The organism is Streptomyces sp. NPDC004610, from assembly GCF_040609715.1.
Classification (GTDB): Bacteria; Actinomycetota; Actinomycetes; order Streptomycetales; family Streptomycetaceae; genus Streptomyces.
The window spans coordinates 66,112-121,920 of record NZ_JBEXLA010000012.1; the positions used below are offsets into that span (position 1 = coordinate 66,112).

Consider the following 55,809-nt stretch of genomic DNA (forward strand, 5'->3'; position numbering starts at 1 on the left):
TCCCGCGCCCCGTCAGCCGACCTCGTCCGGGATCCCGCGCCCCGTCAGCCGACCCTGTCCGGGAAGTCGCGCCCCGTCAGCCGACCTCGTCCGGGATCCCGCGCCCCGTCAGCCGACCTCGTCCGGGATCCCGCGCCCCGTCAGCCGACCCTGTCCGGGAAGTCGCGCCCCGTCAGCCGACCTCGTCCGGGAACCCGCCCCCCGTCAGCCGACCCCGCCCGGGAACCCGCCCCCGTCAGCCGACCTCGTCCGGGAGGTCGTAGTCGTCCACCGCCAGGGCGAGGAGGTCGGCGTCGACGGGGGAGGCGCCGACCTCGATGCCGGTCGCCCCCTCGGCCTCGCGCAGCTCGAACCAGATGCTCTTGCCCTCGCCCCGCGGATCGACGCCCCAGGCGTGCGCCAGCAGCTCGATCAGCACCAGGCCCCGGCCGGAGGAGGCCAGCTCCCCGGGGCGGCGCTTGTGCGGGAGGTCGTCGCCCGCGTCCGTGACCTCCACCCGCAGCCGCCGCTCACCGGGCTCCCCGCTGATCTCGGCGACCAGCAGGGCATCGGTGTCGGTGTGCACCAGGACATTGGTCAGCAGCTCGGAGACCAGCAGGACGGTGGAGTCGATCTGGTCCGCCGACGCCCAGTCGTGCAGCAGTTCCCGCAGCTGCTGCCGGGCCACCGCGATCCGCTCCGGCTCGGCCTGCGCGACCGTCAGCATGGTCCGCCGGACCGGGGTGAGGACGGCCGTCGGGCCGCCGTGCCCGGGGGCGTCGCCCAGCCGGTGCAGCAGCAGGACGGCGATGTCGTCCTCGCGGCGGTCGGCCAGCGGGCCGGTGCTGTGGTGCGAGGACGGCCCGTGCACCGCCTGGACCAGGGCGTCCGCCAGGGTCTCCAGATCGCCGGTGTGCGCCTCCAGGGTCGCCCGGATCCGCTGCCAGCCGGTGTCCAGGTCATGGCCGCCGGTCTCGATCAGCCCGTCCGTGCACAGCGCCAGCGTCTCGCCGGGCTGGAGCGCGAAGGTGGTCGTCGGATAGTCGGCGTCGGGGTCGATGCCCAGCGGCAGCCCGCCCGAGGTGGCCCGCCGCAGCACGGTTCCGTCCGCCATCCGGATCGCCGGGTCGGGATGGCCCGCGCGGGCGACGTCCAGGACGCCGGTCGCCGGGTCGGTCTCGACATACAGACAGGTCGCGAAGCGCGGGTCGTCGCCGGACTCGTCGTGGTGGGAGCCGATGCCGTGCAGGAAACGGGAGGCGCGGGAGAGGACCGCGTCCGGGCGGTGGCCCTCGGAGGCGTAGGCGCGCAGCGCGGTGCGGAGCTGGCCCATCAGCCCGGCGGCGCGTACGTCATGGCCCTGGACGTCCCCGATGACCAGGGCGAACCGGCGTCCCTCGCCGGGCAGCGGGATCACGTCGTACCAGTCGCCGCCGACCTGGAGGCCGCCGCCGGTGGGGACATAGCGGGCGGCGACCGTCATCCCGGGGATCTTCGGGCCGAGCGTCGGCAGCATGGAGCGCTGGAGGCCGTCGGTCAGTTCCCGCTCGGACTCGGCGACCCCGGCCCGGGCCAGCGCCTGGGCCAGCATCCGGGCGACCGTCGTCAGCACCGACCGCTCGTCCGGGTTGAAGGCGACCGGGTAGGCGAAGGCCGCCATCCAGGCGCCCATGGTCCGTCCGGCGACCGTCAGCGGGAGAAACGCCCAGGACTGGCGGCCGAAGCCCGCCGCGAGGGGCCAGGTGACCGGGTAGCGGGACTTGTACTGCTCGGGCGAGGAGAGATAGACCGCCCGGCCGGTGCGGCAGACCTCGGCGGCCGGATAGTCGGTGGCCAGGGACATGTGCGAGAAGGGATCCTCGTCGCCGGGCTGCTGGCCATGATGGCCGACGATCGTCAGCCGGTCGGCCTCCACCCCGAACACCGCGAGCCCGTCCGGGGTGAACCCCGGCATCGACAGCCCGGCGGCCACCCGCAGCACCTCGGCCGTGGACCGGGCCTCGGCCAGCGCCCGCCCCGCGTCCAGCAGAAACGCCTCCCGCGAACGCCGCCAGTCCCCGGTGACGGCCCGCCGCCCGGCCGGGGTGCCCGGGGTGGGCTCCGCGACCTCCTGAAGCGTCCCGATCAGCTCGTACGCCCGCTTCTCCGGGTCGAAGGACGGCTTGGAGCGGCTGCGGACGATCCGGATGATCCGGCCCCGCTCGTCCATCACCCGGATCCGGACCTCGGCGAGGGTGTTCTCGGCGACCGCGAGCTGCACCACCCCGGTGATCTCGTTCCAGTCCACGGGGTGCAGCCGGGCTCTGACCTGGGCCTCGGTGAGGACGGTCGGCTCCGCGGGCAGCCCGAGCAGCCGGGCGGCCTCGGCATCCACCGTGACCTGCCCGATCGAGGTGTCCCAGTGCCACAACCCGGTCGCGAGGGCGGCGAGAACCTGCCCCACTGCCGGCAGGGGCTCACCAGTGCGCATTGCCCCACTGTAAGAACAGCCGATCGAACAGTGCCACCGATGCCGTACGGCAGTGTCGTACGGCACGGTCGTACGGGGGCGTCCCGCCGGCCGGGTCCCGGGGCCGTAATGCAGGGGAAGGGCGGTGCGGGCGGCCGGTACCCTGGGGGCACCCTGGGGCGACGTTTCACGTGAAACACAGTGAAACAAAGCCCTCCACCACCCTCACCTCACTCTCCATCCGAATACACCCGATCAGCGAAGGCTGGATGAACGACGATGCATCGGTACAGGTCCCACACCTGCGGCGAGCTGCGATCCTCTGACGTCGGCACCGACGTCCGACTCAGTGGCTGGCTGCACAATCGGCGCGACCTGGGCGGCATCCTCTTCATCGATCTGCGCGATCACTACGGCATCACGCAGCTGGTGGCCCGCCCCGGCACCCCCGCCTACGAGGCCCTCGACGGGGTCTCCAAGGAATCCACGGTCCGGATCGACGGCCAGGTCGTCTCCCGGGGCGCCGAGAACGTGAACCCGGACCTGCCGACCGGTGAGGTCGAGGTCGAGGTCGGCGAGGTCGAGCTGCTCGGCGCCGCCCAGCCGCTGCCCTTCACCATCAACGCCGAGGACGGGGTGAACGAGGAGCGGCGTCTGGAGTACCGCTTCCTCGACCTGCGCCGCGAGCGGATGCACCGCAACATCATGCTGCGGACGGCGGTCATCTCGGCCATCCGGCACAAGATGACCGCGCTGGGCTTCAACGAGATGGCGACGCCGATCCTGTCGGCGACCTCCCCCGAGGGCGCCCGCGACTTCGTCGTCCCGTCCCGGCTGAACCCGGGCCGGTTCTACGCCCTCCCGCAGGCGCCGCAGCAGTTCAAGCAGCTGCTGATGATCTCCGGCTTCGACCGCTACTTCCAGATCGCGCCCTGCTTCCGCGACGAGGACGCCCGCGCGGACCGCTCGCCGGGCGAGTTCTACCAGCTCGACGTCGAGATGTCCTTCGTGGAGCAGGAGGATGTCTTCCAGCCCATCGAGCGGCTGATGACGGAACTCTTCGAGGAGTTCGGCGGCGGTCGCCCTGTCACCTCCCCCTTCCCCCGCATCCCGTTCCGCGAGGCGATGCTGAAGTACGGCTCCGACAAGCCGGACCTTCGGGCGCAGCTGGAGCTGGTCGACATCACCGATGTCTTCGAGGGCTCGGAGTTCAAGGCGTTCGCGGGCAAGCATGTCCGGGCGCTGCCGGTGCCCGCCGTGCAGGACCAGCCCCGCAAGTTCTTCGACCAGCTCGGCGAGTACGCCATCGCCCAGGGCGCGAAGGGCCTGGCCTGGGTGCGGGTCGGCGCGGACGGCGCGCTGTCCGGCCCGATCGCGAAGTTCCTCACCGAGGAGAACGTCAAGGTCCTCACCGAGCGCCTCGGCCTCGCCGCCGGGCACGCGGTCTTCTTCGGCGCGGGCGACTTCGAGGAAGTCTCCAAGATCATGGGCGCGGTCCGGGTGGAGGCGGCCAAGCGCGCCGGCCACTTCGAGGAGAACGTCTTCCGCTTCTGCTGGATCGTGGACTTCCCGATGTACGAGAAGGACGAGGAGAGCGGCGCGATCGACTTCTCCCACAACCCCTTCTCCATGCCCCAGGGCGGCCTGGAGGCCCTCCAGACCCAGGACCCGCTGGACATCCTCGGCTGGCAGTACGACATCGTCTGCAACGGCGTCGAACTGTCCTCCGGCGCGATCCGCAACCACGAGCCCGAGATCATGCTCAAGGCGTTCGAGATCGCGGGCTACGAGCGGGACACGGTGGAGGAGAAGTTCGCCGGGATGCTCCGCGCCTTCCGCTTCGGCGCCCCGCCGCACGGCGGCATCGCCCCCGGCGTCGACCGGATCGTCATGCTCCTCGCCGACGAGCCCAACATCCGCGAGACCATCGCGTTCCCCCTCAACGGCAACGCGCAGGACCTGCTGATGGGCGCCCCGACGGAGCTGGACGAGACACGGCTGAGGGAACTGCACCTTTCGGTGCGCAAGCCGCAGCCGAAGTAGGGCGCGCGCACGCGAACGCCCCGCCCCGGCTCACGCCGGGTGCGGGGCGTTGTGCTGCGTGCCGTGTGCTGCGCCGGCTCAGCGGGCGACGAACTGGGTCAGGATGGCCTGGACCTCGTAGATGTCGACGCCCTTCGTGAACGTCTTCTGGACCGGGGTCGGGGAACCCGAGACCCAGATCTTCAGCTCCGCGTCGAGGTCGAACGTACCGGCCGTCTCCACCGCGAAGTGGGTGATGCTGCGGTACGGGATCGAGTGGTACTCGACCTTCTTGCCGGTGATGCCCTGCTTGTCGACCAGGATGAGACGGCGGTCGGTGAACAGGATGGTGTCGCGGATCAGCTGGTACGCGGCGTGCACCTGCTCGCCCTGGCCCAGGAGCCGGGTGTAGTCCTGGGCGGCCTGGGCCGGGTCTATGGCATGCGCGTTACCGAAGAGCGCCATGGTGGTATCCCCCCACTTGAATGATCGTCCGGAATGTATACCTTGACGGTGGGGGGTTTGGCCATGGGGGACGGTGGATCGGTGGGACCCCGTTGTCAGGCGGCTTCGGTGGGCTCGCCGCCGAAGCGCTCCTTGTAGGTCTCCAGGTCGTCGTCCGTCAGCTTGGCGAACAGGACCGGGGGGACCCGGAAGGGGGTGCCGGGCGGGAGGGTGGTCAGCGAACGCGCCTCGGCGGGCGTCACCCAGGTCGCGTCGTCACCGGGCAGGGTGAACGCCGCGCGCATCTCCGCCGCCACCGACGGGATGACCGGCTCCGAGACCACCGCGTAGAGGTGGATCAGATTCATCGCGGTACGCAGGGTGAGGGCCGCGCCCGGCTGGTCGGTCTTGATCTCCAGCCAGGGGGCCTTCTCCTCCAGATAGGAGTTGCCCGCCGACCACAGCGCGCGCAGCGCCGCCGCCGCCTTGCGGAACTGGAGGGCTTCGAGCTGGGTCTCGTAGTCCGCCAGGAGCCGGGCGATCTCCTCGCCGAGCTTCGTCTCCGCCTCGCCGGGCTCGCCGCCCGCCGGGACCTCCTCGCCGAAGCGCTTCCTGGAGAAGGACAGCACCCGGTTCACGAAGTTGCCGAGGGTGTCCGCCAGGTCCTTGTTCACCGTCGCCGTGAAGTGCTCCCAGGTGAAGGACGAGTCGTCCGACTCCGGGGCGTTGGCGATCAGGAAGTAGCGCCAGTAGTCGGCCGGGAGGATGGCGAGGGCCTGGTCCGTGAAGACGCCCCGCTTCTGGGACGTGGAGAACTTGCCGCCGTAGTACGTCAGCCAGTTGAACGCCTTGACGTAGTCGACCTTCTTCCAGGGCTCACGGACGCCCAGCTCCGTCGCCGGGAACATCACCGTGTGGAAGGGGACGTTGTCCTTCGCCATGAACTCCGTGTAGCGGACCGGGTCGGGGCCGGTGTCGGCCTCGTACCACCAGGACTTCCAGTCACGGGTCTCGTCCTCGGGGGCCTGGTCCGACCATTCCTTCGTCGCGCCGATGTACTCGATCGGGGCGTCGAACCAGACGTAGAAGACCTTGCCCTCGGCCGCCAGCTCCGGCCAGGTGTCCGCCGGGACGGGGACGCCCCAGTCCAGGTCGCGGGTGATCGCGCGGTCGTGCAGGCCCTCGGTCAGCCACTTGCGGGCGATGGAGGAGGCGAGCTGCGGCCAGTCCGCCTCGTGCGCGGCCACCCACTCCTCCACCTCGTGCTGGAGCTTCGACTGGAGGAGGAAGAGATGCTTGGTCTCGCGGACCTCCAGGTCCGTGGAGCCGGAGATCGCCGAGCGCGGGTCGATCAGATCGGTCGGGTCCAGCACGCGGGTGCAGTTCTCGCACTGGTCGCCGCGGGCCTTGTCGTAGCCGCAGTGGGGGCAGGTGCCGACGACATAGCGGTCCGGGAGGAAGCGGCCGTCGGTCGGGGAGTACACCTGGCGGATCGCCCGCTCCTCGATGAAGCCGTTCTCGTTCAGCCGGCGGGCGAAGTGCTGGGTGATCTCGCGGTTCTGGGGGGACGAGCTGCGGCCGAAGTAGTCGAAGGCGAGGGCGAAGCCGTCGTAGACCGCCTTCTGGGCGTCATGCGCCTGCGCGCAGAACTCGTCGACGGGGAGGCCCTGCTCCTTCGCCGCGAGTTCGGCGGGCGTGCCGTGCTCGTCGGTCGCGCAGATGTAGAGGACGTCGTGGCCGCGCTGGCGGAGGTAGCGGGCGTAGACGTCGGCCGGGAGCATGGACCCCACCATGTTGCCCAGGTGCTTGATCCCGTTGATGTACGGAAGGGCGCTGGTGATGAGGTGTCGAGCCATCGCGGCTGCTCCAGGTGGGTTGGGTTCTGTGCTGGTGAATCAATCAACCTTCAAATCGTAGCCGACAGGGGTGGGCCGCCCGCTTCTCGTTTTCGGGGGGAGAAGGGAGGGAGAAGGGGCGGCCTGGGGTGTGGGTGCGCGGGTGCGGGGGTCAGGGACGCCAGTCCTTGAGGATGCCCTCGTGGACTTCCTTGTCGGTGAGTTCCAGGGGGGTCTCGCCGGCCAGGAAATAGGAGGTGTTCGGGGTCTTCAGCTTGCGGAGGTAGTCGAACGCCTTGTTCTCCGGGTCGCCGAACGCGACGAAGGAGAAATGGATCTGGGGGTGCGACTTCGCGGCGGCGGTCAGGGCCTGGGTCGCGGGGGTCTTGGCGTCCGGGGCGCCGTCGGTCTGGAAGACGACGAGGGCGGGGTGGGTGGTGCCGGACTTGTCGTAGTGGGTCAGGATTTCTTCCACGGCCACGTGGTAACTGGTGCGGCCCATGCGGCCGAGGGTGGGGTGGACCTCGTCGATCTTGGTGTGGTGGTCGGTGGGGGTGAGGTCGGTGGTGCCGTCGAGTTCGGTGGAGTAGAAGACGACGTGGACGGTGGGGGTCGGCTCCGCCGGGGGGAGGTGGGGGTGGGTGGTGAGGGTGAGGGTGGCGGCGAGGGCGTAGGTCTGGGTGGCGAGGGCTTGGGCGGAGCCGTCCTTGTAGTACGGGCGCATGCTCGCGGAGCGGTCGAGGGCGAGGTAGATGGTGGTGGGGGTGAGCGGCTCGGCTCCGCCGTCGCCGGATGTTTTCCCACCCGCACCACCCGTGCGGGTTTCGTTGTCAGGTGCGGGTGGGCCCTGGGGGGCGGGGGCGCGGTGGGCGGCTGCGGGGTCGGGGGTGGGGGTTGGCTGCGCCGCTTCGGGGGTGGGGGGCGTGGGCGTGGCTTCGGGGGTGGGGGTCGGCTGCGCCGGGGGGGTTGCTTCGGGGGTGGGGGTTGGCTGCGCGGCTTCGGGGGTCGGGTGCGTAGGCGTGGCCTCGGGGGTGGGGGTCGGCTCCGCCGGGGCGGTTGCTTCGGGGGTGGGGGTCGGCTGTGCGGCTTCGGGGGTGGGCTCCTTGGCGACCGGCTCCTCGGCTTCGGGCACTTCGGTTGCCGAGGGCGGCGGGTCTTCGGCGACGGGCTCTTCGGTTGCCGGGGGCAGCGGCTCTTCGGCGACGGGCTCGATGGCCGGGGGCAGCGGCTCTTCGGCGGCTTCCGGCTCCTTGACCTCGGGGGTTGCCTCGGTGGCGGGGGGCTCCGGCTCGGCGGCCACTGTGGCGACGGGCTCGGGTTCGGGCTCGGGTTCGGGCTGGGGCTCGGGCTGGGGCTCGGTGGTGGCCGTCTCCGGTTCGGTCTGGGGCTTCGGTTCGACCGGGGCGGGCTCCGCCTCGGCCGTCGGCTCGACGGGCTCGGCTACTGGCTCGTCCACCTTCTCGGCGTCAGTCTTTGCCTCGGTGGGTTCGGGCTCGGGCTCGGGCTCGGTGAGTGGCTCGGCTGCATCAGCCTTTGCCTCCGACGGCTCGGGCTCAGCCTCGGGCTGCTCAGGCTCGGTGGTGACCGGTGCCGATTCCTCCGCCTCAGCTGTGACCGGGGTGGACTCCTCCGGCTCGGCAGCCTCCGGTGCGGATTCCTCTGCCTCGTCGGCGATCGACTCCGAGCCTTCCGGCCCGGCGGCGACGGGCGTCGATTCCTCCGGCTCAGCCGCGACCGGTGCGGATTCCTCCGGCTCAGTAGCCTCCGGTGCGGACTCCTCCGCCTTGTCGGAGACCGACTCCGGCTCAGCCGTGACCGGCGTCGACCCCTCCGGCCCGGCGGCGACGGGCGTCGATTCCTCCGGCTCAGCCGTGACCGGCGTGGACTCCTCCGCCTCGGCAGCCTCCGGGGCGGACCCCTCCGCCTCGTCGGCGACGGGCGTCGATTCCTCCGCCTCAGCCGTGATCGGTGCGGATTCCTCCGCCTCGGCAGCCTCCGGTGCGGACTCCTCCGCCTTGTCGGAGACCGACTCCGGCCCGTCCGCGACCGGCGTCGACCCCTCCGGCCCGTCCGCGACCGGCGCCGAATCCTCCGGCTCAGCCGTGACCGGCGTTGAGCCCTCCGGCCCGTCCGCGACCGGCGTCGACCCCTCCGCCTCACCCGCGACCAGCGTCGCCGCGGCCCCCGCGGCCTCAGCCCCCCGCGGCTCCCCCGCGCCCTCTCCCCCCACCGGCTCCGCCGGCCTTGGGACCGTGATGTTGTCGAACGCCGCCGACACCAGGTCGTGCGCCTGCGGGGAGGACGACCGGGGTTCCGGGACCTGGACCGGCGTCGGTTCCGGGGACGGGGACGGGATCGTCGGTGTCTGCGCCGGGGCCTGAGTCTGCGTCCGGGTCCGCGACTCCGCTCCCGCGCTCCCCTCCCCGCCCGCTTCCGCCGAGGTCTCCGCCCCGGCGCCGCCCGCCGCCGCCGTCGTCGCGGCGCCCGCAGTCGCCGTCGCGTCCGGCTCCTCCGCCGGAGGCGCCAGGGTGCTCGTCGCGGGCGTACCCGCACCCTCCGGCTCGGCGGATCGCGCTCTGCGTGAGCGGCCGAATGCGTTCCGCAGGAGAGTGAGAATGCCCATGTGCGCAACCCTTCGCGTGAGTTGATGCCCGTAGATCCCTGGCCAGGACGGACACGTAAGGTTAGCGGCCCGATGGGGTGATCTTGGGGAGGGATCGGGTGGGCCGCCCCACCCGGACCGCTGCCCGGCGCCGGGTATCCATGCCGGTGCCGGTGCCGGTGCCGGTGCCGGTGCCGGTGCCCGTGCCCCCGTGCCCATGCTCGTGCCCACCCCTGCGCTCGCGTCCGCCGCCCGTGCCCGCGCCCGCACCCGTAGCGCACCCATGCCGCATCCACCCGCACCCCCCCGCACACCCCCCCGCACACCCCCCCGCACACCCCCCCCGCACCCCCCGCGCCACCCCCCACCACCCCCATATCGACATGGAAATGTCGGCCATATATGTGACTGATCTACGCGCCTAGCGTCACCCGTCGCTCGGATACCTTTACTTCACTCGCCGTTCATGCGTCGGCTCCGCTCCCGCACAAACGTGCTCCTACCGTCCGTCACGCTGGATAAAAGGGGAAGCAAGGGGAGAACCACGTGCGTATGCAGTTGCCCATCATCAAAACCTCCAACGACTCGCACCCCGGTGGTCGCGCCGCACTCACGTGCCGCTTCCGCTGTGGGGACGCCTGTTTCCACGAGGTGCCCAATACCACCGCCAATCCGTACGTCGGCGATGTCATCGCCACCGCGCTGAGCCGCCGTACCGTGATGCGGGCCGCCGCGGTCGTCACCGCAGCCGCTGCCGCCGGGACGGCCGTGTCGACGGCGGTCGCGCCTCAGGCGCAGGCCGCGCCCGCCGACGGGTGGGGCTGGGGGAAGGACAAGGCGGCCAAGGGGCTGCGGTTCACCCCCGTCGCGCCGAACACCCATGACGCCGTGACCATCCCGGACGGGTACCGGCAGAATGTCGTCATCCGCTGGGGTGAGCCCATTCTGCGTGGCGCTCCCGCCTTCGACCCGGACAAGCAGACCGCCAAGGCGCAGGCCGGGCAGTTCGGGTACAACAACGACTTCCTCGCCCTGCTGCCCGTGCCGGGCGAGCGCGGCCGGCAGATTCTCGTCGCCAACCATGAGTACACCGACGAGGTGCTCATGTTCCGTGGCTACGACTCCGCCAACCCGACCCGCGAGCAGGTGGAGATCGCCTGGGCCGCGCACGGGCTGACGGCCGTCGTGGTGGAGGAGGAGGGGAGGAGCGGGAAACTCAGCGTCGTTCCGCGGCATCCGCTGAACCGGCGGATCACCGCCACCAGCGAGTTCCGGGTGACCGGGCCCGCCGCCGGGTCGCCGCTGCTGCGCACCTCCGCCGACCCCACCGGCACCAAGGTCCTCGGCACCCTGAACAACTGCGCGGGCGGGGTCACCCCCTGGGGCACCACGCTGCACGGCGAGGAGAACTTCAACCAGTACTTCGCCAACGCCACCCGCCCCAACGACAGGCGCTACGGCCTCGGCACCGCCGCCAGCGAGCGCAAGTGGGAGCGTTTCGACCGGCGCTTCGACGTCGCCCAGGAGCCCAACGAGCCGCACCGCTTCGGCTATGTGGTCGAGCTGGACCCGAGCGACCCGGACTCCACCCCCCGCAAGCACACCGCACTGGGCCGCTTCAAGCATGAGGGCGCCACCGTCCGGCTGACGGACGACGGCCGTCCGGTCGTCTACTCCGGTGACGACGAGCGCTTCGACTACTTCTACAAGTTCGTCGGCAGCAAGCGGATGAAGAAGGGCGGCGGGCGGAGCGTGCGCGAGCACAATCTCTCGCTGCTGGACGAGGGCACGCTCTATGTCGCCAAGCTCACCGGTGACTCGCCGGCCATCGAGATCGACGGCACCGGCAAGCTGCCGGCCGACGGTGAGTTCGACGGGTCGGGGGAGTGGGTGCCGCTGGCCACCGCCACCGGCAAGGGCGCCGTCTCGCACGTCGAGGGCATGACCGCCGACGAGGTGTTCGTCTTCACCCGGCTCGCGGGCGACAAGGTCGGCGCCACGAAGATGGACCGCCCCGAGGACGTCGAGCCCAACCCGCACTCCGGCAAGGTCTACGTCGCCCTCACCAACAACAGCAACCGCGGCATCGGCACCAACGCCAAGGCGGACGAGGCCAACCCGCGCAACGCCAACAAGCACGGGCACATCCTGGAGCTGACCGAGCGCTGGAACCGGGCCGACTCCACCCGCTTCGCCTGGACGCTGTTCCTGGTCGCCGGTGACCCCAAGGACCCCGCGACCTACTTCGCCGGGTTCCCGAAGGAGAAGGTGTCGCCGATCTCCTGCCCGGACAACGTGGCCTTCGACGACCACGGCAATCTGTGGATCTCCACCGACGGCGCCCAGCTCGGCTCCCACGACGGCCTCTTCGGCGTCGCCACCCGCGGTGACCGCAAGGGCGAGCTGAAGCAGTTCCTCACCGTGCCCAAGGGCGCCGAGACCTGCGGTCCGATCATCCAGGACCGGCGGGTGCTGGTCGCCGTACAGCACCCGGGCGAGCTGGACGGAGCCTCCGCGGAGAACCCGCTGAGCGCCTGGCCCGACGGACCCGGCAGGCTCAACCGCCCGGCGGTCGTCGCGGTCTACCGCACCGACGGCAAGGACATCGGCGTCTGAGCCAGCCGCAGTACATCCGGGGGCAGGGCTGGGACCGTCGTCGCCGCCATCCGTGGTACGGCGTCGTCGTGTTCCAGCCACTCCCGGTACGCCGGGGCCAGCCGGGCGACCTCCCAGTACGCCTCCTCCAGCGCGGGGAAGACCCCGTCCAGCTCCGTCTCCGTACGGGCCGCGATCAGCAGCCGCACCCCGATCGGGTCGCCGTGCAGCCTCCGTACGGCCATATCGGGGCTGGACGCGGTCGGTTGGCAGACGGTGACCACCTCGCCGGTGGCGACCAGCGCGCCGGCGGTGTGGTAATCGCCGTGCTGGACCAGCGGGCTGACCCCGGCGGCCCGGAACATCCGCTGCACGGCGTCCCACTCGCCGTCCACCGACGAGTCGATCATCCAGCGGTCCCCGGCCAGGTCACGCGGGTCGACCGCGGTCTTCGCCGCCGCCGGATGATCGGCGGGCAGCGACACGAACTGCGGTTCGCGCTCCACCAGCACCCGCAGTCGCAGCTCCGGCGGGATCCGCAGCGGGCAGCCCTCCACCTCGTGCACGAACGCGATGCCGAGCTGGCCGTCGGCGACCATCCGCAGCAGGGCGTTCGGCGAGACGTTCATCTGGAGGGTGGGGTCCTGGCCCTGGCCGCGCAGTCGGCGCAGCCAGCCGCTCAGGGCCTTGCTGGCGGTCGAGCCGATCCGCAGTTCGGCACCGCCCGCCGCGGCGGCCCGCGTCTCGGCGACCAGGGAGCGCATCTCGGCCACCAGCGGCCGGGCCCGGCTCAGCACCAGCCGACCCAGCGGGGTGGGGCGGCAGCCGGATCTCGCCCGCACGAACAGGGCACCGCCCAGCTCCTGCTCGATCCGCCGCAACTGGGTGCTCAGCGACGGCTGGGCGACGCCCAGCTGGCGGGCGGCCCGGTGCAGACTGCCCGTGTCGGCTATGGCACACAGCGCGCGGAGGTGTCTCACCTCAAGCTCCATGCCCGTGGAGGCTAAGGCGGAAGCCGGGGTTGCACCAGACGTACAAATCCCCCGCAACGGCGGTCAATTGGGATCCAGGGCCAGGCCGGTGCGCGCCCGATAGGCCGGTGCCCGCCCGATAGGCCAGTGCCCGCCCGATAGGCCGGTGCCCGCCTGATAGGGCGGTCCTATCACCTGCTGACATCATCACAGCGGCCCCACAGGCCCGGAAACTCTCGTGTTGAACGACTCACCCCCACCAAGGAGTCTTCGATGCGTATCCAGTCCCCTCGTTCGTCCTCTCTCTCCCGTACCGTGGTGGTCCTCGCTCTCGGGATCGCGACCGCCGGGTTCGGTCTGACGGCTCCCGCGGCGGCGGCCCCCGCCCCGCTGGACACCGGGAGCACCGCGGCCACCGCCCACTTCCTCGCCAAGTCCGCCGAGTCGGACGCCAGCCGCGCCTTCTTCGAGGCGGTGCTGAAGTCCGTCGCCGAGCAGCGGGCCGCCAACCCGAAGTCGGCCGCGGCGGTCACCGTCACCTACGACGCCTCGCGCGCCCCCACCTTCGCCGCGCAGATCGCCCGCTCCACCCAGATCTGGAACAGCTCCGTCGCCAATGTCCAGCTGCGGCAGGGCTCGCCGGCCAACTTCAGCTACCGCGAGGGCAATGACCCGCGCGGCTCCTACGCCTCCACCGACGGGCACGGCAGAGGCTACATATTCCTCGACTACCGCCAGAATCAGCAGTACAACTCGACCCGGGTGACCTCCCACGAGACGGGTCACGTCCTCGGTCTGCCCGACAACTACTCGGGCCCGTGCAGCGAGCTGATGTCGGGCGGCGGCCCCGGCACCTCCTGCACCAACGCCCTCCCCAACGCCAATGAGCGGGCCCGCGTGGAGCGGCTGTGGGCCAACGGCCTGGCCGCGGCCATGGACAAGGTGCTGGAGAAGAGCCGCTAGGAGGCCGGGGGCCGACGGCCGGCCCTCCGATCCGCCGCGATACGACGTTCCGTCGCAGTACGACCGACTTCTTCCCCGGCAGCCCCCCACCCGATACGGCCCGCCCCCTGCACGGGGCGGGCCGTATCCGGTTGCGGTGCGGCGGCTAGCGGGGGGAGGTGATCGCGCGGGCGGCGGCGACCTCCTGGCGCAGCGGCTCCAGCACACTGCCCGCCGGTCCGGTGAGATCCGTCCGGACCGGGAACAGCACCTCCACCTCCCGCAGTCCCTCGGACAGTTCGCGCAGTTGCCGGGCGATCTGCTCGACCTCCGCCGGGGCGGGCGGGTCGGCGCCGTGCTTGACGCGGACCCGGGCGGCGGTCGTGGCGTCCACGATCCGCTCCACGGCGACGACCAGCGGCCACCAGGCGGCGGCCCGGCGTCCGGTGGGCGGCGGTTCGGTCAGCGCGCGCTGGAACTCCGTACGGACGACGGACAGATCGCGGTAGAGGCGGCGGCGCATCCGGGCGCGGGCGGCGGGGTCGGTGTGGCTGCCGAAGGCGGCCTCGACATAGCCCGCGCTGTCGGCGACGGCGTCCGCGACCCGGGCGCCGACGCGGGTGTGCCAGCTCTCCGGCCAGAGCAGATACCCGGCGATCAGCGCGATGGCGCAGCCCATGAGGGAGTCCAGCAGCCGGGGCAGCAGCAGGCCGGTGCCCTCGCGGTTGAGGGCGTCGGACAGCAGCAGGATCACCGGGGTGATGGCGGCGGTCTGATACCCGTACCCCCGGGGAGTGAGGGCGGGGATCAGCGGGGCCAGCACCAGCATCACCGGTACGTCCCACCAGCCGCGCGGCACCTCGGAGAGCACCGCCGCCGCGACGACCAGCCCGGCGACCGTGCCGAGCGCGCGCAGCAGCGCCCGGGAGAACACCGAGCCGAAGTCGGGCTTGAGGACGAAGGTGATGGTCAGGGCGACCCAGTAGGAGCGGGGCACGGGGACGAGCGAGACCAGGGCCTGGGCGATGCCGATGCACAGGGCGAGGCGCAGCCCGTAGCGCCAGGAGCCGGCGGAGAGGACGACGGCGCGGGCGGCGCGGGCGGCCCGTACCCGTGGCCCGGCGGGGCGGCCGAGTCCGTCGCCCATGCCGCCGTTCCCGTAGGGGTCGACATCGGGGGAGGTGACGACCTCGGCGGCGTGCCGCAGGGCGTGGTCGAGGGCGCGGGCGGTCTCGGTGCGGGGTTCGGGCAGCACCAGCCCTATCGGGCCGCGGTAGCCGGTCTCGACGGCGTCGGCGAGATGCCGGGCGGCGGACGGGATCTCGGGCGGCAGCGGGGTGCCGGAGAGATGGGCGGCGGGGGCGGCCTCGATGACCGGGGTGATGGCGTTGAGCTGGGCGATCAGCCGGGTGAGGTCGGCGCTGCGGCCGTGGTGCCGGGTGCGGTGGCCGAGGACCAGGTCGTACGCCTGGTTGAGGGACTGGGTGGCGGTGTGGCGGGCGTCCTCGTAGCCGTCGGCGCCGCTGGTGGCGAGGAGTGCGGCGACCGAGCGGTAGGTGTCGGCGACGGCGGTGCGTTCGGGGACGCCGGAGCGCAGCGGCCAGGCGATCAGCGCGAGCAGCAGGACGAGCAGTCCGCCGCCGGTCATGAGCAGCGGCGCGGCCCACCAGGGCCCCGGCATCGGCAGCCCCGCCCCGATGACGGCGTTGAGCAGCAGAAGCAGCCCGGAGACGGAGGCGACGGCGCCGATGGAGGAGATCATCCCGGAGACGAGGGCGATGGCGGTGAGGGCGGCGACGGTGAACCAGCCGTGCCCGTAGACCAGCGATCCGAGGGTGACGCCGATCGCGCCGAAGAGCTGCGGGATGGCGATGTTCAGGATCCGCATCCGGTAGGCGTCGGCGGTGTCGCCGATGACCCCCGACAGCGCGCCCATGGAGGCGAGCGCCCCATAGGCGGGCTGCCCCACCGCCAGCCCGACGGCCAGCGGCAGCGTCATGGCGACGGCGGCACGGGCGACGGCGGGCCGGTTGACCGGCGCCTGCTGCGGCGTCAGATTCCGGACCAGCCAGTCGGGAGGGGTGAGGCTGCCGCGGCTGATGGGGGGTTGGGGAGGCATGGGTCATTATGGGCATGGGGTGGGTGGGGGGTGGGGGGAGCGGTTTCCGTTCGTAGGGGGGAGGGGGGAGGGGGGCGGGCTATGGCGGCTGGGGGCGGAGGGGGCTTTGGGGCGGTCGGTGGACCTGGGGGGCGGCGGTGACTTTGGGGTGGCCGGTGGTTCTCGGGCGGCGGTGGTTCTGGGTGCGGCGATGGCTCTGGGGTGGCCGGTGGCCCTGGGCTCTGCCATGACCCTGGGGTAGGCGATGGCCGCGATGGCCTTGCTGCGGTCGGGGCCGGTGGGAGGGGCGTTACTCCCTCCCGTGGAGGGTCAGCTCGGTCAGGATCGCCCGGTGGTCCGTTCCTGGCGGGTCCAGGAAGCGGGTGGTGCGGGCGGAGAAGTCGCGGGAGACCAGGACGTGGTCGATCTGCGCGCCGAGCGGGGGCGCGGTGCGGGCGGGCCAGGTGGGGGTGCGGTCGTGGCCGGTGAGCCGGGCGGCGTCGGTCATCCCGGCGTCCAGGATGCGCCGGAAGGCGGCGTGGTCCTGGGAGGCGTTGAAGTCCCCGGCGAGGATGGCGGGCGCGTCGGCGTGATCGCGGGCCCAGTCCCGGAGACGGTCCAACTCCTCCCGCCAGACATCGAGCCCGGCGGGCAGCGGGGGCATGGGGTGGGCGAGCTGGACCCGTACGGCGTGCCCGCCGATGTCGGCGACGGCGCCGGGCATGCCCATGGTGCCGGGCAGGGGCTCGGCCGGGGTGAGGGGGAACCGGCTGAGGATGACGGACCCGGCGGACCCCTCGCCGTCGACGGCGGTGCGGTGGGGGTGGCTGCCGCGCAGCGCCTCCCGCAGCCGCCCATCGCAGTGCCGGTCGCACTCCTGGACGAAGACCAGGTCCGGCCGCTCGTCCCGGACGAGACGGATCAGCGCGCCGGTGCCGCCGCCGAACTCGACGTTGGAGGTGAGCACCCGGAAGGTGGCGAGGGGCGTCCCGCCGGGCCGTTCGACCTTCCCGTACGGCTCGATGTACCAGGCGAGCAGCCCCAGCAGGGCGACGCCCCACACCACCCCGGTCCACCACCGGGCGAGCCCCGCGAGCAGCAGCGCGAGACCGGTCGGGGCGAGCAGCCAGGGCAGGAAGGCGAGGAGCTGGGGGACCGGGGTGACGCCGTCGGCATCGGCGAGGCGGAAGCCGAGGAGGACGGTGACGGGGGCGAGGAGGAGGGCGGCGAGGGCGAGACGGGGACCCCGGCGCGGCCCGCCGGGCGCGTGGCCGCTGTGCGGCGGGGGCGCGGTGGTGGCGGTGTCCACGGCGGGGGCCCCTTTCGTGCTCGTGGGGTTCTTCTCGGGGGGAGGACGTGGGGGTGGGGGGTGGGGTTGCTTTGGGGTGCTGAGGGGGTGATGGCCGTCGTCGCGGAACAGGACGCAGGCTCCGTTCGGTGTCCGTGACCGGCCCGGCGGGGAGATGACGCGCGTGGTCGGGCAATGGGTCGCGCTGGGCCCGGAGTTTCCTGAACGCCACCGGGGCCGACGCAACTCGGCGTTGGCCCCGGTGGCATCTCGGCATGTCGTACGGCTGGACCCGGCTAGACCACGGCCCCGGTGCCGAGCGTGCCGGCGCCGAGGGCGCCCCGCAGGATGTGGGCGATCTCCTCGGGCTTGAGGTCGATGCGGGCCAGCCCCTCCGAGGTCAGCGGGATCTCCTCCAGCGCGTACTCGCCGCGGCCCTCGGCACTGAACTCGGGGCCGGTGCGGTCCTCGAAGGACCAGGTCGCGATGGAGGCGAGATAGAAGAACTGACGCTCCTCGTCCGACTCCATCGTGTGCAGGAGACGGACGATGTCGGCCCTCCCCGCGATCTCCTCGTGGATCTCCCGGTGGAGGGCGGCCTCCCGGGACGTGTCGCTCTCCTCGACCCCGCCGCCGGGCAGCACCCAGTACACGGGGATTCCGGGCTTGGTGCGGCGGATGACCAGCATCGTGTCGTCCGCGGTGACGAGGACGGCTCGGACTCGTTCGATCATTTCGCTCTGTCTCCTGGTTCGTTGACGTCTCAGTGCAGCAGCCAGCCACCGTCGACGTGGACGGATTGCCCGGTGATGAACGACGCGGACGGGCCGACGAGGAACGCCACCAGGGCCGCCACGTCTTCGGGTCGTCCGCGTCGAGGGACGCACTGGCGGTTGATCTGGTCTTCCGGGCGGGTGCGATGGTGGGCGGGGATAGCCGTTTCGGCTTCCACCTCGATGGCGCCCGGCAGGACGGTGTTGACGCAGATGCCGTACGGGCCGAGCTCGCGGGCCAGGGAGCGGGTCAGACCCAGGAGGCCCGCCTTCGCGGTGCTGTAGGCGACGAGGTCGGTGCGGCCGGCGCGGGCGTTGACGCTGCCGATGTTCACGATCCGGCCCCAGCGGCGTTCGGTCATGCCGGGGGTCAGGGCGTAGCAGGTGCGGTAGTGGGCGGTGAGGTTCACGTCGAGGGAGTGGTTCCAGGCGGCTGCGTCGGTGTCCTGCCAGGGGACACGGGGATAGGCGCCGGCGTTGTTGACGAGGATGTCGACAGGGCCGATCTCGGCGCGGACGAGGTCGGCCATGGTCTGAACGGCGGTGGGGTCGGTCAGGTCGGTGTTCACCGCGATGCCGGGGCTGCCGTCGCGCTCGAAGGCGGCGAGGAGGGCGCGGGTGTCGGGGTCCTGGCCGAGGTGGTTGACGGCGACGGTGGCCCCGGCGGCGGCGAGGGCGCGTCCGATCTCGGCGCCGATGCCGGTGGCTCCACCGGTGACGAGGGCGTTGCGGCCCTGGAGGGGCCGGGCCCGGAGGGGGATCTCAAGCAGGGGCAGGGACATGGCTGCTCCGTTCACCGGGGTTGGGGTGAGGTACCTGCGTGGTGGTGAGGAACCTGTCGAGGGTCGTGAGCCGGTCCTGGCTTTCGGCGAGCTTGATCAGCACGAGCAGGAGGTCGTGTCCGGTCAGCCGGGCTGCCGGAATGACGCCGAGGATGCGCAGGGCGAGGAAGGCGCGGATCTCATCCGGTGCGGTGCCACCCTCGCCCCGGAGACCGTGCAGGGCCCGGGTGATGGCCGCGCCGCGGCCGGGGCCGGTGTTCCAGGAGTACCGGACGTCGATGTGCCGGCGGTTCTCGTGGAGCTCCAGGTGTTCGATGCGGGGGCGGGTCTGCGGCGGGAGGGCGAGACGGAGGGTGCGGGCGTAGACGTCGGGTCGGTAGTCGGGGACGAGCCAGCCGCCCAAGGCCATCAAGTACCAGAGCAGGTTGGCGGCTTCGCCCACGGCGGTGTTGCGACCGGCGAACTCGAAGTCGAGCCAGCACAGCGGATCGCCGATGTTGGGCTCGGTGGGGTCGCCCTGGGTCAGACCTGCCAGCCAGCGGCGGTCAGGGGTCAAGGCGTGGCGGAGGCTGTCGATGATGCCGACGACGTTCAGCGTCAGGTGCCTGCCGTTGGCGGTGAGGGTGAAGTCAGCCAGCTCCCGGAGCGTGAGGACCGTATCGGTGTGGGGCAGGGCGATCGGCAGATCGCGGCCCAGGTACCAGCGGTCCAGTCGGCCACCGGGGCGGATCCGGTCGAGGTAGAGGTCCGGGACGCAGTCGGCCAGCGGCACGCGTGTGCCGGTTTCCTCGGCCGCCGCCCGCAGGTCGGTGCAGACACCGTCCACCAAACGGTCCAGGCGGGGCAACTCGGCCGGGTCTCGGTCGGCCAGGGCGATGACATCGCCCATCAGCAGGTCGCAGCGGCCGGTGGCGAAGACGTCCTCGTAGGCAAGGAACCGCCTGTCCGGTAGAAGGATCTGCCCGTGAAGGGCCGGAACGGCGATGCGGGGCGCGAGCCGGGCCCAGCCCCTCGCCTCGTTGGCGCCCTGCTCTCGGCTCGCCGCAGGCTTGTGGAAGGTGGCCGCTGAGGCCGGCGGCGGCCGGTCGCCCCCGGTCACCGGGCGGTCCCCGGCAGGGTGTCCAACCAGGTTTGGAGGACCATGCCCGCGAGCGTTTCGGCAGCGGAGCGCTCGGTACGGGCTGTGGTGACCATGCCCGTGTCCTGCCGCTCGGCGTCGAGGAACACCGTGAGGGCGTCGCCGTCGGAGGGGCACTCGATCCCGCTGAAACGGAGCTGGATCTTCGCGAGCAGTGCGGTGACCTTGTAGAGATCGCGGAGGTCGGACGCCCCCTTGAGGAGCTGGCGTCGGATCTCGATGGCTGCCTGGATGCCGTCGCGCAGGCTCACGTCGACATCGGTGGCGGTGTCCGGAGCGGGCAGGGTCAGGTCAGGGGCGGACCACAGCGGGAGCAGAGCTCCGCTGCCGATGAGCGCGAGGACATGGAGGAGCCGGGAGGTCACGGCGCCGGCCCTGCACTCGGCCCGGGTCAGCACGGTCAGGCCGAGCTCGACCCCGCCGAGTTCGGCCTCCAGCTCCGCGAGGATGCGGCGCATCCCGTGCAGGGAGGCAGCATCGGCTACGACGAACACGTCGAGGTCGCTCCAGCCGTGCCGGTACTTGCCCCGGGCGCCGCTGCCGGTGACGGCCAGCAGGTCGATCAGCGGATGCGGCGCTCCTGTGGTGCGGTCGAGGAACGCAGCCAGGTACGACTCCAGGTGAACGGGCAGTCCGAGCGCGTTGACCGGCATGGTGCTGGGCCGGTGCTCCGGCCAGCGGCGGTCGAGCGCGATGCGGTCCAGTCGGCGTTCCAGCTCCAGCCGCGGCCCGTCGTTGGCGATGACCTCGTGGGCGATGGAGGCGATCTTGTCGGCACCGCGTGCGCTCTTGACGATGTCGCGGTCGATGACGTCCTGGGCCCCGGCGGGGCCTCGCCGGGTGCGGGTGGTCTCGGAGGCGTCCAGGTAGGCGATGGTGAGCTGGGAGCCGAGCATCCGGGCGAGTTCGGCGGTCGAGTCGAAGTCGTGCAGCGACTCGATGGTGACGGAGTCGAGGAAGTGGTGAGCCTGGCAGTAGCGGTCCAGCGCGTCCACGATCAGCTCGGCCTGTACGACGGAGCCCAGCCTGTAGGGGTCGGGGATGCCCGCCCGGCCGGCCGCGTCCTCGATGAGGTGACCGATCTTGAGGCGGGCATGCCCGTGGTGCGTACGCAGGTACTCGCCGGCCGTGCTCTTGCCGCTCTCCGACATGCCACCCAGCGCGGTGAGGTGTACTCCGGGAAGGGCCCGGCCGGGGACGTTCGGATGCAGGGGTGCCAGGAGCCGGCGGATTTCGTCCTGGATGGCGATGGTCGGCCGGTCACCGATGCGGATCGACATCGGGAAGCGCCCTTCGGCGACGAGTCGGCCGAGCTGCTCGTGCAGGTGGCGCTGGTAGGCCGCGTAGGTGTCGGTGACGGTCACCTCGTGGGCGAGGCTCCGTCGGGTGCCTTCCTCGGGGTCGTCGCAGTGCAGGAGGACAAGGGCGTACTCGCTCTCCTCGGCGGCCCGCAGATCGGCCTCGTACCGGGCCAGCAGCAGCCGGGCGCGGTCGGCGGCCTGGGCGGGGCCGAGGTCCTCCCGTACGGCGACCGTCGCGGCGACGGATGCTTCCAGCATGGGGATGCCCCGGTCCAGCAGGCGTACCGGCGCGGAGCACGGGCGCCGGGCGCGCTCCAGGTAGGAGGTGGCAAGGACGTCGGCGACCTCCTGGACCGCGGCGGTCTCGAACCACCAGCGGGCCATTCCCCCGGCCTTGATCGCCGCCCAGCGCGGGTCGTGGTGGTCGAGCGGGCCCGCGGACGTTGCGGCCGGGCCCATGCGCCGGGCGAGTATTCCGATCTGCTTGGTCTTCCCCGTGTTGTCGGGACCGTTGAACGCGACCGACACGGGGAGCGGGTGCGTGTCGCTGCCGTGCTTGCTGGGCATCGGCTTCCCTTCACTGGTCGTGCGGAGCAGGTACGCCGACGAGGCAGTCCGCAGGGCCTGCGCGCCGGTGGGAGGGCGACTGGGCTCCGGCGGGAGGCGGCTGGGCTCCGACCCCGACCCCGGCCCCGACCCTGGCCCCGGCCGAGGCCATGGCCCCGACCTCGGCCCCGACCCCGGCCCTGGCCCCGGCCGAGGCCATGGCCCCGACCTCGGCCCCGACCCCGGCCCCGGCTCGAGAGGACAGGCCGGAGCCGGAAGATCCATGCGGCCGGTCAGCCGGAGGGACGTCATCGGCGCTGAGCACCGGATGCGCGGGCGGTGCCTGCGCGGTCGCGTACTCGGCCCCGGCCAGGCCATGACGGCGACCACCGTGAGTCCGGCAGCCGTGCCGAGCGCCCACACCCGGCCCAGGACCGTCGGCGGGTCGGACAACTGACTCGGCGCACCGCCCCACCTCTCGGACGGCGGGGTGCCGGACCGCACCGAGAACTCGGGAGGGCGGGATCGTACGGGTCCGTGCGCTGTCCGCGGTCATCGCCACCATCGGTTCCTCTCTCTCCGGTCCGGGCAGGTGCCAACAGGCCCTGAACGGTGCCGGTTCGAGTCATCCGGAGATCTGCGGGGTGATGTTCAGTCAACGGCGGTCCGCCCTCGCGGGACAGGGCTGAGGATGTAGTCCTGCGTCATCCCGCGTAATCCAGGTGGGGAGGGTGACAGGGTGCCGAGGAACCCGGCCGTCGCGGATCTGATCAAGCAGGCGTGCCAGGAACGAGGGTGGGGGCCCTCGGAGTTGGCGCGCGCACTCGGCCGGGCCGAAAGCGGCGATCCGAGGCGCCTCCAGCGCCAGCACGCCCGGCGCTGGATCGAGGGAGAGCGCACTCCCGACCACTGGTGGCCCTACATCGCGCAGGTGCTGGGGCTGAACCCCGAGGCGATCAACCTTGCGGAGCCCATGCCGTCGGTACTTCCCGCCGATACCGTTGCCTCAGTCCTGCACCTGGGAAGGAGTGACGTGGAACGTCGGGAGTTCGTGCTCGCCTCCAGCGGATACGCGCTGTCCGCACTCGGCCTGCCCGACATGGACAGCGTCGCCCGCCGGACCAGGTCCGCTTCCGCCGGAGCCGTCCGAGTCGGACAAGGCGAGGTCGCCGCCGTACGTCACATGGTCAGGGCACTCGGCGACTCCGCCTCCGAACTCGGCGGCGGCCACGCCCGCCACCTGGCCGTCCGCTACCTCACCCAGGACGTCGCCCCCTGGCTGGAAGGCCGTTTCACCGAGGCCACCGGCCGCGACCTGTTCGCCGCGGCCTCCCAGCTCGTCCACCTCGCCGGCTGGATGGCCCAGGACGAAGGCGACACCCCCGAACTCCGCGGCCTCGCCCAGCGCTACTACGCCCACTCCTTCCGTCTCGCCGCCGAAGCCGGCGACCCCGAGCTGTCCGCCACGGCCCTGCGGGGCCTCGCCGTGCAGTGCGTCGACCTCGGCTACCGGGCCGAGGCCGTCCAGCTCGGCGAAGCCTGCGTGGACTACGGCCGCAACCTCGACAACCCGCGCGCCGTCGCCTACTACGAGGCGACCCTCGCCAACGCCGCCGCCCAGGACGACGACCGCCGCATGGCCACCAAGCACCTCGCTCTGTCCGAGGCGGCCATCGGCAAGCCGGTCGCTGCGGTCGGAGACTCCTGGGCAGCCCACTACTCCCCCGGCCGCTGGGCCCACGAGTCCGGCATGATCCTCTCCCGCCTCGGAGACCTCGACGCCGCCGAGGAACACCTCCACCTAGCCCTGGACATCCACGGCCTCGACCGCCGCCGCACCCGCGCCATCGTCCTCGCCGACCTTGGTGGCGTCCGCCTCCGCCAAGGCGACGTCGACGGCGCCATGGCCACCTGGCGCGACTTCCTCGACTGCGCCGACGGGATCCGCTCCGTCAAAGTCCGGGCTGCCCTCCAGGACATGCGCGTCCGCCTGCGCCGCTACGACGGCGTCCCGGAAGCCGAGGAACTCCGCGAGAGGGCCGTCCGCACCGCCGATTGACGGCAGCGTCACTGATCAGGCTGGACGGCCACCGTTCACGTACTCCTCGAAGGGCACGGACTCCGCGATGGCGGTGCTCTGGTACTCGATGAAGGGGGAGACATCCCCCTCGAACACCTCGCGGTTGATCTGCGTCCCGTCCGCCTCATAGTTCATGAGGACCACCTCCGACCGGTCGAACATCCAGAAGTCCTGAACGCCCTCCAGGGGGTTCGGCCGGTCGGTCACATCGAGGATGCGAATGTGGTCGCCCACCCGGGCGTGCACCTGGTAGTAGCGGCTGAACTCGAAGCGCAGGTAGGCGGAGAGCGGTCGGGTCACGATGTGCACGCGGCCGTAGTGTTTTCCCTCGCTTCGCTGGCGCGAGACGCGTTCGGTGTACGCGGACGTGGTGTACGGAACCAGCGGTTGCCCTGCTCGGAAGGCCGAGAACTCCTCGGCTTCCTGGGGTACGAGGTACTGCGGGAGGGTTTCGAGACGCCATGCTTCGTGTTTGATCTCCTCGAATCGGCGACTCCAGCTCTCGCCGGACAACAGCATGACGGGGCTCATGCCTGGCGCTCCTTCTGGCCGGGAGGGGACGGGCGTGCGGTCGACGCTAGACAGCTCCGGGCCTCGTTCTCCAGGTGATTGCGTGTGATTGCGTGTGATTGCGGCGCTGGCCGGCGGCTCGATCCTCGCGCGGCTCGCGGACATGGCGGTCCACGGCGACGCGGTTCGGGCGCTGCTGTCGGGGGCGCGGGATGGACTGGGGTGACGCGGAGACGGCGGTTGGCGAAGGCCCACCCTTGTGGTGTCCTCGGGTGGGCCTGGTTCCTTGTCGTCAGGCGTCGGGTATGAGGCCCGGCTGTCCGGCCTGGACGCCTGCGACGTAGGCGGCGTACTCGGATTCGGTGAGCGGGATGATGTGGTGGGTCAGGATGGAGTGCCGGAGGATCCAGCCGCCCTTTTCGGGGATGTGGGTGGCTTCCAGGCAGTCGCCCGAACCACCCACCGAGGAAGCCGACTTGGTCCACTTGGCGTGCGACAGGTCGTGCGTCAAGAGTGCTTCCAGCACGGCCAGTTTTTCGTTGCGTCGGGTTGTGTCGGTCACGCGAAGTCCTTTCTCGCCGACTTGATCCGCGTGAGGGAGTCCTCGGGGGAGAGTGCCAGTTCACGCAGGCTCTTCACGAACTCTTTGAGGCCGAGGACTTCCTTCTTGTCCTTCTTGAAGGACATACCGGTCATGGCGTCGAAGGCTGCGATCGGCCTGTCTCCGGCACCATCGAAATCCAGGATGTGGAACGTGTAGGTCAGCGTGCTCTGCGCTTCGAACGGAATGACACGGACTGTCACGTCTCTCTGGGTGACATCCTCGACCAAGGCATCGAGCTGGCGAAGCATGACCTCGGATCCCCCGATCCGCTGGCGGATCGCGGCCTCTCCCACGATTGCTTCCACAGTCAGTGGGTTCGGCTTGTCGAACACGCCACGTCGTAGCCGACGGAGCTGAACCGAGCGCTCCACCAGGTTCGGCGCCATGGTGGACCTGGCGTTGTACGACGTCAACGCTCGGCCGTAGTCCTCGGATTGCAGGATGCCCGGGACCACATTGCTCACGCATGTGGTGATCGCCGACGCGCTGTCCTCGTAGGCGATGAACTCCGTGAGTGATTCAGGGAATTCACCTTCGAACTCGGCCCACCAGGCGTGGGCGATGGCCCGGCCCTCGGTGAGCATCATCTCCAGGCGGGCTCGCGTCGCGTCGTCCGCCCCGTAGAGCGCGCACAGCGCCTTCAGTTCCTTGGGCTCCGGCCAGGCTTCGCCGCGTTCGAATCTTGATACTCGGTCGACCGTCTTGCGGCCGATCTTCCGGGCGGCTTCGATCTGCTTGATCGGGGTGGGTGCCTGAAGCCGTGCCTGTTTCAGCGCGGCGCCGAACCTCTGGCGCGCAACCATGCCTGCGGTGCTGGCCGCCACGGCCGCTCCTTCTCTCCGCCTTGTGGACAGGGCCGAGAGTAGCGCGCAGGTACGTCCAGACGCACTTCCGAGGCTACTTTCTGCGATCGGCTTGCAATCGCAGATTGCATCGCGCCACACTCGTGAATCACGCACCGGACACGATCAGTCGCGGTGCGTGATCCGCCCTGCGCACCCCCACACGGCCACGCCCCGGAGGCTGCCATGCGCACACACCAGCACCAGCACCACCACCGAGGGACCCTCATCGCCACCACCCACTTCCCCCGCCGCCGGGAATCCGTCCGGCTGGCCCGCGAGTGGATCCGGTGGATGTACGCCCTCACCGGCGGGAACGACACCGCCGGTGAGGCCGACACCTGCGCGCTTCTCGTCAGCGAACTCACCACCAACGCCGTCGAGTACGCCCACGGCGACACCTTCGCCGTCACCCTGTGGACCTCGCCACTCAGCGTCGGGGTCTGGGACGCGTCGCCCTACGCGCCGGAGTTACGCGCGCCTCGCCCCGACGACGAACACGGGCGCGGGCTGCTCCTCGTCTCCGCGCTCGCCGCCCGCTTCGAGGTCACCCCGGACGACGGCGACGGCGGCGGCAAGCTCTGCCGGTTCTGGCTGGACGAGGAGCGGTGCCGGTGACCTGCGGGGATCGCACGCCGGGTGACGGTGAGGCCGCGTGAACGGCGGCGGTTCCGGGGTGTGCGCCCTCGCCGGGCTGCTCTTCGCCGGGGTGTGGGGCGGGGTCGTCACCCTGTCGCTCGTAATCGGTCGCCGGGTGCCCAGGTCCACCTGCTGCCGTGGCGCGTACTCGTGCTCCCGGCGGGGTGAAGGGTGACACCCGGCGACCCGGCGACCCGGCGACAGACCTCAGAACATCGTGTTCCCGTTAGCCGACCCCTCCGGTACCGCCTGCACGCTCTTCCAGTGTTCGACGATCTTCCCGCCCCGCACCCGGTACATGTCGATGACCGCCTGGCCCCGCGTCCCCGGCACCGCCGTGACATGGCTGTGGACGGCGACCAGGTCGCCCTCGGCGATGACCCGCTTGGTGTCGTACGTCAGTTCCGGGTTCTCGGCGAGATACGTGCCCACGCCCTGCTTCACCGCAGCCGCGCCGTCGCCGAGTTCGGGGGCGTGCTCGCGGACGCCGGGCGCGACATAGGCGTCGATCGCCGAGAGGTCCCGGCCGTTGTACAGCCGGTTGACGTACTTCTTCACCAGCTTCTCGTTGCGCGCCGTCTCCCGCTTGGAGACCGGGCTCCCGGGCTGCGGGGAACTGAGCGTCGAGAACATGTCGTTGCCGCTCACCGTCGTCGCCGGTACCGGCTGGATCACGTCCCAGTGTTCCGCGATCTTGCCGTCCTGGAAGCGGTAGATGTCGAACAGGGCCACCCCCCGCGTCCCCGGGACCTGGACCGGGTTGCCGTGCACGATCACGAGGTCGCCCTCGGCCACGATCCGCTTCACGTTGTACGCGAAGTCCGGGTACTGCGACCGCATCCACGCGGCGAAGCCCTTGAACGCCGCCGCACCGTCCGCGATCTGCGGGTTGTGCTGGATGTAGTCGTCGCGGATGTACTGGTCGATGAGGCCGTAGTCGCCGTTCGGGATCACGCCCGTCAGGACGCGCAGGGCGACGGCCTTGTTGTACTCGGTGTCGTACGACGACGGCGTGGACTTCGCGGTGGACGCGTGGGCGGGGGCGGGGGCGGCGGACGCGGCGGGGACCGCGCCTCCGACCAGGGCCGCGGTGACGGCCAGGGCGAGCGCGGCGACCCGGGTCCGCGGGCGAGAGACGTGCACGGGAGTGTTCTCCGTTCGGGGGGAGGGGAAGCCGGACTGACGTCACTCGTCGTCGCAGGGCTTCCCGGAGCCCTTCACGCTCTCCCGCCGTACCACCCCGTGCCCAGTGGATCAGCCTCGGTCTGCCTCTTGTGCGTTTCCCTCTGCACATATGGACACCGGACCGGCCGGGGATTTGGACGATCGTCCGTCGATCTCGCTGTCCAACGGCTGTCTGCGACCGCAATGTCCGCGACCGCAATGTCCGCGCCGCGTGCCCGCCCCGAAAGCCCCCGTCACCGCACCACGTCGAACACCTGCTTCTGGATCCCGTTCCCGTACGCCTCCGCCTCCACCAGCCGCAGCCTCTGCGTGTCCTTGTCCGTCCCGCTGAACAGCCGCTTGCCCGCGCCCAGCAGCACCGGGAAGACCAGCAGGTGGTAGCGGTCGATCAGGCCCGCGTCCGACAGGGCGTGGTTCAGCGACGCGCTGCCGTGGACGATGATCGGGCCGCCCTCCGTCTCCTTCAGCGCCGCCACCTCGTCCAGCGACCGCAGGATCGTGGTCTCGCCCCAGTTCGCCACCAGGTCGGTGTCCTTGAGGGTGGTCGAGACGACGTACTTCGGCATCGTCCGGTACTCGCCGAACTCCTCCATGTCCGGCCACACCGGGCTGAACGCCTCGTAGCTCGACCGGCCCAGCAGCATCGCCGCCGCCTCCTGCTGCTCCCGGCCCTTGATCTCGTACGCCTCCGGGAGGAACTCGAAGTCCTTGAAGGTCCAGCCGCTGTTGCGGTAGCCGGGCTCTCCGCCGGGCCCCTCCACCACACCGTCGAGAGAGATGAACGCGGTGCTGATCAGGGTGCGCATGGGGGCTCCTCAGGGCTCTACGGCTACGGCTACGGCTGCTGCCGCGCTGGTTCCGTGGTCGGTTCCGTGGTCGGTTCTCCTCCAGGATCGGGCCGACAAATAAAATTGTCAAGACAGTGGGAGTTTTCGGAGAGGGGAGCGGGCGGCGGAGGGGGAGAGGCATGGGGTGCGTACTGGGGTGCGTACTGGGGTTTCGGGGGGAGCGCCCCTCTCCGCGGAGCGAACCGGCAGGCCAGCGCCAGCACCCCGCCCAGCGCCAGCAGCAGCCACGACACCGTCCTGAGCGTCGCCGTCAGGGCGTCGTACACCGCCCCCGCCGCCGGTTCCGGCATGCCCGCCGGCAGGTCCGCCAGCGTCAGACTGCGGCCCAGGGCCACCGCCACCCCCAGCACCGCGCCCCCTGCCGCGACCCCCAGCGACATCGCCGTGAGCGCCCGTCTGCGGCGGGCGGCCAGCGCGATCCCGGTGACGGCCAGTGCCACCGCCGTCAGCGGCAGCCACACCGCGGCGACCTCCATCACCTGAAGCCCCTTCCGCAGCGGGTCCAGATCCGCCGCCGGGAGCACCGCCACCTCGGCGTGCTCCACCGGCATCCTCGGGCGTCCCACCAGTACGTTGTCCTCGGCCAGTTGCCGTTCCACCGCGTCCGCCACCGGCGCCAGATCCACCGTCACCGGGCCCCGCTCGCCCCGGTTCACCGCCTCCAGCACCGCGTCATGGGTCGCCCGGTTCGCCTCGTCCCACCCCGCCTGGAACGCCTCCGTCCGCGTGAACGACCGCACCGCGCTGCGCAGGAACGGGGCCAGCTCACCGTGGCCCGCCCGCTCCGCCAGCCCCGTACCGAGGGTGTCCGCGACCACGTCCTCCACCGCCGGATCCGCCGCCAGCGGCGCCACCGTACGGACATAGCGGTCACCGTTCACCAGCCCGTACGTCACCCAGGACGCCAGGACGGCGGGGGGCACCAGCAGACAGGCCAGGAGCAGGAGTGCCGCTGCCGTCCGGCCCCGCAGGCGCGCGGCTCGGGGGCGGGGGCTGCTCGGCGGTCGCGGCGGGGGCATGGCTCCAGGCAACGCGGTGCCGGTGCGGGGCGCGAGCGCTGTACCGCCGTACGGGCGAGTACCGGTGGTGTGCGGGCGGGCCGTGCGCAGGTCGGTCAGGAGATGCGGTGGCCCTCCGCGTCCTCGTGGGTGTAGTAGCGGTAGAAGAGGACCATGAACACCACCGCCGCCACCGCCAGGGACATGAACACCGACCGCAGGATGCTCGCCCCGGCCTCGCTGTAGAGGAACCCGAACGCGCAGCCGCCGAACGCCGCCCACAGCACCGCGTGCACCTCGCGCCGCATTCCCGGGGCCGCGCGGAGCAGGGCGTAGGACAGCGCGGCGAAGGCGAGGGCCGCGACAAAGCCGAGCAGGACGTTCCAGCCGGTGATGGGTCCGCCGGACCGGTTGTTGGCGGCGACCCAGTAGCCGTAGATCAGTCCGGTGCCGACGGGGACCGCCCAGGTGGCGATCCGGTGGGCGCGGGCGCTGAGCACATCGGGCAGCCGGGTGCCCGGGGCCGTGCCGGACGCGGATGAGGACGCGGACGCCGGTATGGGTGCGGATGCGGCGTGAGCCATGAGCGCACTCCTCTCTCTCGCCCCCGCCTTCCAGAGCACACCTGCGGGCCGTGCCTGGCAAGTCCAGGCGCGGGCGGGGAGCCGGTGGGGCGGCGGCGACGGGGGATCCGGTAGGGCCGCGACAAGGGACCAATGGCCGGATGCGCGGGCGCCCCCGGCGTGTTTCGCTGGCTCTATGAGGTCCGGTGGCGACCGGGCGCTGAGACCCGTGAGCAATGACGGGGGCGGTCGGCGCCCGCTGGACCGGCTGCCGTGGACGGGCCGGTCGGGGCTGTGGCACCAGTACCGCACCCTGCGCATCCGTGGCCGCAGCGTGACCTGGGTGCCGCCGCTGCTGCTCCTCATCGGCATCGTCACCGTCGACTACTGGACCGGCACCGAGTTCCGGATCATCTCCTGGGTGGTGCTGGTCCCCGGCATCGCGGCGGCCCTGTGCCAGGTGTGGACGACCGCCGCCTTCACCGCGCTGGTGCTGGCCACCTATCTGTTCGTCGAGGCGTTCTGGCCCGACCGCTTCACACCCCGGCTGTCCGACTTCACCCTGATCGCCATCGGCGGGGTCCTGGCGACCCTGGCCTGCGCGGTCCGGGTGCGCGGCGAGGAACACGTGCTGCGGATGCGGGACGTCACCGAGACCGTCCGCCGCACCGTGCTGCGCCCGCTGCCGCCCGGCTGGGGCGGGCTGGAGCACGCCGAGATGTATCTCGCCGCGGACACCGAGGCCCGGGTCGGGGGCGACTTCTACGACATCCAGCCCGGCCTGCACGGCACCCGGGTGCTGCTCGGCGACGTCCAGGGCAAGGGGCTCGGCGCGGTCGAGGCCGCCGCCGCGCTGCTCGGCACCTTCCGCGAGGCCGGCTACCACGAACCCGATCTGACCACGGTGGGCGAACGGCTCGGCATCCGCATGACCCGGCACCGGGGCCGGGTCCGCGAACTCGGCCGCGACGACGAGGACCGGTTCGCCACCGCCGTACTGATCGAGTTCCCGGACGACGACCCGGACGCCCTGCGCCTGATCAACTTCGGTCATGAGCCGCCGCTGATCGTCGGCCCCGGCGGCGTCCGCCCCCTGGAACCCGGCGACTCCCTCCCCCTCGGCCTCGCCGAACTCGAACCCCCCGCCACCGCCCGCCCCCTCACCGCCCACCGGGTCGCCCTCGCCCCCGGCGAGACCGTTCTGCTCACCACCGACGGTGTCACCGAGGCCCGCGACGCCGACGGCGTCTTCTTCCCGCTGGCCGACGCCGTCGCCGAGGCGGTCCGCGCCGACGTCCGCTGCGTGGCGCCGACCCGGCTGGTGGCGGCGGTACGGGAGGGAGTGCTGCGGCACTGCGCGGGTCGGCTCGCGGACGACACGACGGTGTTCGCGGTACGGCGGGGACGGCGGCGGGCGGATGGGGGCGCGGACCGCCTCGGCGACGGTTTCCAGGTCCCCGGCGACGGTTTCCAGGTCCCCGGTGACGGTTTCCAGGTCCCCGGTGACGACTTTTAGGCACCCGGAGGATCCACCTCTGCTCCAGCCAGCAGCCTCTCCAGCCCCCTCCTCCTCGCCTCCGCCCGGATCAGCGCCGTCGCCGCCAGGGCCATCAGCGTCGCGCCCGCCAGCCCCGTCGTCAGGATCGTCGCGGCCGGGGCGGACCGTACGGCGGTGATCGTGGTGGCCGTCGCCGTCACCGCCGTGCTCGTGGTGAGGGCGAGGCGGGCCGCCAAGACGCGGTCGCGGGCGTAGAGGGGGCGGCGGCGGGTCAGGACCCGGGCGGCGAACGCCGTCCAGGCCAGGCCGACGGCGATGAGCAGGGCGAAGACGGTGGCGGTGGCCGCCGGGAGCGGCTCGGGCTCGGTCGCCCACAGGACCGCCAGGAGCGCGGCGCCGGTCGCGCCCGCCAGGCCCACGGCGAGCCGGCGGACCCGGGCGGCGAGGGAGACCTCGGCGGCGAGGGCGCGCTCCAGCGCCTCGGGGATGTTCTCCGGTGTCATCGGACTCGGGTCGGGGGCCGGGTTCGGGTTCGGGTGCGGGTGCCGGGTCATGCGCGGTGGTGTCCCTTCTCCTCCAGGGCGCCGCGCAGCAGCCGGCGGGCGCGGTGCAGTCTGCTCTTGACCGTTCCGGGCGGTACGCCGAGCACCTCCGCGCAGACCGCCAGCGGCAGATCCTGGAGGTGGAAGAGCAGCAGCACCTCACGCTCCACCGGCGGCAGCGCGGCGAGGGCGGACTCCAGCTCCAGCGCGGTCAGTACGTCGGTCAGGGCGGGGTCGTCCCGGTCGGCCGCGGGGCCGTCGGTGGTGTCGTGGGTCTCCGGTGTCAGGGGGGTCTCGGGGGCCGAGCGGTACTTGTGGCGGAGCGCGTCCGTCACCGTGCGGCGGGCGATGGTGAACAGCCAGGGCGCGAAACGGTCCGGGCGGCGCAGCCGGGGCAGACCCCGGACCACCGCGATCCACACCTCCTGCGCCAGATCGTCCGCGAGCTGCGGATCCCCGGTCATGCCCCGGACGTACCGCCGTACCGGGGTGTGCCAGGCGTCGACCAGTTCGCGGAACGCCGTCCGCTCGCCGAGCTGGCAGCGCACCACCACCCGGGTCAGCGCCTCGTCATCAGCCACGCGCGCACCTCCCATTCGGGGCTCCGGATGTCGTCGTACATGTCGTCGTACAGGTCGTCGTACACGTCGTACACCCGGACAGTCGGCGCGCAGCGGCGGCAGGTTCAGGGCGACTTGAGGGTTCGCGGAAGGCAAGCGCGTTACCTTGCTGGGGTGGTACGTGATCGTGGAGGAGGGGCCTCATGGGTGGAACCGTGCTGCTGATCGCAGGGGCGCCGGTGGGGCGTGGGCGGCTGGTGGAGGCGGCCGGGGTGCTGCCGGTGCTGTCCGCCGTGGCGCCCGGGGTGCTGGCCGGGGCGGAGTCGGCCCATGTCGTCGAGCTGGCGGATCCGCTGGAGCCGCAGGCGGTGCTGACCCGGCTGCGGGCGGCGGCTGCCGCGCCCGATCCGCTCACCGTGTTCGTCGCCGGGCAGCTCCAGCTCGACCGGCGGCAGCGGCTGCCGCATCTGGCGCTGGCCCGCACCACCCCGGCGACGGTGCGCTACACCGCGTTCCCCTGGCACTGGTTCCGGGAGGAGTTGCGCCTGCGCACCCCCGGCAGCACCGCCCTGCTGCTCGATCTCCACGCCGACCCCGAGTGCTGGCGGCAACTGCGCGGACAGCCGCCCCTCGACCTCGGTCTCGGCCCCGGACACGCGGTCTACGGGAGGATCGCGCCGCCCCCGGGCCGCCGAAGCGTGGGGCAGCCGTCGTACATGAGGGCCGTCGCCACGCTGCTGCGCAGCGGGTACCGGCCGCCGCTGGAGCAGCTCCATCAGCAGGCCCTCGCCCGGATCGCCGAGGAGGGCGAGGGCGCCCGGGAACCGGGGATCGTGCTCGGTACGGGGGCCGGGGCGCCCGGCGCTGACCCGCACTCGGCGCTGGCGGAAGCGGTGCGCGCCGGGCGGCACCAGGACGCGGACACGCTGGCCGCGCAGTGGGAGCAGGCGGCGGTACGGGCGCACGGGGCGGGGTCGGGCGAGGCGCTGCACTGGGCGGAGGTGCGGGCGGATCTGGCGATGCTGGCGGGGGACCCGGTGCGCAGTTGCCGGACCTGGCTGACGGTGGCGGCGGCCCGGCTGGGCGCGGGTGAGGCGGTGGACGCGCCGACGGTGGAGGCGGCCGTGGACCGGGCGCACCATCAGTGGGGGTGCATCCGGGACACGGCACGGGCCCGGGAACTCGGGCCCGCGCTCGCGGAGTTGCGCGGCCGGGTGCCGGGGCGCCGGGCGGGCGCACTGGACCATGTGCGGCGGCAGTTGGAGGAATTGCAGGGGGCGTGAGGGCAGCGCACTGCGCTTGCTTCTACGCGCCGCCGGCTCCGGGCTTGCTCGTCCCAGGGGGAAGGGGAGGGGGAGGGCGGCTGTCGGAGGTCAGGGGGAGGGGTCCGGGGCGGAGGGGTCCGGTGCGGGAGAGGTTGGCGCGGAAGAGTTCGGGGCGGAAGAGGTTGGGGCGGAGGCCCGTCGCGCGGTGTCCCTGCGGGTGACCGCCTGAGTCACCTCGTCGATCGCCGTGCGCACGATATTTCCGTAGGCGCCCGCCGGGAGAGAGGGGGCGTACCGGCGGGCCTCGGTGAGTTGCGCGGTGGCGGCCTCGAACGCGCCGAGGCGGCGGTAGTTGTCGGCGAGGTTGAGGTGCAGGGAGGGGCGGAAGGCGTCGCGGGCCAGCCCGGGGTGATGCCGGTCCAGCCGCTCCTGGGTGAGCGCGTCGGCCGCGTCCAGGGCGCGTATGTCCCAGGCGAGGGCCTCGGCGGGGTCGTCGTGGAGGTCGGCGAGATGGTGGGCGAGGGTGCAGCGGTGGAGGGCGTCGCCGGTGACGCCGATCTCCGTCCACAGGGTGTGGAGGGCGGCGCGGGCGGCGCCGGGGTCGGCGGGGGCGGCGGCGAGGGCCGTGCCGATGGCGGTCATGGTGGGGTCGGGGGTGGGGTCCGCAGCGGTCATGGGGTGGTGGTCCTACCTTTCAAGTACCTTCTGTGGAGGCTGTCGGGTGCTCGTCGGCGCCGGGGAGGTCCGGGTGCCGTACGGGCATCGCCCAGGTCGTGAGGTCGCCCCGGTCGGCGGAGCGGACGGTGGCGGGGGCGCCGGGGCCGCGCAGGTCGAGCAGGACATCGGGGCCGAGGGCGGTGCTGATCGCCGGGTAGAGGGTGGTCACGGCGAAGGAGATGTCCAGGCGGGCACCGGTGACGGCGGAGAGCGGCGGAACGGGCGCTCCCGGCGTCAGACGCAAGGTGATGACGTCCTCCGGGTGGGTCTCCAGGGCGTGCAGGAAGGGATCCTTGGCGAGGGTCGCCCGCGTGGTGACCTCGGGCAGTGCCGCCACCATCCGGTGGTGGTCGGGGAAGGCGTCGGGGAGGGTACGGCAGTACGGGTCCTCCCGGCCGGTCCGGCCCAGCCGCAGCCGTACCCCGTCCGGGGCGGCCGTCTCGATGCGGACCATCGGGCTGCGGCGGATCTCCGGGACGGCGGCCCGCAGTTCGTCGCCGTCCAGGGTGGCGGCCCAGGGGACCGGCGACCGTGCACCCGTCGCCGGTCCGGCCGGGACCAGGGTGCGGATGGCGAGGCGGTAGCGGTCGGTGGCCGTGAGGGTGACCGCCTCGGGGGTGGCCTCCAGCCGCAGGGCGCCCAGGACGGGGAGGTGCGGGTCGCGGGCGGTCGCGGTCAGCACCTGCTCGATCGCGTCGGCGAGGACGGGGCCCTTCAGGGCGGCGACGGGGCGGGCGGCGGTGCCGGCCGGACCGGTGAGCGCGGATTTCAGCCGGGCCGCCCTGCGGCGCACGTCGGCCGCGTCGCCGAGCACCTGGACGACATGGGCGTCGATGAGCCGTGCGGCGTCCTCGGGCCCGGCGTCCAGGATGACGGCGACGGCGGGCAGCGGCAGCCCGATCTCGCGCAGCCCGCGCAGGGTGACGGCCCGGGGCAGCTGGTCCGGGGCGTAGTGGCGGTAGCCGGTGACCGGGTCCACCTCGGCGGGCGGCAGCAGCCCGGAGTCGGCGTAGAAGCGCAGGGCGCTGGGGGTGAGCCCGCTCCGGCGGGCGAAGTGCCCGATGGGCATCAGGGGGTCGGTGTTCGGCACCTGGCCATGGTGGGGTTTCGAGCGGGTTGAAGGTCAAGTGGGGGGCGCTGACCGCTGGGGGGGGGGAGGGCTACGGCCGGGCCGAGTGCGTCACCCGGTCACCCTGGCCCGGTGACGCCTCCCCCGGTGTCGCCTTCGCCGGGCCCGCGTTCGCCGCCGCGATCAGGGCCGTCGTGGCGATCAGGGCCGCGGCGAGGGCCCTGGCGTAGGGGGCGGGAGGGCGTCCGTTGCGGGCGGGGGTACGTCCGGACACGGGAACCTCGCAGGGGGGTGACAGCGGCGTGTTAAGCGCCCTTAATCCAGCCCCTAACGTAGAGGTTCGGGGCGGTGGATCGGAAGGGGGCCAGGGGGAGTTACGCCATTTCGCCGATGGTCCGGCGGAGGGTCCCTCCCCTGTCCCGGCCGATCGTCCCGCGCCGGTCCGGGCGGAGCCCAAGTCGCCTATGGGTAACTGGACTTACTGGCATGATTAAACGCATGGCGAACCGGGACGACCCCGAGATCATCGGGCGCAGGGTGCAGCGGCTGCGGCACGAACGCGGGCTGACCCAGCGGCAGCTGGCCGAGCCCGCGTACACCCCCGCCTACATCTCGACCCTGGAGGCCGGCCGGGTGCGCCCCTCCGATGAGGCGCTGCGGCATCTGGCCGACCGTCTCGGCGTCGGATTCGACGAACTCGCCACCGGCCGCCCCGCCCGCCTCGCCACCGATCTGCGGCTGCGGCTCACCGAGGCCCAGCGCACCCTGGCCACCGGCGCCGCCGAGGACGCCGCCGAGCAGTACACCGCGCTGCTCACCGAGGCCACCGCCCACGCGCTCCCCGCCGAACAGGCCACCGCGCTGCTCGGGCTCGGCGAGTGCGGTCTGGACACCGGCGACATAGTGGCCGCCCGGCGCTCCTTCGAACGGGCCGAGCAGGTGCTCGGTGAGGCCGATCTGCCGCTGCCCGCCCGGGTCCCGGCGGTGCGCGGCCGGGCCATCTCCCACTATCTCGCGGGCGAGCTGCGCTACGCGGTCTATCTGCTGGAGTCCACGCTCGACGAGCTGAACCGGGGCGGACTCCACGACCCGGACGCCCTGCTGCTGCTCTACGCCAGCGTCATCGGCCCCTATATGGACATGGGGGCGCACGCTCGGGCGGCCAAGGCGGCGGAGTTCGCGCTCGCGGTCGCCCCGCAGTCGGGGGACCCGGCGCTGGTGGCCCGGATGCACCGCCAGGTGGCCCGTACCCTGCTCGCCGAGGGCCGGACAGCCGAGGCGGACGCCTCGCTCGCCAAGGCCGCGGAGATGTACCGCCAGCTCCAGCTCCGCACCGAACTCGCCAACTGCCACTGGATGCGCGGCTATGTCTGCGCCCAGAACGGCGAACTGGAGCGCGCGGAGGGCGAGTTGCGCGAGGCGCTGACCATGCTGTCGGCGACCCGCGCCGCGCTCTACCGCAGCCAGGCGGCGGTGGAGCTGGCGGACGTCCTGCACCGGCGCGGCAAGTCCGACGAGGCGGCGGCGCTGCTGCGGGAGGTGCTCGGCGATCTCTCCCCCGAGCGCGGCGCGGTCCACGCGGCGGCGGCCCACCGGCTGCTCGGCATCATCGCCGAGGACGCCCGCGACACCGAGGCCGCCGAGGAGCACTACGTCCGCGCGCTCAGCCTGCTGGAGCGCGCGGGCGCGGCCGGTGACCTGGCCGATCTGTGCCGGCTCCTGGGCGATCTGCTGCGCCGCACCGGCCGGGTCGAGGCCGCGCTCGACGCCTACCGCACGGGCCTCGGCCATCGCACGGCACCGGGGACGACGACACTGGGCCCGGCCCCGGCCCAGCCGCCGGTGTGAGGCCGGCCACCCGGCCCCGAACGCGCCCCCTCCCCTCCCGCCCCTTCAGATCTGCGCCCGCCCCTGCTTCCGTACCTGTGCCAGCCGCTCCGCGCCCAGTTCCGCCGCCGCCTGGGTGGACTCGGTCAGGATCTCGCCGAGGCCGCCGTTGGTGATGGTCAGGGCGTCGTCGCCGACGCGGACGGCGGCCACCTCCAGGGTGAGGGTGACCGGCTCGCCGTCCAGTTCCCGGGTCACCTCGACCCGCAGTCCCTGCCGGGCGTCGCCCGCCTCCGGCAGCGGTACGTCGCTCACCGTCACCGTGCGCCGCTCGCCGCCCGGCCCCGTCGCCACGAACTTCGCGCACTCACCGCGCGGCAGCTTCCGCAGCCACGCCAGCGCCCGGTCGACCTCGGCCGGGGCGCGGCTGGTGACCTGGTAGCGCAACTGCCCGTCGGCGTAGTTGTCGTCCAGTCCGATCGCGGCCCGCGCCGGGGCGCCGAGCAGATCGTCGGCGTACAGCGCGTCGAGGAGGCGGCGGCAGTCCGGGGTGCCGGTGGACGCCTTCAGGAAGCCGTCCCGCCAGGTCGCCACGCCCTGCGTCGGCATCCACGGCTCCCCGAGGTCGGCCTCGCTGATCAGCGCGGAGCGCGCCTGCGCGTCGGTCAGGGCGTGCACGCCGTCCGGCACCGGTGCCTTTCTGGCGGGCTTCGACGCCTTCGCCGCCGGGCTCTCCTTGAGATACGGCCGGGGCGGCGCGGTCTCCTGGTAGGCGCAGCCGCTCGCCACCAGCAGCAGGGTCGTCCCGAACGCCGCGGCGATGACCAGGGCACGGACGGCCGGGGGGCTGGGGATCGGGGGTGCCATCGGGTGCCTCCAGGGGGCGGGGCCGGGGTCTCCACGGCACCACCACCCCCGCCCGCCCACCAGCGCGCCGGTCCGTCCGGGTGACCGGCGCTCCCTACGGCCGGTCCCCGTCTCCCTCCCCGCGCACCGCCTCCAGATACTCGGCGATGGCGTCCCGGTTGCGGGAGAGGAAGTCGATACGGGCGCTCATCCGGGTCAGCTCCTGCTCCAGGGTGGCCAGCATCTCGGGGGTGGCGTCGGAGAAGTAGATGGTCCGGGGCTTGTCCAGACAGGGCAGGATCTGCCTGATGATCCGGGTCGGCAGCCCGGCGTCCAGCAGCCCCCGGATCTGGAGCACCCGGTCGACATGCCGCTCGTCGTACTCCCGGTAGCCGTTCGCGGCCCGGTCGGCGGCGATCAGACCCTGCTCCTCGTAGTAGCGCAGCAGCCGCCGGGAGCTGCCGGTGCGCTGCGACAGCTCTCCGATGCGGATGCGGATAGGGATGCCGCTGGGGATGCTGCTGGAGTCGGGCCCGGGGCTGGGGCTGGGGCTGGGCATGCGGATTTCCTCACCTTCCCTTCTTGACCTTCACATGAATGTGAGGGTTCGAGCCTAGATCCCGACCACCGAACCCGCAGCCATGCCCCGAGGTGAACCCCGTGGAACAGCAGCTCTACGACTACAGCCCGATCACCGACCGCCCCCCGCTCCACTGGCCCGGCGGCGCCCGGGTCGCCTTCTACCTGGGCCTCAATATCGAGCACTACCTCCTCGACCGCCCCGCGACCAGCACCTTCCCCGACACCGCCGCCTTCGTCCCGGACCCGCTGAACTACGGATGGCGCGACTACGGCCCCCGCGTCGGGATCTGGCGGCTGATCGAGAGCCTCGACCGGCACGGCGTCCGGGCGAGCGCGCTGCTCAACTCCGACGCCGGGGAGCGCTATCCGCAGATCGTGGCGGCGGGCCGGAGCCGGGACTGGGCCTGGCTCGCCCACGGCCGGAACAACTCCACCTTCCAGACCGGTATGACCCGCGAGGCCGAGCGGGAGTATCTGACCGGGGTGGTCGACAGCATCGAGCGGACGACGGGCGCACGCCCCCGGGGCTGGATGGGCCCGGCCCTCACCGAGACCCTCCACACCCCCGAACTCCTCGCCGAACTCGGCCTCACCTACGTCCTCGACTGGACCAACGACGACCAGCCGTACCCCCTCCGGGTCCCCGGCATGCTGAGCGTCCCGTACACCGTCGAGCTGAACGACATCAGTCTGTTCCTGGGCAAGGGCTTCACCGGGCCGGAGTTCGTGCGGGCGGTCAAGGACCAGTTCGACCAGCTGCTCGCCTACGCGGCGGAGGAGAAGGGCGGTGGCCGGGTGATGGCGCTGGCCCTGCATCCGTTCGTGATCGGCCAGCCGTTCCGGCACCGGTATCTGGACGAGGCCCTGGAGTACATCGCAGGGCACCCGGACGTGTGGCTGACGACGAGTGACGAGATCGCCGACCACTACGCCCGTGCCGCCCGTACGGGCCCGGCGTCCTCCCCGGTGACGGCGGCGACGTAGAGATCGACGTACCGCTCCACATCCACCTCCAGGGCCACCTCCACCAGCGCCTGCGGGCGGGTGCGGGAGGCGTCGTCGTGGATCTCGGACTCGCCGTGCCGGGGGCGCAGATCGACGATCGTCTGACCGCGGGTCGGGCCGGGGCCGAGGGAGACCTCGACGGGGAGCCGCCGGGCGGTGATCCCGCCGGGGTCGGCGACCGCGCACACCGCGCCCGCGTCACCGAGCCCCCCGGCCGGATCGTCACCGTCCTGGTCGTCACCGGCCGGGTCGTCGGGGTCGGGGGCGGAGGGGCGGTGGGCGAGCAGTTCGCCCGCCAGCCGTGCGCCCGGCTCGTCGCTCTCCCGCAACCGCCGTACCACCCGCCCCGGCACCTTCACCCGCATGAACACATCCAGTCCGTACATCGTGATCGGCACCCCGGCGGTCAGGAGGATCGCGGCGGCCTCGGGGTCGTGCCAGACGTTGAACTCGGCGACGGGGGTGGCGTTCCCGGCGGCGACCGCTCCGCCCATCCAGACGATCCGCTCGATGTGGGCGCTCACCTCGGGGTGGGTGCGCAGCAGGAGGGCGATATTGGTGAGGGGGGCGGTGGGGACGAGGGTGACCGGGCGGGGCGAGGCGAGGATCTCGCGCCGCAGGAGGGAGACGGCGTCCAGGTCGGAGGGGGTGCGGGTGGGGGCGGGGAGCCCGAGGTCGCCCATGCCGTCCTCGCCGTGCACATGCTTCGCCGAGCGCGGCTGCTCGATCAGCGGGCGCGCCGCTCCACGGGCCACGGGGATGTCGGGGGCACCGGCCTGCTCCAGCACGGTGAGGGTGTTGCGTACGACGCCGTCGACATCGGTGTTCCCGGCGACGCAGGTCACCGCGCGCAGATCCAGGCCCGGATGGCGGACCGCGAGGAGCAGAGCGAGGGCGTCGTCGACGCCGGTGTCGCAGTCGATGATCACCGGGATGGGCTGACCGGTCACGCGCACTCCTCGACTCGGGCCCCGGGCGGGCCATGGGGCGGACGACGACATCCTTTCCCACCCCGGCCCCCACGAGTCGCGACACCGAGGTGCGGGGCGCGGACCCGGGGGTGATGCTGGTGGGGTCGGTCCGGCGCGGTCGGGGACGCGTGGGTGTGCGTGGGCGGTCCCCTGATACCGGAAGAGGTGCGTCGACATGACCGGTGGGAGGCGCTCTCGCGGGCTGCTGTGTGTGGTCGTACTGCTCCTGGCAGCAGCGCTGCTGGTCCCGGCGGCGTCCTCGTCGTCATCGTCCCCGTCCCCATCCCCGTCCGGCAGGTTGGACGAGGACCTCACCGCGCGCCTGGACAAGGCCATCGCGGATGTCCAGCGGGAGGCGAGGATCCCCGGGGTCGTGGTGGGCCTGTGGATGCCGGGCAAGGGGGACTACGTCCGGGCCACCGGGGTCGCCGACAAGGCGACGGGGCAGCCGATGGCCGACGACATGTACGTACGGATCGGCAGCGAGACGAAGACCTTCACGGTGACGGCGCTGCTCCAGCTCGTGGACCAGGGCCGGGTGGGCCTGGACGACCCGATCTCCGACTACGTCCCCGGCGTCCCGGACGGTGACCGGATCACCCTGCGGCAACTCGCCGGGATGCGCAGCGGTCTGTACCCGTACACCTCCGACCCCGGGTTCGACCACGCCCTGCTCAGCGACCCGAACCGGCGTTTCACGCCGCGGGAGCTGCTGGCGTACGGCTTCAGGCATCCGAACACCTTCGCGCCGGGGGCGCGGTTCCAGTACTCCAACACGAATCTGATCCTGCTGGGTCTGGTGGTGGAGAAGGTGACCGGGAGGCCGGTCGGCGAGATCATCGAGCGGCGGGTGGCCGCCCCGGCGGGCCTGCGGCACACCCTCTTCCCCGACAACGCCGAGATCCCCACCCCCCATCCCCAGGGCTACACCGACCAGACCCTCAACGGCGGGACCACCGACGCCACGGACTGGGACCCGACCTGGGCGTGGTCGGCGGGCGCGATGATCTCGACCCTGGACGATCTGCGGAGCTGGGCGAGGACGGTCGCCACGGGCACCCTGCTGACCCCGGCCACCCAGGCGCAACGCCTCACCACCCTCCCCACGGGAGTGCCGGGCACGGGCTACGGCCTGGGCATCTTCAACAGCGGCGGCTGGATCGGCCACAACGGCTCCATCCCCGGCTACGAGACGGTGACGGTCTATCTCCCCGCCGAGCGGGCGACGCTGGTGGTGATGCTGAACACGGACATCACCTACCAGGGCCAGGAGCCGTCGTCACTGGTGGCGAGGGCGGTGACGCAGGTGGTGACGCCGGATCATGTGTATGGGTTGCCGGTGCGGGGGCGGTAGCGCCGGGCCGGTTTTCGATGGGTGAGTTCCAGGTGGGTTCCCGTGAGTTCCTGGTGTGCTCCTGGTGAGTTCCTGGTCCCTCAGGTGCAGTTGACGTGCCTTACCAGAGCCCCCGAGGCCGAGGCCCCTCGCCCGAGGAGCGCGGCGCCGGACCAGGGCGCCGCGCCGATGGGCGGGGCGGGGCCGGGCCCGGGTGGGATCACCGACCCTGGGTCCGGACGACTCCCTGCCCTCCCCGTGTCCCCCGTTCTTCCCCCGTTCTCCCCGTTCCCCCTGTTCCCCCGGATCCGCGGGGCACTGCCCCCGCTCCGGGTGGTGCCTCCGGCCCGATGGGCGGGGGCGGAGCGGGTGGCGGGGAGTGCGGATCACCTGGGCGGGCGCTCCCACGCCCGCCGGGCCCCACTGTTGCCGTGAACGGCCCACCCCGGCCATGCTGTTGCGGCTGACCGCAAACGCTCAGTTCACCGGGGAGAGCGACATGCTCCGCGTCCACTTCACCGCCGCCGATCTCGCCCGGACCCGGATGTGCCGCACCTCCGATCCGCTCTGGGACATCGCGATCAGCCTGCACCGGCTCCAGACCCGCCAGGGCCGCTGGGCGCACGCCGACTGGCACCGGACCACCCGGGAGCAGCTCAGGGAGAAGGGGCTGGAGCGGGCCGTGCGGCGGGTGCTGCTGCCGCTGTACCCGCGCGCCGCCTACTTCCCCGACTTCCTCACCCCCTTCGCCGCCACCGAAGGGCTCGACGCCGGACTGGAGGCGGTGCTCGCCGCGCCGGAGGGCCGGGTGCGGGAGGAGATCGGGCGGCTGGACGATGTCGTCGGGGCGCCCGACTGGGCCGGTCGCCTGGGGGAGCGCGCCGCCCGGGAGGATCTCGTACGGCTGCTGCGGGCCTACCATGAGGTGGCCGTCGCGCCCTATGCCGATCGGGTGCATGCCCGGGTCGAGGCCGAGCGGAGTCTGCGGGCCAGGGCGCTGCTGGACGGTGGGGCCGAGGGGATGCTCGCCGGGCTCGGGCCCTGGGCCCGGTGGGAGCGGCCCGTGCTGCATGTGGAGTACCAGCCCTCCGTCGATCGGGATCTGTGGCTCGGGGGGCGGGGGTTACTGCTCGTGCCGTCCTATTTTCTGCTTCAGCGGCCTCTCTCCTTCGCCGATCCCGGGCTGCCGCCCGTGCTGGTGTATCCGCTGGTGCATGAGGCGCCGGCCCGGTCCCGGAGCGCCGCGCCGCTCGCCGCGCTGGTCGGGACCGCTCGGGCCGGTGTCCTGCACGCCGTCCGGCACGGCGCCACCACCGGGGAGATCGCCCGTGCCGCCGGGGTGTCGCTGTCCGCGGCCAGCCGGCACGCCACCGTGCTGCGCGACGCCGGGCTGATCACCAGCGTCCGGCACGGGGCGGCCGTCCTGCACACCCTCACCCCGACCGGCGCCGCCCTGCTCCGGTCGGCCTCGGTCGCTCACTCCGACGACCACAGCGAGCGCAGCACCCCCCACAGCGACGGCTGATACGAGCAGCTGCTCACCAGCTCGTGCGAGAGCGGGGCGTACGTACCCGCGAGGTTGCCCATGCTGTTCACGCCGCTGCACCCGGTGCGCTGGGCCATGCGCTCGCGGTCGAAACCGGCGGAGGTGTAGTCGGGGCCCCGGTAGTAGGCCACCCCGCTCAGGCGGCGGCTGTCGGCGATGTTGTTGAAGACCGAGCGGACGGGGGCGGTCGTCGCCCACCCGCAGGTCCTGCCCCCCGTCCGCCAGTCGCGGTCGCTGGTGCGCCAGTGGCACATCTCGCCGTTGCCGTTGAACTCGCTGAAGAAGCAGACGCTGTCGGCGGGGCAGCGGCCGTACCCGTACTCCGCGGGCGCCGACTCCACCGGGATCGCCCGGTACACCGGCGTACCGTCGTCCGCCGTCGCCGAGCGGTGGGCCACGAAGGACGCCGTGCCCAGGGCCGTCAGCACCAGCAGGACCGTCGCCAGCGCCCCGGCCAGCACCGGGTGGCGGCGCCACGACGGGCGGCGCGGCAGGCGCGGCAGACGGGGGGAGCGGGCGACCCCGGCCGCCGACTCCGCCCGGCGCAGCAGCGCCCCGGTGGTGACGCGGTCGGCCTGGTCGCGGGCCAGGCACGCGGTGACGATGTCCCGCCAGCCGTCGGGCAGCGAGGGCGCGAGCCGTAACTCCTCGTCGCCGCGCGCGTACCGGGTCGCCGCGTCGCAGCGCGCCTGGGTACTGCCGCCCGGCAGCGGGAACGTCCCGGTCAGCACCACATGCGCCAGGACCCCGAACGCCCAGACGTCCGCCGAGGGCCGTACCCGCGTGCCCCGCTCGTCGACCTCCGGCCAGAGCAGCTCGGGCGGGGTGTAGTCGGGGGTCGCGAAGGCGGGCGCGTAGGCGTGGGTGCCCTCCAGCTCGGCCGCCATCGCGAAGTCCGCCAGCCGTACCGAACCGTCCTTCATCAGCAGCACATTGGCCGGTTTCAGATCCCCGTGCACCCATCCGGCGTGATGCAGTTGCGCCAGCCCCGAACAGATCTGCGCCAGCAGCTCCCCGGGCCGCGCCGGTTCCGGTACGGCGTCCAGCGACCGCTCGGCCAGCTCCAGTACGAGGACGGTGGCGCCGTCGAGTTCGGGGCGGCCGGGGTCGTCCACGGTGAGGGCGTCGTACATCCGGATCAGGCGCGGGGCGCGCAGGCGGTTGAGGAACTCCACCTCCCGGGAGGCCAGTTCCCGCAGATGGCCCAGCTGGCGGGGGGTGCGGGTGCCGGTCGGCAGGAACTTCAGCGCCGCCCGGCCGGGCAGCTCCGTGCCGGCGGCGCCGCCGGCGGGCTCCGTACCGTCGTCGTCCCCGGCCAGCCGCCCCGCGTACACCGTCGCGAACGCGCCCGACGCCAGCCGTTCCCGTACCTCCCACGGCCCCACCCGGTACCCGGCGGGGACGGACACCGACACCGGCTGCCCGGCCACGCCACTCATGCGCGGACCTCCGGCGCCGACTGCGGCGCCTGCTCCGACTCGGGCTCCGATTCCGGCTCCGGCGCTCGCAGCACCAGCAGATCGTCCTCGCGGACCAGGTCGAAGCGGAGGGCCAGCGAGACCAGGGTCTCCTTCTTGCCATGGGTGCGGCGGCCGGGTGCGAGCGGGACGGCGTCCGGGCCGGGGCGCAGCCGCAGCTTGACGGCCAGATAGTCGATGTTCCAGTAGACCGCCGACCGGGTCGCCCCCGGCCACACCGGGCGCAGCCGCTCCACCAGTTCCTCCACCGCCGGCAGCGGGGCGTGCGGGGCGCCCCGCAGCCGGGGTTCGCACAGGGCGGCCAGGACCGCGAAGTAGCGCTTGGTGCGGTCCAGGGTGAAGGCGGGCGCGGTCAGCGGGCCCGGCAGACCGTGGCGGGCGGTGCTGCGGAAGATCTGCCGCGGCGCCCAGACGTCGAAGGCGAGCAGTTCGCCCGCGGCGGGCAGCACCACCCGGGAGAACTCGAACGGCACCGGCGCGTCCACCCGCCCCGGCGCCACCTTGATGTGCTCGCCCGCGCCCTCCGGGTTCTCCACCACATAGGTCTGGTCCTCGCTGCGGTTGCTCAGCAGCCAGAAGGTGCCCTCCGCGGAGATCTCCCCGGCGGCCCGGGGGACCCCCGCGTGCGCGATGGCCAGTCCGCCGGGTGTCTCCCGCCGCCCGAACTCCAGACGCTCCCCGACGCCGAGCCTGATCTGCTCCTCCGGCCGCGCGCAGGCCGGTGGTACGACGATGACGCTGAACATGGACTCGTTCCCCTCGCCCGATCCATGAGGGCCACCCTCCCCCAGCCGACGAGGGGGAGGGTACGAGATGAGGATGCGATTCCGGGTGGGGCGCGGGGGTTCGGCGTGGCGGTTCTCCCGCCCGTGGCGAGGGCGGGCCCGGGTGCTACCCCAGCCAGACCGTGGTGTCCGGCCCCACCCGTCCGTCGCCGGTCAGCGGACCGCTGGCCAGCAGGACCTCGCCGGGCGGGAGGGGGACGGGCGCGGCGGAGAGGTTGGTGAGACAGCGCCAGCCCTCGGTGCGGGCGAAGGCGAGGACGCCCGGCCCGGTCTCCGTCTCCGCCTCCGTCTCCGCCGCCCAGACGAGGGACTCCCCCTCGGTCAGTTTGCGGCGCAGCCGCAGGGCCGCGCGGTACAGCTCCAGCGTCGAGCCCGCCACGCCCTCCTGCGCCTGGACCGCGAAGGCCGCGAAGCCCGCCGGCTGCGGCAGCCACGCACCCCCCGCCCCGAACCCGTACGACGGCCCGTCCACCGTCCAGGGCAGCGGCACCCGGCAGCCGTCGCGCCCCTTCTGGACGTGTCCGGTCTGCTCCCACACCGGGTCCTGGAGGGCCTCGGGGGGCAGGTCGGCGACCTCGGGCAGGCCCAGTTCCTCGCCCTGGTAGAGGTAGGCCGAGCCGGGCAGGGCCAGCATCAGCAGCGTCGCCGCGCGGGCCCGGCGCAGCCCGGCCGCCGGGTCGAGGGGCGGTTCCTGCCCGCCGGACAGCAGCCAGGCGTCCGTGTCCGTGCCCGGCGGCAGCGTCAGCCGGGAGGCGTGCCGGATCACATCGTGGTTGGACAGCACCCAGGTCGCCGACGCCCCGGCGGCGCGGGCGGCGGCCAGCGACTCGGTGACGACCCGCCGCAGCGCCCCGGCGTCCCAGGGGGCCTGGAGGTACTCGAAGTTGAACGCCTGCCCCAGCTCGTCCGGGCGGGCGTACCGCACCCGGCGGTCGCCCGGCACCCATGCCTCGGCGACGGCCATCCGGGGCGGCCGGTAGCCGTCGAGGATCCGCCGCCAGTCGCGGTAGATCTCGTGCACCTCGTCCCGGTCGTAGAACGGATGGGTGCCGGGCGGCAGCCGGGCCAGGGAGTCCTCGCCGCTGAGCGCCGGATCGCCCAGATCGCGCAGGGGGTCCCGGAGATCCTTGGCCAGGGCGTGCGCGACATCGACCCGGAAGCCGTCGACGCCCCGGTCCGACCAGAACCGCAGGGTGGTGCGGAAGTCCTCGCGGACCTCCTCGTGGTCCCAGTTCAGATCGGGCTGCTCGGGGGCGAACAGATGCAGATACCACTGGCCGTCGTCCGGCACCCGCCGCCAGGCGCTGCCGCCGAACACCGACAGCCAGTCGGTGGGCGGCAGTTCCCCGTCCGCCCCGCGCCCGTCCCGGAAGACGTACCGCGCGCGGGCCGGGGAGCCGGGCGGTGCGGCCAGCGCCTCCTGGAACCAGGTATGCCGGTGCGAGGTGTGGTTCGGCACCAGGTCCACGATCACCTTCAGGCCGAGCCGGTGCGCCTCGGCGGTGAGCGCGTCGAAGTCGTCGAGCGTGCCGAGGCGCGGGTCGACGCCCCGGTGGTCGATGACGTCATAGCCGCCGTCGGCCAGCTCGGACGGGTAGAACGGGCTCAGCCAGAGCGCGTCCGCGCCGAGCCCCGCGAGATACCCGAGCCGCGAGGTGATCCCCCGCAGATCCCCCAGCCCGTCCCCGTCGGCGTCGGCGAAACTGCGCGGATAGACCTGGTAGACGACGGCCTGCCGCCACCAGTCGGGGTCGCGGGGGGAGAGGTCGGGGGCGGGGCCGGGGCCCTCAGGGTGTTCGCGGCCCTCGGGGTGCTCGGGGTGTTCGGGGTGTTCGGTCACGCCCGGGAGTCTGTCCAGTCCGTCGGGGCGGTGAAACCGTACGAAGGGGGCGACGAAACCGTACGACCGGGGCGATGAAGACCGTACGAAGGGGAGACCATGCGGGTAGCGGGACCCCTTCCGGGGGACCCCCGGTCAACCCGGGAACCGCCCCGCCGCTGGTCGAAACAGGTGCTCCGCCCCCTCCCTCCCGTTCTCCCTCCCGTTCTCCCTCCCGCTCTCCGGTCCGTTCACCCGCCCCGGGATTCCCGATGGCATTCACGCTCGGCATCCGTATGCCTACGCTGTGATGGTCTGTATGGACTGCATCGGGGGTCGTATGGGGTTCGGGTTCGGGCAGCGGCGTGGTGGCCAGCTGCCGGTGGAGTTGACCAGTTTTGTCGGCCGGGGCGCGGAACTCGCCCAGCTCCGGGCCGCGCTGGAGCAGTCGAGACTGGTGACGCTGGTCGGCCCCGGAGGGGTCGGCAAGAGCCGTACGGCGCTCCGCGCGGCCGGGGCGGCGGCGCCCCGCTACCCGGACGGGGTCCGCCTCGTGGAACTCTCCGCCCTGCGCGACCCGGAGCTGATCCCGGCCACCCTCGCCGGGGTGCTGGAACTGCCCGAGCAGCCCGGGATGACCCCGCTGGACGCGGTGGTGGAGCATCTGCGCGGACGCCGCCTCCTCCTGGTCCTCGACACCTGCGAACACCTGGTCGACGCCTGCGCGATGCTCGCGGACATCCTGCTGCGCGAGGCCGTCGGGCTGACCGTTCTCGCCACCAGCCGCCAGCCGCTGGACGTCCCCGGCGAGCACTGCATCCCCCTCGCCCCGCTGGCCCGGGAGGACGCGGCGGATCTGTTCGTGCAGCGGGCGGCGGCGGTGACGGCCGGGTTCGCCGGTACCGGCGCCGACCGGGAGCGCACCCTCGCCCTGGTGGACCGCTTGGACGGCATCCCGCTGGCCCTGGAACTGGCGGCCGTACGGCTGCGCGCGGTCCCGCTTGCCGAACTGATCGCCCGCCTGGACCGCCGCTTCGAGGTACTGACGGGTGGCCGCCGCACCCGCCTGACCCGCCACCAGACCCTGCGGACCGCCATCGACTGGTCGTACGACCTGTGCACCCCCGAGGAACGCCTCCTGTGGGCCCGGCTCTCGGTCTTCGCGGGCTCCTTCGAGCTGTCGGCGGCCGAGCGGGTCTGCGCGGACGCCGAACTGGGCGCCGAGCAGGTGGTGGAGGCCCTGATCGGCCTGGTGGACAAGTCGGTCGTCCAGCGGATCGGCGAGGACGGCGGGCGCTACCGCCTGCTGGACACCATCCGCGAGTACGGGGCGGGCCGCCTGGAACGCCTCCCGGACGCGGGCCGGGGTGTCCGCCACCACCACTTCACCCACTACGAGCGCCTGGTGTCCCGGTTCTGGGACGAGTTCCTGAGCCCGGCGCAGGTGGCGCTGCACCGGGCGGTGCGCGAGGAGATCACCGATATCCGGGCCGCCCTGGAGTGGGCCTGCGCGGGCGACGACGGCCGGGCCAAGGACGCGCTGTGGCTGGCGACCCGGCTCGGCCCCTACTGGCGGGCGGCCGGGACCCTCTCCGAGGGCCACCACTGGATCGACAAGGGCCTGAACCGCGTCCCCCAGGACTGCCCCGAACGGGCCTGGGGCCTCCAGATGACCGGCATCTTCGGCGTCTGGACGGCCGACCTCGCCACCGCGCTCGACCGCTTCCCCCGCGCCCATGAACTCGCCGTCCGCATCGGCGAGGACCGGGTGGAACGCTCGGCCGCCGCCTATCTGGGCGCGATGACCGCGCTGGGCGGCGACATCGAGAGGGGCCTCGCCGAACTCGAACGCAACCGCGTCCGCATCGTCGATTCGGGAGACGGCCTCGCCATCGGCGTAGTCCACTACGAGGGGGCTTTGCTGCGGGCGGTCCTCGGCGACACGGAAGGCGCGCTCGACCTGTGCCGCACCGGCCTCGCGTACCTCTCCGGGGTCGGCGAGCGCCAGCTCTACGCCTCCACCCAGAGCACCCAGGGCATGATCCTCTGGCTCAGCGGCGACCACGAGGAGGCCGAACGCTGCTTCCGGGACAGCCTGGAGGCGGCCGGGGAGATCGGCGAGGTCCTGGTCGCCGCGCTGGCCTGTCTGGGCCTGGCCTGGTGCGCCGCGGAACGGGGCCGCCCGGTGCGGGCCTGCTGGCTCCTCGGCTACGCCCAGCACGCCCGGCGCCTGGGCGGCGACCCGGTGTCCCTGCTGCCGAGGCTGCTGGAGGAACTGGAGTCGGTGGACAAGGCGGTCCGCGCGGCGCTCGGCCCCGTCGACCACGAACGCTGGCGGGAGGCGGGGGGCCGGATGTCGGGGCAGGAGGTGCTGGAGGCGGTCCGCGCGGACATCGATGTCCCGATCCCCCCACAGCCGACGGCTCCGCCGGGAGCCCGTCTCCCGGCCCGCTCCCCCGACTCCCTCACCCGCCGCGAACGCGAGGTCGCCGCGCTGGTCGCGCAGGGCCTGTCCAACCGGGAGATCGCCGAACGCCTGGTCATCTCCAAACGGACGGTGGACGCCCATGTGGAACACATCCTGGCCAAGCTGGGGATCGCGTCCCGCACGGAGATCCCGGAGATCCCGGCGACGACGTAGCCGACCGGGGTACGTACGTATGGGCCGCCCGAGCGGTACGTGTACCGATCTTCGCCGCTCCCGGTCATTCCGCCCTCCCGGGCACGGCAGTCTGGTGTGAGCCGCCCGGGGGACGGGCGTGCGGGTCGCCGGCAGTTGGTCAACCCCCACGGCTGTCATGGCAAGGCCCCCGCACCACACCTCCCCTCGGCGGCACGCAGCGGGGCTGCCCCTGGTCGGCGGGGCAGCCCCGCTTTCATGCGCTCCCTCGGCCGCCGGTTTCCATCCGGAAGAAGACCGTTTTGGAGGCGGGGGTGAGGCCCCCGTGGACGGTCGTCGTCCCCCAACGATCGGCACAGGCGTCGACCAGCAGAAGCCCCCGCCCGCGTTCGGCGTCCCCGCCGACGGGGTGCAGCGGCAGCACCCCCGGCAGATCGTCCCGCACCGCGACGGTGACGGAGGCGTCGGAGACGGTGACTTCCATGTGGATGAGGGGCGTTCGGGTGTGCTGGTAGACGTTCGTGACGACCTCGCTGGTGCAGAGGCGAGCGGACTCGGCGAGGGCGGCGTGCCCGGTGGAGCGGAGCAAGGAGGCGACCAGATCGCGCAGTACCCCGGGGGCGGTGAGGACGTTGGCTGTGGTGAGCCGGTAGGAGGTGGGGGGTGTGATGGACATGGGGGTGTCTCCCAACGCTGGTGTGGCTGGGTGGTGTTGGGAGAGACGGTAGCGCACTGGGCTAACATCATGGGCGAGCACGGCTAATAAAGTGGGCGAATGGAGATTCGATGGCCGCCAGAAAGGCGCCTACCGCACGTCAGCGCCGACTGGGTGTGGAGTTGCGGAGGATTCGAGAGCGGGCGGGTCTCTCACTCGCCGTCGCGGCAGCCGAACTGGGCACGGACCGGACGAGCATCAGCAACATCGAGCTGGGCCGGTTCGGAGTGAGCGGCGAGCGGGTACGCACCTGGGCCGCGCACTACGGCTGCGCCGACGCCGAGTATGTGGAGGCCCTTGCCGCCATGGCTGAGGACCGTAAGAAGGGCTGGTGGGACGCCTATCGGGATGTCCTGTCGGCCAACGCGGTCGACCTCTCGGAACTTGAGCATCACGCCGCCGCATTGCGTTCCGTGCAGATCATGCATATGCCGGGCTTGCTTCAGACCGAAGACTACGCCCGTGCGGTGTTCGCCCAGGCGGTACCTGCGCTGACCGATGTCGGTCTGCGTCGCCAACTCTCGCTGAGACTGAAACGCCGAGACGTACTGGACCGGCCGAGCCCGCCCACGTGCACTTTCCTGATTCACGAGGCTGCGCTGCGCCTAGAATTCGGTGGACGAACTGTCGCCCGAGCACAGCTCAGCCATCTGCTGAAGGAGTCTGAGCGGGACAACGTGACTATCCGTGTGATTCCGTTCGCCATAGGCGGGTTCCCCAACGCCGGAAACTCGACACTCTATGTGTGCGGGCCGGTTCCGCAGCTCGACACCGTTCAGACCGATACCCCGTACGGCCCCGCGTTCGTCGATGCCGAGACCCGTCTCGCAAACTTCCGGGCGGTCTTGGAGAGAACCGAAGAGCGGTCACTCGACGCAGTCCGGTCGCGTGACTTCATCCACGACATGGCCCAGCAACTGTGAAGGTGTGAGACATGGATCCCCAGTGGCAGAAGTCGTCCTTCTCGACGGATGCAGAGGACACCAACTGCATTGAACTTGCCATGCAGGGTGACGAGATCCTCCTGCGTGAGAGCGAGGAGCCCGAGTCGATAGTCACGACGACTCCGGTGAAGCTCGCGGCGTTTCTCGCCGGGGTCAAGGCGGGGGAGTTCGATCACCTCGTCTAGATCGTCCGGGCTCCGTCGTGACTCTTCCTCGATCGGCAGAAGAGTGGAGGTATGAGAGATATGGCTCATCAGTGGCAGAAGTCGTCCTTCTCGACGGACGCGGAGGGCGACTGCCTAGAGCTGGCGACACGGGGCGACGCGATCCTCCTGCGTGAGAGCGAGGACCCGGAGTCGATAGTCACGACGACTCCGGTGAAGCTCGCGGCGTTTCTCGCCGGGGTCAAGGCAGGGGAGTTCGATCACCTCGTCTAGACCGGGCGGCGGCTCCGATCGGCGGATGCCAGCCGGGGCCGCAGGGGGTGCTGCCGGTTCACGGCCTGGGCGGGAGCACGAAGCCCCGTACGGGCCGCTCCCGCTGTGGGTCATGGGAGTCGGGCCGCTGCGTGCGTTTCCACGCGGCGACCAGCTGCGCGTAGCGCGGGTCGATCCACTCGGACACATTGCCTCCCTTCCATCGGGAGGTTAGAGGATGCCGGGCTTCGGCCTCGGCGTGATGACAATGGAGCACTCTGGGGCGTGCTGGCAGTTCGCCGCCACGGAGACCAGGGTCTCGTCCGACGGTGGCCCCCACAGCTCCCGGTCCGCCTCCCAGCCGAGATCCGCGATCTTCGCGCGGGTGCGGTCCAGGATCGGCGGGTCGTACGCCGTGGGGTCATAGCCGGGATAGTGGTGGACGAAGCCGCCCAGCGTCTCGCACAGCTCGGCGTACATGGCCGTGTGCAGAATCAGGGCATGCCAGCCCTCGTCCACGATCCGGGAGGGGGCGAGCCCGGCGACGGGGTGCGCCGCGCAGGCCGCCACGAACTTCAGGGCCTCCTCGACAATGCGGTCGGCCATCTCCTCGGACATGTCCGGGTTGGCGTCCAGAACGGTGCCGCGGCAGCTGATGAACTGGCGCTCGCTGATGAGCAGGCGCGGGAGGGCAGGCACCGGGCCGGGTGCGGGGTCCGGGTCGGGGCCGGGGTTGGGCGGCACGCTCACGCTGGTCTCCTTCGCGGGTAGTTGGTCGGATTCATCGGCCTGGTCGGCGAGCGGCACCAAGCCGTAGGAGCTACGGCACGAGCGGCAGGCGAACAGGGTGCCGTGCGCGCCGGGGCCTGATCCCTGTTCGATGACCTCGATCAGCCGGACGCCCCGCGCGTAGTTCTGGTGCCAGGCGCACCAGCCGTACCCGGAGGGATCGCGAGGGGCTGCTTCGGTTTGCGTGCTCTCGGCCACGTCGACTCCAACCGGTCGGGCAAGCCCCCGGGGGCTCCGCTGCCGCGCCGGGGCTTCGTCGTATCTCTCGACGCTAGAAAGCAGGCCACGGCCTTGGCCAGCAAGTTGCACCGAATTACACCCCAGTTGGACGGTGCTGTGTCTGGCCGACATCGGCTCTTGACCCTGCGACACGGGGCCACGAATGTGGTGCAAATCGCTGCAACCGACTAGCGAGGAAGGCCAGGCACGATGACCATTCACTTCGTCGGGATCGACCCCGAGACGGATGAGGACGGATGCCCCACAGTCTGGGTGGACACGCAGTCGGAGGACCTGCTGATCCAGAGCTATCAGGCCGACAACGAGACGATGGCCTCCTGCGACGCGCTGTCTCCGGCACGGGCACCGATCCCGCCCGGCGAGACCGTCATCAGGATCCCGGCCCGAATGGTCCCGATCATCAGAAAGGCGTGCGATGAACTCGATCCCGGAGTTCGCTGAACTCCTGGCCAGCACACGAGAGTCGGCCGTGCACCTGGAGATGCGCGATGCCTACTACAGCAACCCTCGCTTTGAGGCATGGCAGGAGGGCCGACGCGTCGACTGGGATGACCGTGCCTCGTGGTGGCGGCCGTTCCACCAGGACATCGCTGACGCTACCGCCCGCGGTGTCCACCTGCGCCGAGCGAGGGTTGTGTCCGAGCCGGTCACCGAGTACATCCGCTGGGAGCACTATCAGACACGCGCCAATGTGGAAGCAGGGGAACACGTGCGGTGGCTGCCTCGGCATCGGGCTTGGGACCTGCTGCTCCCGGGCGCTGATCTGTGGATCTTCGACGGCGCCCTGCTACGGGTCCACCATTTCTCGGGCGATGGCGAATGGATCAGCAGAGAACTGTGTGACGCCCCTGCCGTGGTCGACCAGCATTCGGCGGCGTTCGAGCAGGTGTGGGAGCGAGCCACCCCGCACGACGAGTACGAGGTCGCGTAGCCAAAGATGTCCCCCTTCCCCACGTCCAGCGCGCAGGAAGCCCGTGTGGCTCTGGCGGCCCGACTGCGGGAACTGCGCCTGGACGCGGGCATTACCGGCAAGGAACTGGCAGTTTTGGCGGGCTGGTCCGTCGCCAAGTCGTCCCGGATCGAGAACGCGGTCACCGCACCGGCTGACGCGGATATCCGTGCCTGGTGCTCGGCGTGCGGCGCCGATGATCAGGCGGACGACCTGATCGCTGCGAACCGGCAGGCTGATGCCATGTACCTGCACTGGAAGCGGCTCCAGCGCACGGGAATGAGGCAGCTGGCCGAGTCGTCCGCGAAGCTGTACGAGCGCACCCGACTGTTTCGTGTCTATGCCTCCCAGGTCATGCCCGGTTACTTGCAGACGCCTGGCTACGCGTCCGCCCTGATGGGAGCGATCGCGGGCTTTCGCGGAACCCCTGACGACGTGGCCGCAGCGGTCGAAGTCCGTATGCGGCGAGGCCGCGTCATCCATGAGGGAGACCACCGGTTCGCAACGGTGATCGAGGAGCAGGTCCTCCATCACCGGGTAGGCGACGAGAACGTGATGATCGGCCAGCTCGGCAACCTCCTTGCCGCGATGAGCCTGCCCTCCATGTCCCTGGGCATCATCCCGGCCGGCACACCACGCCAGGGCGCGATGTGGCCGTTGGAACAGTTCACTGTGTTCGACGATTCGCGTATTCATGTCGAACTGCTCGCGGCGAAGGTGACCGTCACTGCCCCGGGCGAGATGGACATCTACCTGCGAGCGTTCGCGCGGCTCACTGAACTGGCCGTGTACGGCGCCGACGCCCGCGCACTGATCCTGGGAGCCATCAAGGCCCTCCACTGAGCGCGGACCCGGTCGGCTGGGCCGGAGGCGATGACCTACGCCTCCCCCACCCCCGAGATCTCGTACCGCCGCACCTCCGCCCCCCGGATCCGTGCCGACTGCTCCGGCTCCGGGCCCGAGCCGCGGAAGCGGGTGAGGTCCTCCTCGGACTCCCAGCGCTCGTACACATTGATGCGGTCCGGTTCGAGCGGGTCGGGGGAGAGGGTGAAGTCGAGGCAGCCGGGTGCGGAGCGGGCCTGTTCGATGACCCGTACGCATCCGGCCAGGTAGGCGTCCCGGTCCTCGGGTTCCACCCACAGTTTTCCGGCGATGATGAGCATGGTGTTCCTTTCGGGAGGGGGTGTGGTGGCCGTAGGGGTGGACCGGGGCGGCGGGCCGGATTCATCGGTCGGGCCGCGCCTATCGGTCGCGGGCCG

51 protein-coding genes are annotated in these 55,809 nt (G+C 72.1%); 18 read left to right on the forward strand and 33 right to left on the reverse strand.

All coding sequences use genetic code 11. From position 1 onward, the window contains the following. Positions 1–235: 235 nt before the first annotated feature. A complete protein-coding gene (locus ABZX40_RS15655; protein ID WP_355748039.1) occupies positions 236–2,449 on the reverse strand; it encodes a SpoIIE family protein phosphatase in 2,214 nt (737 codons plus the stop codon). 258 nt (positions 2,450–2,707) lie between these two features. On the opposite strand from ABZX40_RS15655, the gene aspS reads away from it, so the two are divergent. Continuing rightward, complete coding sequence (gene aspS, locus ABZX40_RS15660; RefSeq protein WP_355748042.1) at positions 2,708–4,471, forward strand: aspartate--tRNA ligase; 1,764 nt, start codon at positions 2,708–2,710, stop codon at positions 4,469–4,471. 78 nt (positions 4,472–4,549) lie between these two features. On the opposite strand, the gene ABZX40_RS15665 is transcribed toward aspS, so the two are convergent. From ABZX40_RS15665 to ABZX40_RS15675, 3 genes are all read right to left on the reverse strand, one after another. Further along, positions 4,550–4,915 (reverse strand): PH domain-containing protein, encoded by a 366-nt coding sequence (locus ABZX40_RS15665; RefSeq protein WP_355748045.1) that lies wholly within the window; start codon positions 4,913–4,915, stop codon positions 4,550–4,552. Between the two features lie 95 nt (positions 4,916–5,010). Continuing rightward, complete coding sequence (gene metG / locus ABZX40_RS15670) at positions 5,011–6,750, reverse strand: methionine--tRNA ligase (RefSeq protein WP_355748048.1); 1,740 nt, start codon at positions 6,748–6,750, stop codon at positions 5,011–5,013. Between the two features lie 151 nt (positions 6,751–6,901). Beyond that, on the reverse strand, positions 6,902–9,352 hold the full coding sequence (locus ABZX40_RS15675) for a VWA domain-containing protein (RefSeq protein WP_355748051.1): 2,451 nt from the start codon (positions 9,350–9,352) through the stop codon (positions 6,902–6,904). 525 nt (positions 9,353–9,877) lie between these two features. Here ABZX40_RS15675 and ABZX40_RS15680 point away from each other — a divergent pair. Next, positions 9,878–11,947, forward strand: coding sequence for a PhoX family protein (locus ABZX40_RS15680; RefSeq protein ID WP_355741961.1), 2,070 nt, complete (start codon positions 9,878–9,880; stop codon positions 11,945–11,947). Here ABZX40_RS15680 and ABZX40_RS15685 read toward each other — a convergent pair. Continuing rightward, the gene (locus ABZX40_RS15685; RefSeq protein WP_355741964.1) at positions 11,914–12,918 is read right to left on the reverse strand and encodes a LysR family transcriptional regulator; all 1,005 of its coding nucleotides are present in this window, start codon (positions 12,916–12,918) and stop codon (positions 11,914–11,916) included. The two genes, ABZX40_RS15680 and ABZX40_RS15685, sit on opposite strands and share 34 nt — an antisense overlap. Positions 12,919–13,170: 252 nt before the next feature. Here ABZX40_RS15685 and snpA point away from each other — a divergent pair, with 252 nt between their 5' ends. After that, positions 13,171–13,860: a snapalysin gene (gene snpA, locus ABZX40_RS15690; RefSeq protein ID WP_355741967.1), complete on the forward strand. Its 690-nt coding sequence runs from the start codon at positions 13,171–13,173 to the stop codon at positions 13,858–13,860. Positions 13,861–14,005: 145 nt separating this feature from the next. Here snpA and ABZX40_RS15695 read toward each other — a convergent pair whose 3' ends face one another. From ABZX40_RS15695 to ABZX40_RS15720, 6 genes are all read right to left on the reverse strand, one after another. Beyond that, on the reverse strand, positions 14,006–15,958 hold the full coding sequence (locus tag ABZX40_RS15695; RefSeq protein ID WP_355741970.1) for an FUSC family protein: 1,953 nt from the start codon (positions 15,956–15,958) through the stop codon (positions 14,006–14,008). A 289-nt stretch (positions 15,959–16,247) separates the two neighbouring features. After that, positions 16,248–17,246, reverse strand: coding sequence for an endonuclease/exonuclease/phosphatase family protein (locus tag ABZX40_RS15700; protein ID WP_355741972.1), 999 nt, complete (start codon positions 17,244–17,246; stop codon positions 16,248–16,250). A gap of 275 nt (positions 17,247–17,521) precedes the next feature. Beyond that, positions 17,522–17,959 carry an NUDIX domain-containing protein gene (locus tag ABZX40_RS15705; RefSeq protein ID WP_355741975.1) on the reverse strand — a complete coding sequence of 146 codons (438 nt, stop codon included), beginning with the start codon at positions 17,957–17,959 and terminating at the stop codon, positions 17,522–17,524. 29 nt (positions 17,960–17,988) lie between these two features. Continuing rightward, a complete protein-coding gene (gene fabG / locus ABZX40_RS15710; RefSeq protein WP_355741978.1) occupies positions 17,989–18,780 on the reverse strand; it encodes a 3-oxoacyl-ACP reductase FabG in 792 nt (263 codons plus the stop codon). After that, positions 18,761–19,879: a hypothetical protein gene (locus ABZX40_RS15715; RefSeq protein ID WP_355741981.1), complete on the reverse strand. Its 1,119-nt coding sequence runs from the start codon at positions 19,877–19,879 to the stop codon at positions 18,761–18,763. Before ABZX40_RS15715 ends, fabG begins: the two co-directional genes overlap by 20 nt. Beyond that, positions 19,876–21,786 carry a nucleotidyltransferase domain-containing protein gene (locus tag ABZX40_RS15720; RefSeq protein WP_355741984.1) on the reverse strand — a complete coding sequence of 637 codons (1,911 nt, stop codon included), beginning with the start codon at positions 21,784–21,786 and terminating at the stop codon, positions 19,876–19,878. The genes ABZX40_RS15715 and ABZX40_RS15720 overlap by 4 nt, the downstream gene beginning before the upstream one ends. Positions 21,787–22,504: 718 nt before the next feature. On the opposite strand from ABZX40_RS15720, the gene ABZX40_RS15725 reads away from it, so the two are divergent. Next, positions 22,505–23,824 (forward strand): tetratricopeptide repeat protein, encoded by a 1,320-nt coding sequence (locus ABZX40_RS15725; protein WP_355741987.1) that lies wholly within the window; start codon positions 22,505–22,507, stop codon positions 23,822–23,824. Positions 23,825–23,839: 15 nt separating this feature from the next. On the opposite strand, the gene ABZX40_RS15730 is transcribed toward ABZX40_RS15725, so the two are convergent. The 3 genes from ABZX40_RS15730 to ABZX40_RS15740 form a co-directional block, all read right to left on the reverse strand. Beyond that, entirely contained in the window at positions 23,840–24,364 is a 525-nt protein-coding gene (locus ABZX40_RS15730; protein ID WP_355742354.1) for a DUF6879 family protein, read from the reverse strand. A gap of 283 nt (positions 24,365–24,647) precedes the next feature. Continuing rightward, positions 24,648–24,917 (reverse strand): DUF397 domain-containing protein, encoded by a 270-nt coding sequence (locus ABZX40_RS15735; RefSeq protein ID WP_355741990.1) that lies wholly within the window; start codon positions 24,915–24,917, stop codon positions 24,648–24,650. Next, positions 24,914–25,783 carry a helix-turn-helix transcriptional regulator gene (locus ABZX40_RS15740; protein WP_355741992.1) on the reverse strand — a complete coding sequence of 290 codons (870 nt, stop codon included), beginning with the start codon at positions 25,781–25,783 and terminating at the stop codon, positions 24,914–24,916. The genes ABZX40_RS15735 and ABZX40_RS15740 overlap by 4 nt, the downstream gene beginning before the upstream one ends. Positions 25,784–25,987: 204 nt before the next feature. Here ABZX40_RS15740 and ABZX40_RS15745 point away from each other — a divergent pair, with 204 nt between their 5' ends. After that, complete coding sequence (locus ABZX40_RS15745) at positions 25,988–26,419, forward strand: ATP-binding protein (RefSeq protein WP_355741995.1); 432 nt, start codon at positions 25,988–25,990, stop codon at positions 26,417–26,419. A gap of 228 nt (positions 26,420–26,647) precedes the next feature. Here the strand turns inward: ABZX40_RS15745 and ABZX40_RS15750 are convergent, their stop codons facing one another. From ABZX40_RS15750 to ABZX40_RS15765, 4 genes are all read right to left on the reverse strand, one after another. Then, positions 26,648–27,583, reverse strand: coding sequence for a nuclear transport factor 2 family protein (locus ABZX40_RS15750; RefSeq protein WP_355741998.1), 936 nt, complete (start codon positions 27,581–27,583; stop codon positions 26,648–26,650). Positions 27,584–27,858: 275 nt separating this feature from the next. Next, positions 27,859–28,431: a dihydrofolate reductase family protein gene (locus tag ABZX40_RS15755; protein ID WP_355742001.1), complete on the reverse strand. Its 573-nt coding sequence runs from the start codon at positions 28,429–28,431 to the stop codon at positions 27,859–27,861. 29 nt (positions 28,432–28,460) lie between these two features. Then, positions 28,461–29,492, reverse strand: a complete 1,032-nt coding sequence (locus ABZX40_RS15760; RefSeq protein ID WP_355742003.1) for a hypothetical protein — start codon at positions 29,490–29,492, stop codon at positions 28,461–28,463. A 95-nt stretch (positions 29,493–29,587) separates the two neighbouring features. Next, complete coding sequence (locus tag ABZX40_RS15765) at positions 29,588–30,055, reverse strand: hypothetical protein (protein WP_355742006.1); 468 nt, start codon at positions 30,053–30,055, stop codon at positions 29,588–29,590. Between the two features lie 208 nt (positions 30,056–30,263). On the opposite strand from ABZX40_RS15765, the gene ABZX40_RS15770 reads away from it, so the two are divergent. Beyond that, entirely contained in the window at positions 30,264–31,550 is a 1,287-nt protein-coding gene (locus ABZX40_RS15770; protein WP_355742009.1) for a PP2C family protein-serine/threonine phosphatase, read from the forward strand. Here ABZX40_RS15770 and ABZX40_RS15775 read toward each other — a convergent pair. Continuing rightward, positions 31,547–32,086 (reverse strand): transmembrane transport protein, encoded by a 540-nt coding sequence (locus ABZX40_RS15775; protein ID WP_355742012.1) that lies wholly within the window; start codon positions 32,084–32,086, stop codon positions 31,547–31,549. The two genes, ABZX40_RS15770 and ABZX40_RS15775, sit on opposite strands and share 4 nt — an antisense overlap. Further along, the gene (locus tag ABZX40_RS15780) at positions 32,083–32,655 is read right to left on the reverse strand and encodes a sigma-70 family RNA polymerase sigma factor (RefSeq protein ID WP_355742014.1); all 573 of its coding nucleotides are present in this window, start codon (positions 32,653–32,655) and stop codon (positions 32,083–32,085) included. The genes ABZX40_RS15775 and ABZX40_RS15780 overlap by 4 nt, the downstream gene beginning before the upstream one ends. A gap of 182 nt (positions 32,656–32,837) precedes the next feature. On the opposite strand from ABZX40_RS15780, the gene ABZX40_RS15785 reads away from it, so the two are divergent. Then, complete coding sequence (locus ABZX40_RS15785) at positions 32,838–33,917, forward strand: hypothetical protein (protein WP_355742017.1); 1,080 nt, start codon at positions 32,838–32,840, stop codon at positions 33,915–33,917. A 90-nt stretch (positions 33,918–34,007) separates the two neighbouring features. Here ABZX40_RS15785 and ABZX40_RS15790 read toward each other — a convergent pair whose 3' ends face one another. The 3 genes from ABZX40_RS15790 to ABZX40_RS15800 all read right to left on the reverse strand — a co-directional run bounded on the left by ABZX40_RS15790 (position 34,008) and on the right by ABZX40_RS15800 (position 35,959). After that, a complete protein-coding gene (locus ABZX40_RS15790) occupies positions 34,008–34,574 on the reverse strand; it encodes a tetratricopeptide repeat protein (RefSeq protein WP_355742020.1) in 567 nt (188 codons plus the stop codon). Between the two features lie 19 nt (positions 34,575–34,593). Next, on the reverse strand, positions 34,594–35,685 hold the full coding sequence (locus ABZX40_RS15795; RefSeq protein WP_355742357.1) for a MerR family transcriptional regulator: 1,092 nt from the start codon (positions 35,683–35,685) through the stop codon (positions 34,594–34,596). A 91-nt stretch (positions 35,686–35,776) separates the two neighbouring features. Further along, positions 35,777–35,959 carry a hypothetical protein gene (locus ABZX40_RS15800; protein ID WP_355742023.1) on the reverse strand — a complete coding sequence of 61 codons (183 nt, stop codon included), beginning with the start codon at positions 35,957–35,959 and terminating at the stop codon, positions 35,777–35,779. A gap of 224 nt (positions 35,960–36,183) precedes the next feature. Here ABZX40_RS15800 and ABZX40_RS15805 point away from each other — a divergent pair, with 224 nt between their 5' ends. Beyond that, on the forward strand, positions 36,184–37,533 hold the full coding sequence (locus ABZX40_RS15805) for a helix-turn-helix domain-containing protein (protein ID WP_355742026.1): 1,350 nt from the start codon (positions 36,184–36,186) through the stop codon (positions 37,531–37,533). 45 nt (positions 37,534–37,578) lie between these two features. Here ABZX40_RS15805 and ABZX40_RS15810 read toward each other — a convergent pair whose 3' ends face one another. Together ABZX40_RS15810 and ABZX40_RS15815 are read right to left on the reverse strand one after the other, a co-directional pair. Further along, complete coding sequence (locus ABZX40_RS15810; RefSeq protein ID WP_355742029.1) at positions 37,579–38,379, reverse strand: hypothetical protein; 801 nt, start codon at positions 38,377–38,379, stop codon at positions 37,579–37,581. Positions 38,380–38,473: 94 nt separating this feature from the next. After that, positions 38,474–38,851 carry a MerR family transcriptional regulator gene (locus tag ABZX40_RS15815; RefSeq protein ID WP_355742360.1) on the reverse strand — a complete coding sequence of 126 codons (378 nt, stop codon included), beginning with the start codon at positions 38,849–38,851 and terminating at the stop codon, positions 38,474–38,476. A 167-nt stretch (positions 38,852–39,018) separates the two neighbouring features. Here ABZX40_RS15815 and ABZX40_RS15820 point away from each other — a divergent pair, with 167 nt between their 5' ends. Beyond that, on the forward strand, positions 39,019–39,924 hold the full coding sequence (locus tag ABZX40_RS15820) for a polysaccharide deacetylase family protein (protein WP_355742032.1): 906 nt from the start codon (positions 39,019–39,021) through the stop codon (positions 39,922–39,924). Here ABZX40_RS15820 and ABZX40_RS15825 read toward each other — a convergent pair. After that, positions 39,867–40,895 carry a nucleoside hydrolase gene (locus ABZX40_RS15825; RefSeq protein WP_355742034.1) on the reverse strand — a complete coding sequence of 343 codons (1,029 nt, stop codon included), beginning with the start codon at positions 40,893–40,895 and terminating at the stop codon, positions 39,867–39,869. The two genes, ABZX40_RS15820 and ABZX40_RS15825, sit on opposite strands and share 58 nt — an antisense overlap. Before the next feature lie 196 nt (positions 40,896–41,091). On the opposite strand from ABZX40_RS15825, the gene ABZX40_RS15830 reads away from it, so the two are divergent. Both ABZX40_RS15830 and ABZX40_RS15835 read left to right on the forward strand, forming a co-directional pair. Next, a complete protein-coding gene (locus ABZX40_RS15830; protein ID WP_355742037.1) occupies positions 41,092–42,270 on the forward strand; it encodes a serine hydrolase domain-containing protein in 1,179 nt (392 codons plus the stop codon). Between the two features lie 478 nt (positions 42,271–42,748). After that, positions 42,749–43,774 carry a winged helix-turn-helix domain-containing protein gene (locus ABZX40_RS15835; RefSeq protein WP_355742040.1) on the forward strand — a complete coding sequence of 342 codons (1,026 nt, stop codon included), beginning with the start codon at positions 42,749–42,751 and terminating at the stop codon, positions 43,772–43,774. Here the strand turns inward: ABZX40_RS15835 and ABZX40_RS15840 are convergent. The 3 genes from ABZX40_RS15840 to ABZX40_RS15850 all read right to left on the reverse strand — a co-directional run bounded on the left by ABZX40_RS15840 (position 43,726) and on the right by ABZX40_RS15850 (position 47,898). Then, positions 43,726–45,234, reverse strand: a complete 1,509-nt coding sequence (locus ABZX40_RS15840; RefSeq protein WP_355742043.1) for a serine/threonine-protein kinase — start codon at positions 45,232–45,234, stop codon at positions 43,726–43,728. The two genes, ABZX40_RS15835 and ABZX40_RS15840, sit on opposite strands and share 49 nt — an antisense overlap. Next, complete coding sequence (locus ABZX40_RS15845; RefSeq protein ID WP_355742046.1) at positions 45,231–46,019, reverse strand: FHA domain-containing protein; 789 nt, start codon at positions 46,017–46,019, stop codon at positions 45,231–45,233. Before ABZX40_RS15845 ends, ABZX40_RS15840 begins: the two co-directional genes overlap by 4 nt. 145 nt (positions 46,020–46,164) lie before the next feature. Next, the gene (locus ABZX40_RS15850; protein ID WP_355742049.1) at positions 46,165–47,898 is read right to left on the reverse strand and encodes a glycoside hydrolase family 13 protein; all 1,734 of its coding nucleotides are present in this window, start codon (positions 47,896–47,898) and stop codon (positions 46,165–46,167) included. Between the two features lie 319 nt (positions 47,899–48,217). Here ABZX40_RS15850 and ABZX40_RS15855 point away from each other — a divergent pair, with 319 nt between their 5' ends. After that, positions 48,218–50,518 (forward strand): LuxR C-terminal-related transcriptional regulator, encoded by a 2,301-nt coding sequence (locus ABZX40_RS15855; protein WP_355742363.1) that lies wholly within the window; start codon positions 48,218–48,220, stop codon positions 50,516–50,518. A gap of 235 nt (positions 50,519–50,753) precedes the next feature. Here the strand turns inward: ABZX40_RS15855 and ABZX40_RS15860 are convergent, their stop codons facing one another. After that, complete coding sequence (locus ABZX40_RS15860; protein ID WP_355742051.1) at positions 50,754–51,173, reverse strand: ATP-binding protein; 420 nt, start codon at positions 51,171–51,173, stop codon at positions 50,754–50,756. 110 nt (positions 51,174–51,283) lie between these two features. Here ABZX40_RS15860 and ABZX40_RS15865 point away from each other — a divergent pair, with 110 nt between their 5' ends. From ABZX40_RS15865 to ABZX40_RS15875, 3 genes are read left to right on the forward strand one after another with little or no spacing between them, the layout of a single operon-like run. After that, the gene (locus ABZX40_RS15865; protein ID WP_355742054.1) at positions 51,284–52,135 is read left to right on the forward strand and encodes a Scr1 family TA system antitoxin-like transcriptional regulator; all 852 of its coding nucleotides are present in this window, start codon (positions 51,284–51,286) and stop codon (positions 52,133–52,135) included. An 11-nt stretch (positions 52,136–52,146) separates the two neighbouring features. Beyond that, positions 52,147–52,341, forward strand: a complete 195-nt coding sequence (locus tag ABZX40_RS15870; RefSeq protein WP_355742056.1) for a DUF397 domain-containing protein — start codon at positions 52,147–52,149, stop codon at positions 52,339–52,341. A 60-nt stretch (positions 52,342–52,401) separates the two neighbouring features. Further along, on the forward strand, positions 52,402–52,593 hold the full coding sequence (locus tag ABZX40_RS15875) for a DUF397 domain-containing protein (protein ID WP_356162552.1): 192 nt from the start codon (positions 52,402–52,404) through the stop codon (positions 52,591–52,593). Between the two features lie 58 nt (positions 52,594–52,651). Here ABZX40_RS15875 and ABZX40_RS15880 read toward each other — a convergent pair whose 3' ends face one another. Beyond that, a complete protein-coding gene (locus tag ABZX40_RS15880; RefSeq protein WP_355742062.1) occupies positions 52,652–52,780 on the reverse strand; it encodes a hypothetical protein in 129 nt (42 codons plus the stop codon). Positions 52,781–52,803: 23 nt separating this feature from the next. Next, positions 52,804–53,559, reverse strand: coding sequence for a hypothetical protein (locus tag ABZX40_RS15885; protein WP_355742064.1), 756 nt, complete (start codon positions 53,557–53,559; stop codon positions 52,804–52,806). Positions 53,560–53,790: 231 nt separating this feature from the next. On the opposite strand from ABZX40_RS15885, the gene ABZX40_RS15890 reads away from it, so the two are divergent. The 3 genes from ABZX40_RS15890 to ABZX40_RS15900 are packed head-to-tail and all read left to right on the forward strand — an operon-like array spanning position 53,791 to position 55,393. Further along, positions 53,791–54,042, forward strand: coding sequence for a hypothetical protein (locus ABZX40_RS15890; protein ID WP_355742067.1), 252 nt, complete (start codon positions 53,791–53,793; stop codon positions 54,040–54,042). Further along, on the forward strand, positions 54,017–54,532 hold the full coding sequence (locus tag ABZX40_RS15895; RefSeq protein WP_355742070.1) for a DUF6879 family protein: 516 nt from the start codon (positions 54,017–54,019) through the stop codon (positions 54,530–54,532). Before ABZX40_RS15890 ends, ABZX40_RS15895 begins: the two co-directional genes overlap by 26 nt. A gap of 6 nt (positions 54,533–54,538) precedes the next feature. Then, complete coding sequence (locus ABZX40_RS15900) at positions 54,539–55,393, forward strand: helix-turn-helix transcriptional regulator (RefSeq protein ID WP_355742073.1); 855 nt, start codon at positions 54,539–54,541, stop codon at positions 55,391–55,393. 35 nt (positions 55,394–55,428) lie between these two features. Here ABZX40_RS15900 and ABZX40_RS15905 read toward each other — a convergent pair whose 3' ends face one another. Then, positions 55,429–55,713, reverse strand: coding sequence for an antibiotic biosynthesis monooxygenase family protein (locus ABZX40_RS15905; protein ID WP_355742076.1), 285 nt, complete (start codon positions 55,711–55,713; stop codon positions 55,429–55,431). Positions 55,714–55,809 lie beyond the last annotated feature (96 nt).

Excerpts from the sequence above, each read along its gene's own strand:
- ABZX40_RS15790 (WP_355742020.1), bottom strand. The coding sequence starts at position 34,574 with ATGACCGCTGCGGACCCCACCCCCGACCCCACCATGACCGCCATCGGC.
- ABZX40_RS15675 (WP_355748051.1), bottom strand. The coding sequence starts at position 9,352 with ATGGGCATTCTCACTCTCCTGCGGAACGCATTCGGCCGCTCACGCAGA.
- ABZX40_RS15730 (WP_355742354.1), bottom strand. The coding sequence starts at position 24,364 with ATGCTGTTGTCCGGCGAGAGCTGGAGTCGCCGATTCGAGGAGATCAAA.
- ABZX40_RS15840 (WP_355742043.1), bottom strand. The coding sequence starts at position 45,234 with ATGAGTGGCGTGGCCGGGCAGCCGGTGTCGGTGTCCGTCCCCGCCGGG.
- ABZX40_RS15655 (WP_355748039.1), bottom strand. The coding sequence starts at position 2,449 with ATGCGCACTGGTGAGCCCCTGCCGGCAGTGGGGCAGGTTCTCGCCGCC.
- ABZX40_RS15760 (WP_355742003.1), bottom strand. The coding sequence starts at position 29,492 with ATGCCCCCGCCGCGACCGCCGAGCAGCCCCCGCCCCCGAGCCGCGCGC.
- metG (WP_355748048.1), bottom strand. The coding sequence starts at position 6,750 with ATGGCTCGACACCTCATCACCAGCGCCCTTCCGTACATCAACGGGATC.
- ABZX40_RS15905 (WP_355742076.1), bottom strand. The coding sequence starts at position 55,713 with ATGCTCATCATCGCCGGAAAACTGTGGGTGGAACCCGAGGACCGGGAC.
- ABZX40_RS15805 (WP_355742026.1), top strand. The coding sequence starts at position 36,184 with ATGGCGAACCGGGACGACCCCGAGATCATCGGGCGCAGGGTGCAGCGG.
- ABZX40_RS15860 (WP_355742051.1), bottom strand. The coding sequence starts at position 51,173 with ATGTCCATCACACCCCCCACCTCCTACCGGCTCACCACAGCCAACGTC.
- ABZX40_RS15795 (WP_355742357.1), bottom strand. The coding sequence starts at position 35,685 with ATGCCCATCGGGCACTTCGCCCGCCGGAGCGGGCTCACCCCCAGCGCC.
- ABZX40_RS15720 (WP_355741984.1), bottom strand. The coding sequence starts at position 21,786 with ATGCCCAGCAAGCACGGCAGCGACACGCACCCGCTCCCCGTGTCGGTC.
- ABZX40_RS15695 (WP_355741970.1), bottom strand. The coding sequence starts at position 15,958 with ATGCCTCCCCAACCCCCCATCAGCCGCGGCAGCCTCACCCCTCCCGAC.
- ABZX40_RS15855 (WP_355742363.1), top strand. The coding sequence starts at position 48,218 with ATGGGGTTCGGGTTCGGGCAGCGGCGTGGTGGCCAGCTGCCGGTGGAG.
- fabG (WP_355741978.1), bottom strand. The coding sequence starts at position 18,780 with ATGTCCCTGCCCCTGCTTGAGATCCCCCTCCGGGCCCGGCCCCTCCAG.
- ABZX40_RS15890 (WP_355742067.1), top strand. The coding sequence starts at position 53,791 with ATGACCATTCACTTCGTCGGGATCGACCCCGAGACGGATGAGGACGGA.
- ABZX40_RS15900 (WP_355742073.1), top strand. The coding sequence starts at position 54,539 with ATGTCCCCCTTCCCCACGTCCAGCGCGCAGGAAGCCCGTGTGGCTCTG.
- ABZX40_RS15830 (WP_355742037.1), top strand. The coding sequence starts at position 41,092 with ATGACCGGTGGGAGGCGCTCTCGCGGGCTGCTGTGTGTGGTCGTACTG.
- ABZX40_RS15665 (WP_355748045.1), bottom strand. The coding sequence starts at position 4,915 with ATGGCGCTCTTCGGTAACGCGCATGCCATAGACCCGGCCCAGGCCGCC.
- snpA (WP_355741967.1), top strand. The coding sequence starts at position 13,171 with ATGCGTATCCAGTCCCCTCGTTCGTCCTCTCTCTCCCGTACCGTGGTG.
- ABZX40_RS15870 (WP_355742056.1), top strand. The coding sequence starts at position 52,147 with ATGGATCCCCAGTGGCAGAAGTCGTCCTTCTCGACGGATGCAGAGGAC.
- ABZX40_RS15705 (WP_355741975.1), bottom strand. The coding sequence starts at position 17,959 with ATGATCGAACGAGTCCGAGCCGTCCTCGTCACCGCGGACGACACGATG.
- ABZX40_RS15835 (WP_355742040.1), top strand. The coding sequence starts at position 42,749 with ATGCTCCGCGTCCACTTCACCGCCGCCGATCTCGCCCGGACCCGGATG.
- ABZX40_RS15810 (WP_355742029.1), bottom strand. The coding sequence starts at position 38,379 with ATGGCACCCCCGATCCCCAGCCCCCCGGCCGTCCGTGCCCTGGTCATC.
- ABZX40_RS15765 (WP_355742006.1), bottom strand. The coding sequence starts at position 30,055 with ATGGCTCACGCCGCATCCGCACCCATACCGGCGTCCGCGTCCTCATCC.
- ABZX40_RS15775 (WP_355742012.1), bottom strand. The coding sequence starts at position 32,086 with ATGACCCGGCACCCGCACCCGAACCCGAACCCGGCCCCCGACCCGAGT.
- ABZX40_RS15875 (WP_356162552.1), top strand. The coding sequence starts at position 52,402 with ATGGCTCATCAGTGGCAGAAGTCGTCCTTCTCGACGGACGCGGAGGGC.
- ABZX40_RS15755 (WP_355742001.1), bottom strand. The coding sequence starts at position 28,431 with ATGCGCACCCTGATCAGCACCGCGTTCATCTCTCTCGACGGTGTGGTG.
- ABZX40_RS15745 (WP_355741995.1), top strand. The coding sequence starts at position 25,988 with ATGCGCACACACCAGCACCAGCACCACCACCGAGGGACCCTCATCGCC.
- aspS (WP_355748042.1), top strand. The coding sequence starts at position 2,708 with ATGCATCGGTACAGGTCCCACACCTGCGGCGAGCTGCGATCCTCTGAC.
- ABZX40_RS15895 (WP_355742070.1), top strand. The coding sequence starts at position 54,017 with ATGAACTCGATCCCGGAGTTCGCTGAACTCCTGGCCAGCACACGAGAG.
- ABZX40_RS15785 (WP_355742017.1), top strand. The coding sequence starts at position 32,838 with ATGGGTGGAACCGTGCTGCTGATCGCAGGGGCGCCGGTGGGGCGTGGG.
- ABZX40_RS15845 (WP_355742046.1), bottom strand. The coding sequence starts at position 46,019 with ATGTTCAGCGTCATCGTCGTACCACCGGCCTGCGCGCGGCCGGAGGAG.
- ABZX40_RS15865 (WP_355742054.1), top strand. The coding sequence starts at position 51,284 with ATGGCCGCCAGAAAGGCGCCTACCGCACGTCAGCGCCGACTGGGTGTG.
- ABZX40_RS15685 (WP_355741964.1), bottom strand. The coding sequence starts at position 12,918 with ATGGAGCTTGAGGTGAGACACCTCCGCGCGCTGTGTGCCATAGCCGAC.